This window comes from Methylocapsa aurea (assembly GCF_000746085.1).
Taxonomy (GTDB): Bacteria; Pseudomonadota; Alphaproteobacteria; order Rhizobiales; family Beijerinckiaceae; genus Methylocapsa; species Methylocapsa aurea.
Genome location: NZ_KN050804.1, coordinates 56,125 through 112,839, shown reverse-complemented (window position 1 = coordinate 112,839; position 56,715 = coordinate 56,125). Strand labels below are relative to the sequence as shown.

Sequence of the window (56,715 nt, the reverse complement as noted above, 5' to 3'; positions counted from 1 at the left end):
GTCAACGCCTTATAGGGATCGGACACAAGAATATCGACAAACGGAAAATAGATGCCTGCCTTCTTGTAGATCTTTTCGAGCATCTCATCGAGCGTGCCGGGAACATTGGCGAGCGCGATCAGATCCTCCTTCGGGGTCAAGACGGCAACCGCCTCGCCGTCGAAATAGAACTCGGAAGGGGGGCCATCCCCTGGAACGATGACGCGGAGTTTGTTCGGCCGGGCGAGCAGCACTTCCGAGCGGGTGTAATAGAACAATGGCTGCCCATTACGGGCCGGCACGTCGAAGGCGCCAAGGGCGTGGAAGGAGATGGTTTTCGCCGCGGCGAGCTTTTCGCTCGCAGCCTTCAGGAGAGTAAGAGCGGCCGGCTCGATGGCGGGATGGGCCGCCTCGGGCGCAGCGGCGGCGGGCGCTGGCGCGGTCTCCGCGATCGCGACGCCAGAGATGAGGCTCAACGCAGTCGCGAATAGGGGAACCCAAAACTGTCTCATGAACGCCTCGATAGCCCGTAGCTTCGCCGATGACCTGTATCAATTGATAAATGTATTCAGAATATTTGTAAATTGCGCCGCTTGTGCGTTGCAGGTGACGCCCGCCAATGCGTCCCGACCAATTGACGGCGCTTGAGAGGCTATAGAATTGCGGACTTAAGGGCTGATGTGACTGGTCGCTAAAATGCGTTGGACGTCGTCATTCGCTCATGTGCCGCAGCGCCGCTGCTGCGGCGATCGGAGCGCCGGCGAGAGCCATCAAAGTCAGGGCGCAAAGAATCAGGAACGGCGTCGCGAAAGGAATCATCGCGCCGGGCGCCGCCCCCGCCGCCGCGACGCCGAAGATCAGGACCGGCACGCAGAGCGGCAGAATCAAAATCGCCAGCAAGAGTCCGCCGCGCCGCAAGCTGACGGTCAGCGCTGCGCCGATCGCCCCGATCAAGGTCAAGGCGGGCGTGCCGGCGAGCAGCGAAAGGGTCACGCTCCAGAGCTGATTCGCGGGCAGCGCCAGCATGAGGCCGAAGAAGGGCGCGGCGATCACCAGCGGCAGGCCGGTCAAGATCCAATGCGCGGCGCATTTGGTCAGGACGATCAATTCCAGCGGCGCCGCGCTCGTCAAGAGAAGGTCGAGCGAACCATCCTCGTGATCGGCCTGGAACAGGCGGTCGAGTCCGAGCAGGGTCGCAAGAAGGCCGGAGATCCAAAGCATCGCCGGAGCGATCCGGGCGAGAAGGGCGAGGTCGGGGCCGACCGCGAAAGGCGTCAGCGTGACGAGGATCAGGAAGAAAACCACGCCGAGACTGGCGCCGCCGCCGATCCGGTGGCCGATCCGCAATTCGCGGGTAAAGAGCGCATGGAGCGGAGAGGCGCCGGCGGACTTGCTTTTCGCGTGCGTCGTCTGTTTCATGCTCGTCCCAGCCGCAGTTCGCGCCCGGCAAGATCGAGCCGGATATGGGTCGCGGCGACGATCATTCCGCCGCCGGCCAGATGCGCCGCCATGATCTTTGCCATGACGATCTGCGAATCAGCGTCGAGCGCGGTGGAAGGTTCGTCGAGAAGCCAGACCGGCCGGCTCGCGACGAGGAGCTTGGCGAGCGCCGCCCGACGCTTCTGGCCGGCCGAGAGATAGGCTGCCGGAAGCGCCGCCACATGAGCGAGGCCGAACGCAGCAAGGGCCTCCTGCGCCGGGAGTCCGCCGCGTCCGGAGCCAAGGATGGCGGCGAAAAAATCCAAATTCTCAGTGACGGTGAGAGCGCCTTTCAGCGCGTCGGCATGGCCGAGGTAATGGGCCATTTCGGGGACCGTCTCCTCGCCCGCCGGCGCGCAGGATATCTCGCCTGCGGCGAGCGGAAGAAGCCCCGCCAGCGCGCGCAGCAAGGTCGATTTTCCAGCGCCGTTGCGCCCAGTGACGACCAGGCTCTCGCCTGACTCGATGGCGAAGGAAAGATCGGCGAAGACGATCCGGCCGCCGCGTTCGACAGAGAGGCGCGAGGCGCTAAGGCGCATGAGCGATAACCAGGGCTGGGGCGGGTCAATGAATGAGTGAAGACTTTGTCTATCATCCGTGTAGCTCTCGGCGTAGAAATTATTTATAAGCCGAACATCTTTTCATTTTCCGACCTTTTCCGGGGACAGCCGCGATGGCCGCGCTTGATAGTTTCAAATGCCGCAAGAAGCTCACCGTGGGCCGCAAGACCTATCATTATTTTTCGCTGAAGAGCGCAGAAAAGAACGGCCTTGCGGGCATCTCGCAACTGCCGTTTTCGATGAAGGTGCTGCTCGAGAATCTGCTTCGCTTCGAGGACGGCCGCTCGGTCACCAAGGAAGATATCGGGGCGGTCGCCGCATGGCTGACCAATAAAGGAAAGGCCGAACGTGAGATCGCGTTCCGCCCGGCCCGGGTTTTGATGCAGGATTTCACCGGCGTGCCCGCCGTGGTCGATTTGGCGGCGATGCGCGATGCGATGACCAGCCTTGGCGGCGATCCGCAAAAGATCAACCCGCTCGTGCCGGTCGATCTCGTCATCGATCATTCCGTGATCGTCGACGCCTATGGCACCAACAAAGCCTTCAAGACCAACGTCGATCTTGAATATGGCCGCAATGGCGAGCGCTATCGCTTCTTGAAATGGGGCCAGGGATCGTTCGACAATTTCCGCGTCGTGCCGCCAGGCACCGGCATTTGCCACCAGGTCAATCTGGAATATCTCGCCCAGACGGTCTGGACGCGGAAGGAGAAATTCACTCCCGCTCGCGGCAAGGCGGAGACGGTCGAAGTCGCCTATCCAGATTCGCTGGTCGGCACCGATTCGCATACGACCATGGTCAATGGACTCTCGGTGCTGGGCTGGGGCGTTGGCGGCATTGAGGCGGAGGCCTGCATGCTTGGCCAGCCGCTCTCGATGCTCCTGCCGGAGGTGATCGGGTTCAAGTTCACCGGCGCGCTCGCCGCCGGAGTCACCGCGACCGATCTCGTTCTCACGGTGACGCAGCTCTTGCGCAAGAAGGGCGTCGTCGGCAAATTCGTCGAATTTTTCGGGCCGGGACTCAACAATCTTTCGCTTGCCGATCGCGCGACCATCGCCAATATGGCGCCCGAATATGGCGCGACCTGCGGCTTCTTCCCGGTCGATTCCGAGACCCTCGCCTATCTTGCGACATCCGCGCGCATGCCGGCGCGGGTCGCTCTCGTCGAGGCCTACGCCAAGGCGCAAGGCCTGTTTCGGACCAGGGCGACAAAGGATCCGGTCTTCACCGAGACGCTCGAACTCGATCTTGCTTCGGTCGCTCCGTCGATGGCCGGCCCGAAGCGTCCGGAAGGGCGCATCGCGCTGGAATCGGTCGGGGCCAGCTTCAAGACCGCGCTCGCGAGCGAGTACAATAAGGGCGGAGAGGCCGACAAGCGCTATAAGGTCGAGGGCAAGAATTTCGATCTCGGCCATGGCGACGTGGTGATCGCGGCGATCACCTCCTGCACCAATACCTCGAACCCGAGCGTGCTGATCGGCGCCGGCCTCCTTGCCCGAAACGCGGTCGAAAAGGGAATCGGCGTGAAGCCCTGGGTCAAGACCTCGCTTGCGCCAGGAAGCCAGGTCGTCGCCGAATATCTCTCTGCGTCAGGGTTGCAGAAATCGCTCGACAAGCTCGGCTTCAATCTCGTTGGCTTCGGCTGCACGACCTGCATCGGCAACTCTGGTCCGCTGGAGCCGGAAATTTCCAAGTCGATCAACGACAATGGCATTGTCGCCGCCGCCGTTCTCTCGGGCAATCGCAATTTCGAGGGCCGCATCAGCCCCGATGTCCAGGCGAATTACCTCGCCTCGCCGCCGCTCGTCGTCGCCCATGCGCTCGCCGGGACGGTCGCCAAGGATCTCGACGCCGAGCCTCTTGCGCATGATAAAAAAGGCAATCCCGTCTACCTGAGGGACATCTGGCCGGACGACGAAGAGATTGCCGCCTACATCGACGAATTCGTGACCAAGAAAGTCTTCAAGGCGCGCTATGCCGATGTATTCAACGGCGATGTGAATTGGCGCAAGGTGAAGGCGCCGGTGGGCGAAACCTATAATTGGGACATTGGCTCGACCTATGTGCAAAATCCGCCCTATTTCGAGGGGCTGACATTGGAGCCGGAGCCGGTCAAGGAAATCGAGAATGCGCGCATTTTGGCGCTTTTCGGCGATAAGATCACGACCGACCATATCTCGCCCGCAGGCTCGATCAAGGCGGCTTCTCCGGCCGGAAATTATCTCCTCGAACGCCAGGTTTCGCAGGCGAATTTCAACCAATATGGCACCCGCCGCGGCAATCATGAAATCATGATGCGCGGGACTTTCGCCAATATCAGGATCAAGAATTTTATCCTGAGGAAGGATGACGGGGCCGTGCCCGAAGGCGGGTTCACCAGGCATTGGCCGGACGGCGAGGAAATGTCCATTTTCGACGCGGCGATGAAATATCAGGCCGAATCCGTGCCGCTCGTCGTGTTCGCTGGCGCCGAATATGGCAACGGATCCTCACGCGACTGGGCGGCGAAAGGAACTCGGCTCTTGGGCGTGCGCGCGGTGATCGCCGAATCCTTCGAGCGCATTCACCGGTCGAATCTCGTCGGCATGGGCGTCCTGCCGCTCACCTTCGAGGCCGGCGCGAGCTGGGAAAAGCTGAAGCTCAAGGGCAATGAAGAGGTGACCATTCATGGCCTCGGCAGCACTTTGCAGCCGCGTCAGAAGATGGAGGCGGAGATCCGCTACGCCGACGGCAAGGTGAAAAAGGTCCCGCTGCTCTGCCGCATCGCGACGCTCGACGAACTCGATTATTTCAACAATGGCGGCATTTTGCCTTATGTCTTGCGCCAGCTCGCGGTCGCCTGAGCGCTCACTGTAAAGAGCAAAATGGCTTGCAGAAGGGATCTGCAAGCCATTTTCACGCTCTAATGCTTTGATGAGAGGCGGATTCAGACTCTGGAGGGAAGCGCGCGATTTTGTCTGAAATCACCAGCTCTAGCGTTGCTGGATAATCCCGAGCGGCGTTGACGAAATGGCTGGGACGCTGACGCCGTTTTGCGTGGCGTAGGTGACCTTATAGGCGCGGATGAGATGTTCGCTTGGGAATGACACATAGAGTCTTGCCCGTGATTTATCGAAAGCAATCCCGTAGGGCGATGACGGAAGATTGGTCAGCAATGCCTTCGCGGCGCGGCCCTTCGCCGCGACGGTGATGTTCCTTCCGTCGGGGTCGGTGTAGAAGATGTTGTGGTTGGCGTCCGCCGCCGTCGCGAAGGCCGAGCCTATCACATTGATATTGTGGTTGGTCACCACTGCCGCTCCGTAGTCAGGACTTAGGGAGTTGGCCGCTGTGAATGTGCGGTTGAATATGTCCACTGCTTGCCCGGAGAGAAGGTTTGGTGCTTCATATACGTTATAGATAAAAGCTCCGTCCCTTTTCGCCACAACGAAAACTCGGCCATTGTCATAGGCCAGCGCATATTTTGTTCCAGGCGCCAAATCCGTATAGGTTTGCAGCTTTCTATATGCTGGAAACATAGCGACGAAATTTGCATTGTTGTATGGGAGCGTAAGATCGTTGTTGTAGGCGTTTATTTCCGTACTGCTTTGACCGCCTGGAACGGGTGTGGCGCTATGCCCGTTTGACTGATAAAGAATATTATCAGCGTCGAGCACCATCGTTATCGGGCTGTCGCCAGGCGGAACGGGCAGTGAGTTGATGGCTTTGTGGTTGGCGTCGTAGACATTGATGTGGCCATCGGCGCCGACAATGCCAGCATAGATGAGCCCGTTATTGTCCACCGCGATCGAAAACGCATTGGGCGCCGCCACAAAAGATGAAAGCGCGCTGGACACGGGGTTGAAGACGAAAACCCCGCTTGACGGATCGGCGACATAAAGCGCGCCGGTATTCTGATCGACTCCCAGCCCATAAGGATATTGCATCGCCGCGGCCGCCGGGATGGCAGCCATCGTCGCACCTGACAGCATCAAAAAAACTGCCGACGCCGCCTTAAAAATCCGATTGCCCAGCATAGAAAAAACTCCCCCCTTTAAGATGAGGAGAGTTTAGCTTTGCCCTCGGGCCTTGCAGTGTCGTCGCGCACGTGGCGGCGGCCCGTCAAGGCGCCGGTCTGCTTTCCCCCAGCATGAGAATCTTGCCAGCATGTCCATGATGTGATTGGTGGCGTTCGAAAAAGAACCAAGGAACAAGGCGCATCAATGGCCGTCTATAAATTGTTTGTCCTGCCCGGCGATGGCATAGGTCCCGAAATCACGGCCGAGGTCGAGAAAATCGCGACCTGGTTGACGCGGGAGGGAATCGTCCAATTCGAAATCGAAAAAGGCCTCGTCGGCGGCGCGGCTTATGACGTGCACGGACAAGCGATCAGCGACGCCGACATGGAGCGCGCCGAGGCGGCCGACGCGGTGTTGCTGGCGGCTGTCGGCGGTCCGAAATGGGACGGCGTGCCCTATGAGCTGCGGCCCGAAGCGGGGCTTTTGCGGTTGCGCAAGGATCTGCAGCTTTTCGCCAATTTGCGTCCGGCGATCTGCTATCCGGCGCTCGCCGACGCCTCGTCGCTGAAGCGCGAACTCGTCGACGGGCTTGATCTCATGATCGTTCGCGAATTGACCGGCGGGGTCTATTTCGGCGAGCCGAAACAGATCATCGATCTTGGCAATGGGCAGAAGCGAGGCATCGATACGCAGGTCTATGACACCTATGAAATCGAGCGGATCGGGCGCGTCGCCTTCGAACTCGCGCGCAAGCGGCGCAATAAGGTCACCTCATCTGAAAAGCGCAATGTGATGAAGTCCGGGGTGCTCTGGAACGAGGTCATCACCGCTTTGCATGCGCGCGAATATCCCGATGTCCTCCTGGAGCATCAGCTTGCCGACTCTCTCGGCATGCAGCTCGTCCGCCGGCCGAAGCAATTCGACGTGATCGTCACCGATAATCTTTTTGGCGATATGCTCTCGGATGTGGCCGCGATGCTCACCGGCTCGCTAGGCATGTTGCCTTCGGCTTCGCTCGGCGAAAAAAATGCGCGGAGCGAAACGCGCAAAGCGCTCTATGAGCCAGTGCATGGCTCGGCACCGGACATCGCGGGCAAGGGGCTCGCCAACCCGATCGCGATGATCAGTTCGCTCGGCATGGCGTTGCGCTATTCGTTCAATCTCGGCGAAGTCGCCGACCGGATCGATAGGGCCATTTCCGGTGTGCTCGAAAAAGGCCTGCGCACCGCCGATATCAAGGGCGATGCGCAGGAGACCATTTCGACGATAGAGATGGGCGATGCGATTCTCGCGGAACTGCAAGCCTCGCTAAGGTGAAGGCGGCTATAAGATAGACAGCTCCCGGAAAAGAGTTTTGCGTCTAGCCGCCTTATTATTTTCTTGGTCTTGTCTTTTAGTCTGGCGCGCCGAAGCTCGGAGCGTCAGACCCTGCTTTCGCAAAGCGCGAAATCAATAGGGGTAGGCTGGCGTCTCGAACTCGATGAGGGGCTGCGAGCGAACCGGAATTTCGAGGGGCCTTGGCAGCAGCTCATTGCCATACAACGATCGCTGGTTGACCTGATCGGGGGTGCGGTTGAAGACCGTGCTGGCGGTGACATAATTTGACATGCTGCCCACCGGAACGACCGGGCCGGGATCAAGCCAGCTGCGCTTGCTGACAGTCAGCGGCGGACGTTCGTCATTATAACGGGCCGCCACCGCCTGCCGATTCTGGTGATGGCGAAGCGGCTTGGTTTGCGCCGCTGCGGCGGTGGTCATCGCAGCTGCGACGGCGGCGGCTGCGATGAGCGAAGTCGTCTTGCGATACATTTTCAAAAACCCCGTGCCATTTTAGCTATAACGCAAGAGCAACGTTTTAGTTCGATCGGAATCCGGGGAAATTGCGCATTAGCGGCTTTTCTTTGTTCTTCGCCGAAAGCCGGCTCCAAAAAACGGGCGAAGCGGCGCGCCTGCTGGGGCATCCGCTCCGCCCTCCCAGCCCCTGTCGGCGCACGGCAAATGGACATCAATCATGAGCGCTTCCCGAGCATATGGAATGATCTGATCGGGAAGGAATCGCTCAGATTCCAAGGGTCGAAGCATGCTCTAGATGCTTAATTCAGCAGGGACTTCGCACAAAACTTCAATATAGTGCTGTGGAGTCCCAACTCTTTCCGGACCCGATGCAAGTCGTCGAAAGAGATGACCGGCTCGTTTTTCTTGTCGTAGATCGCGTATCCACGATTGAGAGATGTCTCAATGATGTGATCGAATTCGCTCCTATGCTCATCGATGTCATGGAATTCGACGACAAATTGTCCTACTTTGGCGGGATTGAGCAGTTCATCTGTAAGGACGCCATATTCCGCGCCTTCAATATCGCATTTGAGAAAGTCTATGCGGCCTTTAACATAGTGACCGATCGTTTCGCAGGGGATCCGGATCGAGACGAAATGATCGGCGTCTTGGAAGGTTGAAATGTCGCGGTAGGCGGCCGCGGCGACATTGGAATCATGGGTATTGTCGACCATGAAGTCGATTTCGCCGGAATAATCGCAAATAGCGACATTATGGATATCTATCGTATTGCCATTTTTCCGCGAAATGCGGGAGATGTTGTTTTCGAGATGAGCGAATGCTTTAGGGCTGGCTTCGAATACAAATATTTTTCCGTCTTTGATCCGCTGATTTATAAAGATAGTGAAATAGCCAACATTGCTTCCGAGGTCGACGGCGGTCGCTCCATGGGGCAGCGGCGCGATGGGCTGATATATCTGGCTGACGAAAATCTCGCCAAATACGGAGCTGGAATCGCCAGGGCGGTTGATCACCTGTCCCATGGCGGGAACATAGAGCTTTTCGATTTTGAACGGCAGGCGCCGGGCAACCGCAAACAGTAGTCGAGAAAACACAGGCAGCTCCATTTGTGGGCGCGCGCCGTCCTGAACAGGCGGCGGCTTGCGTCAGCGGCGAGGACCGCTTGAACGAATGCATTGAGGCGACATTGCCTTATTATGCGCCTCTTAGGGCTTCCGCAACCAAGCGATATCTCTGCCGCAACTCAGCTACAACGCAAGTGCAGCATTTAGGTTCAGCCGAATTGAGGTTTCGAATTAACGAATTTTTCTTGCGCTCTTGCCCAATGCGGCCCCTTGGGCCGCATCGAACTGCGCCTCGTCGAAGCGGCCGCCGCGCAGAGGCGTCGGCTCGGGCGCCCGCTCGGCGCAAGCGGTGTCGCCGTTCAACTCCCGCGCGGCGAAGAGCGCGATGACTTCAGCGTTCTCGGCGGCGGGGGCGAGTTCGATCCGGTCGAGAAGGCAAGCCAGCGCCGGTTTCGATGTGGCCAATGGGAGGGATCCGTCCGCGCCGTTGCAGGCAAAGCCGGTGATGCGCAGTTTCCCGGTTCCATTGGCGCTTCGGAAACCAAGGCAGGCGGTTTGGGAAGAATCGCTCCGCATTAAGGTGAGGTCCGCGGCCTCGAAGCCGCCGAAGCGCGTTGGCAGGGCGGTAGGCTGCGCCGCGCGGGTGATTGCGCGGCCGATTTCGGCGGCGCGGCGGGCGAGGTCGACGTAAAAGGCCGCATCGGGGGCGCGCTCGGCGCCGAGTTGGTAGAGCGTCAGGCGCAGGAAGGGGCCGGAGCCGTTGACGCCGCCAAAGGCCAGAATGTCCTGCCGGCCGCTGCCGGTCCGCCGCCGCCGTGCTTCGTAACTTCGGGTTTCTTTGCCTAATTCAGGCGCTTCAAGCCGGAACAGCTCCACGGGGCGCGGGATTTCGATCCATGCGGGCGAAGGCGCCGGCGGGGTCGCGGGCGCTCCCGCGCCAGGCGAAACGGGGTTTTGGGCCGCGTTGAGGAGCGCCAATGCGCCTGAGAGACTCGAGGCGGCGAGAGCGGCCATCCAGAGGCGCCGGAGCAGGCGCCGCGAGCGCCGCGAGCGCGACATTGGGAGGCGGGCAGGCTCGAGGGGAGACTCCGCGCTGGTTCGCTCGGCAAAGTTTCGGCCTTGAAAGGCAAGGCGCATCGGCATCCATCCTCCCGCCGCGCCAAGGAAGCGCATATTTATGCGCGCCAATGTGCGGCCCGAAGATTGTGCGAAACGTTACTGCCCAACCGCCGATTGAAATTAGCGTCAACGCCGCCTTTACCAAGATGGCGGCGGGGGCGGCGCAAGAGCGCGGGCGATTTCGTTGCGGCAGGCCGACAATTGGCTTAAGCAACGAGGTCTTGCGGCAGGCGCATTCACGCTCGAATGGAGAAAAACATGGGTTTCAAAGTCGCCGTCGTCGGCGCGACGGGCAATGTTGGGCGCGAAATGCTCGATATTCTCGCCGAGCGCCGGTTTCCGGTCGATGAGATAGCGGCGGTCGCTTCGTCGCGCTCGCTCGGGACGGAGGTTTCCTTCGGCGACAAGACCTTGAAATGCAAAGCGCTTGAAAATTTCGACTTCAGCGGCGTCGACATCTGCCTGATGTCGGCGGGCGGGGCCGTCTCCAAGGAATGGTCGCCGCGGATCGGCGCGCAGGGCTGCGTCGTCATCGATAATTCGTCGGCCTGGCGCTATGACAGCGAGGTGCCCCTGATCGTGCCAGAGGTCAACGCCGACGCGATTGCAGGCTTTGCCAAGAAAAACATCATCGCCAATCCGAATTGCTCCACGGCGCAGCTCGTGGTGGCCCTCAAGCCGCTGCACGACAAGGCCAAGATCTTGCGTGTCGTGGTGTCGACCTATCAGTCGGTGTCGGGCGCCGGCAAGGAGGCGATGGACGAGCTTTTTGCCCAGACCCGTGCGATCTTCGTGTCCGATGGGGTCGAAACCAAGCATTTTCCCAAGCGCATCGCCTTCAACGTGATCCCTGAGATCGACGTCTTCATGGAGGACGGCTACACGAAGGAGGAGTGGAAGATGATGGCGGAGACGAAGAAGATTCTCGATCCCAAGATCAAGCTCACCGCCACCTGCGTGCGCGTGCCGGTCTTCATCGGCCATTCCGAGGCGGTCAATATAGAGTTCGAGAACCCGATCAGCGCGGAAGAGGCGCGCGACATTCTGCGCGAGGCTCCCGGCTGTTTGGTGATCGATAAGCGCGAGCGCGGCGGCTACATCACGCCGCATGAGGCGGCGGGCGAGGACGCGACCTATATTTCCCGCATCCGCGAGGACGCGACGGTCGAGAATGGCCTCGTATTATGGGTGGTGGCCGACAATCTGCGCAAAGGGGCGGCGCTGAACGCGATCCAGATCGCCGAGACGCTGATCAACCGCAAGCTGATCGCGCCGAAGAAGAAGGCCGCGTGAGGAATAGGCTGGAGAGGCCGCGGGCCTCAAACCAATCAAAGAAATCGAGCGGGGCGCGGGCGTAGGCACGGTGCGTGTTCGGGTTGCGGATGTTGGCGGTGAAGAATTCAAAGAAGCGATAGGAGGCGCGTTCGCCGGCGGCAGCGAGGGCAGGAGCGTCGGTCGGTGAAGGCGAGGAGTTGGATCATGCGTGCTGATTGCCGGTCAAGTTGATCCACGCGCGGGTCTTCGTTTCGATAACCCCATATCCATCCTCTCTAATTGCGAATTCAAATTCTAGCTTATCGGGGAATGCCAAGCCGTGTCTCTCAAAATCAGCCCTTAACCTCTCTGGACTCCGAATAAACTCCTGCTCGAAAACATTGAGCCGATCGAGCAATTGATCCGCTCCGCGCCCTGCCGCCATCGTCGTTCCGGCAGCTGACATGAACCCGATCGGCATGAACACCTTGCCGCGAAATTCAAAAGCTGAATTGCAATGTTTACGTCGTAACGTCGCCCGCTGCTCCTCTGTAATTGGGTTTTTAAGGCCAAGCACGCCCTTCACTTCATGGATAACGCCTTTATTCGGCCATTCGCTAGCGAGCACTTCGAGAACATGATCACGAGTCCAATCTCCGTGTTTCATGATGTCGATCACGTAAGCTATTTGCGGCTTGAATGCCGCAAATAGAAGCGGCCCATCACGGCGCACGAATCCATCGGCTTCGACTTGCGTTGAGATATGGAGGTGGTGGACGCCCCAGTCGTTGAGCATCAAATCGAGATCACGTCGAGGAGACTGCCCTGGGACTTGCACAACTGCGCGTACGATGTCCCGGCTCAGGTATTTCGTGAGATCGCGTCCTTGTTCAATGTCGTCAATGATCTGCGCGAGATCATTCGCCCGCTGCGCGGTCAAGGGATTTTGTTGGAAGGCTATCGACTTGGCAACTATCCGTGGTTGCGGCTTCACCCGTCGGCTCATCCAGTTGTGATAGACGACGAGGAGACCATGGGCGTCGAGCCCATTCAGATACATGACCAGCGAAGCGTCGCTGCGGTCGTACGGCATGTTTTGCAGCACCCACTGACAGGCGCTTTCCTTCAGGCCCACCCCAGCCTCCATTTCGTATATGATAAAAACATTATCATATATTCTTGGCCGGTCAGCAAACGTCGTCCCAGAAGACGCGTCCGCATCATTTGCTCGAATGGCGGGCCGTCCGCCCCATCCCCCAACAAACTTCTTCATGAACCCATGCTATGCTGTCTCCGGCCAGCGACGGCGCGTTTCTCCGCGCGGAAAAAGCTCAGGGGAAAAGCATGTTTGTTCTTAATCTTGGGAGTTTCGTCTTTCTCGGCGTTTATAGCCTCACGGCCTTCCGCGAGACGCGGACGGGCCTGATTGAGCGTACCCGGTGCTGATCGGAGCACCCGTGATCGTTCGCCGGACATATCTTCACGCCGCCGCCTTCTGATAATCCTTGATGTCGGAAAAGACGACATCTTGCCATTCGTCCTGCTCATTTTTCCAGGTCCCAGGCCGAGGCGGCGAGAAAAACCGGCGCGTTGTCGAGTCCGCCCGCAAACGGGTTTGCCCCCCAACCTCTAAATTCGCCTAGACTACAAGCGGACCAAACCGCCTCTTGCGCCAAAAAGCGACGCCCATGCCCGCACCTTTCACCGTGCGCCTCGACGAATCGATGATCGAGGCCCTCGACCGCCTCGCGGAAAAAACCGATCGTTCCCGCAACTGGCTCGTCGCCCGCGCGATCGAGGATTATGTCGCGCTCAATGCCTGGCAGCTCGATAAAATCAACGAGGGGATCGAGGCCGCCGATCGGCGCGAATTCGCTGCAGACGATGAGGTTGCGCGCATCAGGAAGAAATTCGCGCCTTGGTCGTGAGGCTACGCTGGACCGCTCCGGCCTTGCTGCGTCGGCAATCCCAAGCCTCGGGCGGAGGGGATGATCCCGGTGTGGGCCCCGCCGACATGGACGCGGCATATCGCCCTCTCGCAGATGTGGTTCTCTTTTGTGGCATTGGCTTGCATGAATCCCGCGCCGGGCAAGATTCGCGGCTGGCTCCGCCACCCCATATGCTGGTCGGCATCAAAATCTGGGCGCTGGCGCATCTCTTGGCCAATTTTCCAGCCTGGGCGGTCTTTGACCGCCGCCGGCGCCGCCTATCTTCAAGCTTTGCGACTATGGGGTATGAGGGCCGCTGCAAGATAGAGAGGCATGCAAATGCTTCCGCTCCGAGGCGACGTCAGCTTCCTGTCATTGGGACAGTTCGCGAGTCCGGCGCGCCAGCTCGGGTTCCACAAGCCGGTATCTGATCAGCCAAACGATGGCGCGGCTCCATGACTCGTCGGTTTCGCCGCGTAAATCCGTCTGCGAGATATTCATGAGCGCGCCGGTGTGCGCGTCTCGGATTCGAAACTCCAAATATTGCTCCATCACGCTAATCTTGCGAAAGAAGGCGATGAACGACATGTCGGCGCCGAGATCGCGCGCTATGCCGGTTTCGCATCCGTTGCACTTTCGCAGCCAATGCGACTTGACCATTTCATCTGCCGAAGCGCTCCCATCGACGATCTCGAAAAGGCCCGATTGCGCAAGACGCTCGCGCGCCAGCGCCGTTGCGCGCCGCAGCATCGCCGTCTCTGCCGCGCTTTCGCCTGCGAGCGGGCCGCCGGCGGAGAAGTCGTCGAGTTCGATATCGAAGACCGCGAGTTTGATGGGCGGCCGCGGCTCGGATCGTCCGGCGGCGGGCGCGAACAGCGCCATGAGAAACGCGGCCGCGCCAAGAATGAGCGATTGCCGGAGGCGGCCTGACGCCAATATTCGAACGTTCATGCTTGGCTCCTGATAAGCTCGAGAGGAATGTCGATCGGGACGTTGGATGGGACTGGAGTCGCGCCGGCCGCGCCGCGCGCGATTGAGAATCTTGGCCGCTCTGCGCGCCATCGTCATCCGCTCGCGGGTGAGGCGATCTCTGATCGCAGGTCGCCTTCCATCCCATCGAGACCGGCGCTTATCGCTTCCCTTACAAGTTCGGCTAGCGAGGCGCTGTCCTTAGGATCAGACTCAAAGTCAACGGTCCAGGCAATAACCGCCATCGAGTCGAATGATTCAAATACTTCGACCGTTCCTTGATAGTATGTTACCGGAAACGGCGATTTTACTCTCAGATAGACAAGCCGCTTCAGTTTATGATCTATTTCTTGAATAATGTCGGTGATCTCGCCTCCCTCGATCGTCGTCATTTTCCGATAGGCGCCTATTCCATTTCCTTCCACGGAACACGCAGCGATAAAGGGAAACCATACATCCAACCTTCCTATTCGGCTTATTGCCTCCCAAGTTTTCTCGACTGGCGCGTTCAGCTTTTTCGTGATGGGCTGTTTCGTGTGCATGGAGTCACCTCGTGCGCAGTCGGCTTATTGGATTGCTGAAGCATAGGGCTCGGCCGCCGCGAGCGCTTCGGATGCGGTCCTTGCGTGGGTTGGGAAAATTTCCCGAGCATGACCCCATGCGCTTTACGGGCGGCCGGGAAGCTGCGACCTTTCTCGAGATGATGCTTATGGACAATGCGTCGCTTGAGATTTGTAATGAGCACAATCCATCCGCTGAACCTGAGGGTTTCCGTCATGCTTCGCGTGGCGCTGGGCGCGCTCGCCTGCGCGTTCGGCGCCGCGGTTTTCGTCATTGCGGAAACGCGAATAGACATGAGCCGCGGGCTGGAGGCGAAGGTCGAGTTGATGGCGGGCAAACTCAATTTGCAGGCGGTTCGCTTCCAAACCGAATTTGATCAGGACGAGCGATTTCCGGATTGGGGGTTCCTTGCGGATAAATTGCTCGACGAGGGTTCTTGCATTCGCTTCGAAAACGCCGACCGCCAGCAGGTCTATGCCAGCTGTCTCGGCGTCGCCGCCTCCAGCGCCGCCACGCCGCAATGGTTTTCAGGTGTTTACCAGATGCTGTTCTCGCCAACGCGCCCAATTCGGCGCGTGATCGAAACCCGCGGCAAGCCAATAGCGACCATCGAGCTCTCGCTCGATCCGATGCTTGGCGAGGCGCGCGCTTGGAGCGAAACGCGCCGCATCATGTCGGTCACGGCCAGCGCGATCGCGCTTTTGAGCCTGATCGTTTATTTCGCCATTGATCGCGCTCTGCGTCCGACTGTGGCCATGCTGGCGGGGATCGATCGGCTGGCTGGTGGGGACTTGTCCTATCGGCTGCCGCAGGTTCCGCTTATAGAGTTGCAACGGATCGGCGAAGTGATCAATCGCATGGCCGCACGGCTAGAGACGACCATGGCCGAGCGGGCGGAACTCGCTCGCCGGCTCGTTATTGCTCAGGAGGAGGAGCGCCGCCATTTGGCGCGGGAGCTTCACGATGAGTTTGGGCAAAATTTGGCGGCAATCAATGCGATCGCCGCTTCCGTCGGAGCGACCGCCCAAATCGCATGCCCGGAGCTGATGCCGGAGGCCATGAGCCTGTCGCGGATCGCCATGAAGATGATGAATGAATTGCGCAATACGCTTGCGCGGTTGCGCCCGGCCGTCGTCGATGAGCTCGGCCTGGTTGAGAGCCTGAAAGATTTAGTCGTTGGTTGGAATGGACGACTCGGGGCAACGACTCGCTTTACGTTTTCGGAGAACGGCGATTTACGCGCATTGCCCGACGCCGTGGCCATAACCGTCTTTCGCATTGCGCAGGAAGGCGTGACCAACGCCGCCAGACATGCAGGAGCGCGGAATGTCAATGTGGCGCTCGAACGGCTTACCGGATATGCCGCCCGATCGGCGGAGAGCGTCGTGCATTTGACCATCGAGGACGATGGCAAAGGCTTCGACCCGCATGAGAGCGTGGGGTCGGGCGCAGGCCTTGCCGGCATTCGCGAGAGAGTCGCTATTTTTAAAGGTCGCATGGACTTGCGCAGCGGAGCCTCCGCCGGCGCGAGGCTCTCCGTCATCATCCCGATCGCGGCCGCCGCGCCGGAGGCTGCGTGATGGCGCAGGCGATCAGAGTGATGCTTGTCGACGATCACGCCATCGTGCTGGAAGGCTATCGCCGCCTTTTGGAGAAGCAGGCGGGCATAGAGGTTGTGGCCGAGGCCGCGGACAGCCGGACAGCCTATCAGCGCTATAAGGAAGTCCGACCGGACGTCGTTGTGGTCGATATCTCGATGCCGGGCCGCGGCGGCATTGACCTTATCGGACAGCTTCGGGCATGGGACTCTGCGGCGCGGATCGTCGTATTCACGATGCATCAGGACGCGGTCTACGCGATGCACGCTTTCCAAGCCGGCGCCAAAGGCTACGTCACCAAGAGCAGCAATCCCTTGTTGCTGGCGGATGCGATCGTCGATGTTTTTGCGGGAAGGAAGGCGATCTCGCCAGATGTCAGCCAGGAATTGGCCCTGGGGCGGCTCAGCGGCGACGCTTCGGCGTTGAATGCCTTGTCGCCCCGAGAATTCGAAATTCTGCGATTGCTTCTTGAAGCAAGCCCCGCGGCCGAGATCGCGGCGGCTCTGAACCTCAGCCCAAAAACAGTGGCGAATTACCACTATGTCATCAAGCAGAAGCTTGGAGTGCGTTCCGATATAGAACTCTTATATTTTGGCTTGCGCGAGGGCCTCGTCGCGCCGCCGCCGTCCGCCCAAAGCGAGGCTCTGTAGCGCGGAAGCGGGTCGCAGGATGAGGCGGAGCAATGGCTGGAGCATTCCGCCATAGGCCTCGACCAGCGACGCCCGATCGACCTCTTGGCGACGCCCGCGGGCGTGGAGATGGTCGAGGATTTCTTAGAGCGTCTTGAGTACGGCGTTTACGTGTGACCCCGCTTCCGGCGGCGCTTGGCGGCAGCGAACTTGTGGCGTGGCGGCTGGACCAGGCGACATTTCGCGCCATATGGGACAATGGCGAAGGCGCATACAGGGCAGGCGGGCGCTGGAACAGCGGAGGCCTTCGGGCGGTCTATTGCTCCCTCGACCCAGCGACAGCGATCCTCGAAGTCGCCGTGCACAAGGGCTTCAAGGCGCTGGATGCGGTTCCACACGTGCTCACAGCGGTTACCAAAACCGAGCCTTTAGGCGTTCAGGTCGTGGATCCAGCGTCCGCTCCCAACCCCAACTGGTTGAGACCAGGCATTCCCAGCGCCGGCCAGCAAACTTTCGGCGACGCGCTGCTCGCCTGGCACAAGTTCGTCCTGATCCCCAGCGCGGTATCGACCCATAGCTGGAACCTGATCTTCGTCGGCGCGACGGCGGCTGGGGCTTACGCGACGACGACGCCATCGAAACGCCGTAGGCCCAGCGACGATTGGTTTCGCATGAACGCCTATTTTCGTTGGCGCATTCTGGACGCCGGTAACGTTTCACCCAACAGGAAGAAATCCTTGGACCGGTACGGTGCTCGCCCGCTTTCATGGCGGCGAGCGTTCGGTCCCACGAGGACCACCAGACAGCATGAAGATAGACACCCTTATCCTGGACGCCTGTTCCGCGCGAAGGCGCGATTTCTTGAAGACGCCATAATGAATCCGTTTGCGATGCCCATCAGCCGGCGCGCTCTTTTCGACGCATTGTTTCGCAAACACCATCAGGAACTGTTGGCTTTCGCCAACCGGCGCCTGGGCTCGGTCACGGCCCAGGACATCGTCCAGGACGCCTATGCGCAACTGATGCAGGTTTCCGATCTGGTCGCGATCGAGAACCCACGCGCCTATCTCTATCGCGTCGTCGGCAATCTCGCCGCCAAGGGAGCCGCCATCGACCGATTGCGGACAAGTTGGGGCGACCCTGAAGATGCGCTTGCGACGCTGCGATCCGAACTTCCTTCCGCCGATGCCGCCGCCGACGCGGCGATCCAGCTGTCCAAATGCGTCGCCGCGCTCGACGAACTGCCGAAACTCCAGCGTCATGCGTTCCTGTTGAACCGGATCGACGGGTTGACCCATGCGGAGGTTGCGATGACATTGGGGCTTTCGAAGCGCACTGTCGAGCGTTACGTCGCCAAAGCTTTGGAGCACTGCCTGACGCGGCTCGGCCAGGACAGCCGCTAAACAATGGCGGTCAGGCCGGGCGGATCCCCTCCTATATCGACGCTTCGCCTAGATCTTTTACGAGATTCGATTATCCCATGACATCGCGCGACCGTTCCGAGGCCAGAATCCGGGAGGCGGCGGCGCGCTGGGTCGCCCGACGCCATGCCGGCGAAGACGCGGACGACGACCGCGCCTTTGACGCCTGGCTGGCCGGAAATCCCGCCTGCCGCACCTGCTATGATGAGGCGGAGCGTTTGTGGCAAAGCCTCGGCGGCCTTGAAACGGCCGGCTTTCGCCAATTGGAGGAAGCAAGAGCCAATGGCCGGAGGACGCAACGGCGCCGCGAAATGGTCCGTCTCGGCGGTCTTGGGTTTGCCGCGGCGCTGCTGGCTGCGGCGCTGTTTGCGTCGCCATGGTGGCCGCACGAGCGCAATGAGATCATCCGCACGGCGATCGGGGAGCGGCGGACACTCTGGCTCGGCGACGGCTCCAGAATAGAAGTCAACACAAATTCCGAGTTGACCCTCCATGTCTCATGGCTCCAGCGTTCGGCTCGGCTGATCCGGGGCGAGGCGCTGTTCGCGATTGCCCATTCCGCTCTGAAGCCTTTCGAGGTCGAGGCGGCCGGCGGCCGCATCCGAGATCTTGGGACAATGTTCGATGTCCGCCTGGAGGGGGAGCGCGCATCGGTCTATGTCCTGGAAGGCGAGGTAAACATCGTGACCGCGAATGGCGAACGCGCCGCCTCCCTCAAACCGGGCTACGCTCGAAGTTTCGGCCGCAGCGGTGCAATCGCCGCCCTTGAAGCTCTCGACGCAGAGGCCGTCGCCGCATGGGCCAATGGCGAGCTTGTTCTCAATGCGCGGCCGCTCAGCCAGGTGCTGGCCGAACTTGGCCGCTACCATACAGCAACCGTCAAGCTCGAAGCGCCCGAGCTTGCCGCGATGACGCTCAGCGGCGTCATGCCAACCTACGATCTCGATGCCGCGCTGGAGACCATCGCCGCGGTCCTTCCACTCAAACTCGTCCGGCCTAGCCCCGGCCTTTACATCCTGGAGAGTGGCAGAAAAGGCACGCCGGAAAAATAACCCAGAATAGCGTGGCGGGGTTTGCCGCGCCGGCCGCTCTTACCTCATGAGCCTGAAAATAGACCATGGGGGAAACAAATGCGCTTTTTGAACATGCTCGGCAAAGGAGCCTATCTGAGCGCCTGCCTGACCCTGGCGGCGGGAGCGGCGCTCGCGGAGGACGCGCGAGACATCAACATCCAGCCGCAAGCGCTGGGCCCAGCCCTCGATGCGCTTGCCCGGCAGACGGGACTGAGACCGGTCTACGCCGATGCGGCCGTTCGCGGCGCCAGCACGGCCGGAGCGGCCGGGCATATGACCCCGCGCGAGGCGCTCGCCCAGTTGCTCGCTGGAACCGGCCTCTCTTACGCCTTCACCGGTCGAGGCGCGGTCGCGATCAAGCGCGGCAAATTCGACGGGAGAAGCGTCGCCGAGGAGGAGGGCGTCCCGCTGCCCGAGGTCGACGTTGCTGGGACAGCGAGCGGGTTCGGCGGCGCGGGTCCGGCGCAGGACCCCTATAACGCCACTTATGTCTTGGAAGACGCCGCCACCGGGACCAAGACCAATACGCCCATCATGGACACGCCGCTGAATATCCAGGTGATCACTCAGCAGGTGTTGCGGGATCAGCAAGTCATCAGCCTCGACCAAGCGTTGCAGAATGTCAGCGGCGTGACGGTCGCGGGCCCCGGCGCGTTGGGCGCTGGGACTGCCTACAGTCAAATTGTCTTGCGTGGGTTTCCCACCTGGACGCTCTTCCGCGACGGGTTTCGTCAGGATACCACCGTCAGCTTCCTGGATGGCGCCTCCACGCAACAACTCGCCAATGTGGCGAGCATCGAGGTGCTCAAGGGCCCTGCGGCAATGCTCTACGGGCTTGTCGAGCCCGGCGGCATCGTCAATATCATCACCAAGGAGCCGCTGACCGCGCCCTATTATTCGGTTAACCAGCAGATTGGCTCCTTCGCCAATTACCGCACCAGCGTCGACGCAACCGGCCCGGTCACGAAGGACGGCGCATGGCTCTACCGGATGAATATGTCCTACCAGAACAATGGCGCGCCGTTTGGCTCGCCCGTCGATCTCACGCATTCACAGGATATTTTTCTTGCGCCCGTGCTCAAATGGAACATCGATCCAGCGACCTGGGTGAAGCTGGAAGCCCAATATGATGAAAATCGCTTCGGTCAGTTCTATGGTGTTGATCCTGTCTTCAAGGGGGCGTTCATGCCCATCCCGCGAAGCCGCAACTATGGTGGAAACTCTCCCGCCGCGCAAAAGTCGCTTTTTTCCGCGCTGACCTGGTCACACCAATTCGATGGCGATTGGTCGATCAAACAGCAAATTTCCTATAACCGCATTGCTTATAGCAGCTCTACTATACAACCATACGCTCTTGAAGCAATGGGCGGCGCCCAATTAATTGACCGTTACCTTGCGACAAACGCCACAGGGCAGACAACCTATTCGACAAATGTCGATATTATCGGCCATATCAACACGTTTGGAGCCACACATACTTTGCTCATTGGCGGAGATGTCTACAAAAGCACTGTCCTAAGCGAAGTTGGCTTTAACTTAGGGCCTTCACAAATTGATCTCTTCAACCCGGTTCATCCAGGGACTCCGCTTCCCGGTTCTCTGACCCCCGCTTCCGGATCTAACAGCGTGCAAGACACCGCCGGTCTCTATCTGCAGGACCAGATCAAGCTGCCCTATAATTTCTATCTCCTCGCGGGGGCGAGATACCAATATATCCATCAAGCCAGCGAAACGGGGCCGACGCTTGGTGAAATGACGCAAGGCCCTCCGCTCACGGAATCCGCTCTGACTCCCCGCTTCGGCCTACTGTGGCGGCCGGAAAGCTGGGTGAGCTTCTATGCCAATTATTCCGAGGGTTTTGGTCCCAACAGCGCCACTCTCTATCCTGGAATCCCCGCTCCCCCGACAAGCGCGCGAGAGGGGGAGGCGGGCGTCAAACTCGAGTTCTTCGATGGGCGGCTGAGGGCCAGCGCCGATTACTACGATCTGACCAAGACCAACATCCCCACGGCTGATCCAAGCCCGTTTCACCAGGGCTTCAGCATATTGACCGGCGAGGCGCGCAGCAAGGGAGTTGAGCTCGATATACAGGGGGCAATATTGCCCGGCTGGAACGTCATCGTCGCCTACGCCAACCAGGATGTCCGCATCACCAAGAGCGAAAATGGCGACGTCGGCCAGCGCCTTCCGAACATTCCAAGAAATTTGGGGAGCCTCTGGACCACCTACGAATTCCAGCAGCAGGTCTTGACAGGGTGGAAGGTCGGCGGCGGCGTCATCTATCATGGCTCGCAGCCCATTGTGGATTATTCGGGCCTCAATCTCTCGCCGTCATTGCCCATGCTATCAGCCTACGCCACCGTGAATCTTATGGCCGCCTATAGCTTCAAGATCGCCGATGCGAAGATAACGGCGCAGGTCAATGTCACAAATCTCCTGGACGCGACCTCCTACACAGGGGCCATTAATTATGCCCCGGTTTCCCCTGGATTCGCCCTCGGCGTTCGCACATATGGCGCGCCGCGCGCCATCATGGGCTCGCTCAGCGCGCAGTTCTAGGGAGGACCGCAATGGCCTGCGATGTTTTGGGCCCGCCATGTCCGAGTTTTCCAGAGGCGGATGAAGCGTTAGAATCAGCAGAAGTCGAAATTGGTGGCGGCAGGAGGCGATATCTTCACTACGCATCAAGACTAATTTGCTTTCATGGCTGATGGGCCCCGCTTGGCTGGGCGGCCGAATTACGTCAAGTGATTTATAGGAGCATGTTGATGTCCAATGATCTCGAAGTGGCCGCGCTTCATCCGGGCGCTCCGGCGGATGTCAGTCTTGCGATCCTCGGCGCGATGGCCTTTGTGGCGGAAGCCGGGCAGGCGCCCGCGCGGTCAGAGGATATTGAGATGATCAGGGGCGCCTGGAGATTCATCTTCGGCAAGACCTCCACCCTCGATCTTGCAGCCCTCGCGCGCGTCGAACCCAAGCTGCTCGCATCATTCGTCGTCTCCGCGAGCTTGCGGGAGGACGCGATCAAATTCCTGACCGTCATGACGTGTATCGATGGCGTCCCCGAGGCGGCCAAGGTTGACGCCGTGCGCCGATACGCGGCGGCGCTCAATATCGAGGCTTCCTATCTTGATCTGCTTGGCCTCGCCTCAAATGGACATATGCAAGACGCGCTCGCCGAAATGACGCGTCTGAACATGGATAGCATCACAAATGGCCAATGGACCGGCGGGGATGCAAACGCCTGGCTTCTGCCATATGCCGGGCCCGGCGCCGATCCAGCTCTGGCCGCCCGCTTCCACGCTCTATCAAAATATCCTTCGAACAGCTTCGGGCGTGCGTTTCACCACCAATTCACGTCGAACGGCTATGATTTTCCGGGCGAGGCGAAGGCGCTGAACGCCGGCTTTTCGGTCCCGCACGACAGCGCTCATGTCATCAGCGGCTATGACACCACGCCGCGGGGCGAGATCCTTGTTTCGGTGTTCACCTCGACAATGCACAAGCGCTTGCCGATGGGGGCGCACGTCCTTCCGGTGATCTTCATCTGGCATCTCCACATCCAAATCAATCCGATCGCCGGGAAAGCCAAGACCCCTATGGATCCTGAGAATTTTTGGTGCGCCTGGGCCGCGGGAGCTGACAGCAGAGCCGATACTTTCGCGTCGGGATGGGATTTTTGGGCCTATGCGGAGCGGTCGCTGGCCGAGGTGCGAAAGATCTTTGGCATACCCGCCGCCGGCCTCGAAGCCTGGGCAGACGCTCATGGCTTCAGGCCGACGACGGAGCCAACGAGAACGCCTGTGTCTGAGTCTTAAGCGACAACCGCAAGCATCGCTGCAAAACCAGAACTCACTATTTCCGTTCGACCAGACTCCCGCGCGAGAGCCAATCTTGGCTGAAGTGTCCGGCGTCGGCAAGGACCAAAGGCAAGGCAAGGCAAGAGGCCTTCTTCTCCTTAGAGCATATTCTCGTCGAACAGATTGGTTCAATCTGTTCGACGAGAATATGCTCAGGCTCTTTAACACTGGAGCGATTTCTGATCGATCGAATAACTCCATTCGATCGGAAAGCGCTCTAGTTCAATCGCCCAAACGAAGGCTGGGAGGCTGCCTCATCGATGGGCACCGCAATCGGACTCGCCTGATGGTGAACCATTCGCCAGGCGCCGTCGATGCGCTTAAACCAGTTGGTCGCAACGAGCGCCATCCCGCCTACGATTTCGGTGCAAATGACTCTACCATCGCTTCCCGAAACGATGGCCAGATCCTCCCGATGGCCAATTGCCTCTTGCAAAGGACTGCGCAAGATATCGCGATAGGACTGCAAAATCGCTTGCCGACCGATTAACACTGGCCATCCAGGGTGGACGCAGGAAACATCGTCGTCGGCCCAGACTACCGACATGCGCGCGAAATCGGCTGCGTCAAACGCGTGGTAATAGGCGGCATTCGCCGCCAGAAGCGCATCTTCGTCGGTCATTGTCGCGCACGGTGGCCCAATCAGTCGCGGAAATCAATCGAGGCTCGTCCGCGACCGTAAGGCCGAGCGCCGGTAGCAGGGACGGCTGCGAATGATAGCACGATAATTAATTGGTTCTATTCTATCTCTACAATTTCGCATATTATCTCTTAAGGAATCCAAAAAATGAAACGTGGTCTGTTTCCATTCGGCCCGGACGTCCACGGTTCGGATCATGGTTTAGTGCTGCTATAGTCCCGTTTATCGGGTGTGGCTGACGCTGGCCTGATCGCCCGCTTCGACGGCGGACCGAAGGACATCATGAACGACGCTGCTGTGGTCCACCCGCCTGGATTTCTCGCCGATCCGAGCCGCTTTTTGTTCTTCACCGGCAAGGGTGGCGTCGGCAAAACTTCGATCGCTTGCGCCGCCGCCTTAGCGCTCGCTGACGGCGGCAAGTCCGTTCTGCTCGTAAGCACCGATCCCGCATCCAATCTCGACGAGATATTGGACGCGCCTTTGGGCAATCTACCGGTCCCAGTCCCCGGCGCCGAGCGTCTGGATGTCCTCAATATTGACCCCATCGCCGCCGCCGATTCCTATCGCATGCGGGTGCTGGCCCAAATGGGGCCGGAGGCAAGCGACCAAGACCGGGACATGGTTCGGGAACAATTGTCCGGTGCCTGCACGACGGAGATCGCTGCGTTCGACGAATTTGTTGGCCGCTTGGCCGTCGACGATGGGACCCACGATCATATCGTCTTCGACACGGCGCCAACCGGGCATACGCTTCGTCTCCTCAGCCTGCCAAAGGCGTGGAGTGGCTTTCTCGAGGGCAATGATCACGGCGCGTCCTGCCTTGGGCCGCATTCCGGCCTCAAGATGCAAGAGGCTCGGTTCAGGACGGCGATGGCGGCGCTTTCTGATCCGGCATTCACGACCATCATCCTCGTGACGCGACCCGAAATCGGCGCAATCGCCGAGGCGGCGCGAACCTCAGCGGAGTTTCGCGCGCTCGGTCTCTCGAACCAGCGTCTGGTCGTGAACGGCGTGTTCTTGGCCAGCGACCGATCCGATTTGGTGGCCGCGTCGCTGGAAGACCAAGGCAAGCGGGCGCTCGCGGATCTGCCGGAGAACCTTCGGGATCTCCCGCGCGACGATATTCAGCTACGACCTTTCGACATGCTGGGGTTAAGGGCCTTGCGCTCACTGATTGGCCGGGCCTCGGCGCCTGCCGCGGCGGCGGCGGCCTTTCTAGACAGAAAGCTTGCCAGCGACCTTCCCGCGTTAGATCGCCTAATCGACCGTCTGGCGGCGGATGGAAAGGGCCTCATCATGGTCATGGGGAAGGGCGGCGTCGGCAAGACCACGATCGCCGCGTCGATTGCCCTCGGTCTGGTCCAGCGTGGTCACACTGTGCATCTCAGCACGACCGATCCCGCGGCCCATCTTGCGATGACGCTCGCGGGAGAGGTTCCCGGTTTGCGCGTCGACAGAATCGACCCCAGGGCGGAGACCGAACGCTACGTCGAGAAAATAATGAAGGATCGTGGTCGTGATCTCGACCCACAGGGGCAGGCTCTGTTGCGCGAGGATTTGCGCTCGCCCTGCACCGAAGAGGTCGCCGTCTTCCACGCCTTCTCAAGAATTGTCGCGGAAGCGCGCGGCGCCTTCGTGGTGCTCGACACCGCCCCCACCGGACACAGCTTGCTGCTTATGGACGCAACCGGCGCCTATCATCGACAGATTACGCGTCAGACGGAGTCGCACCCGCCAGCAGGTCGGATCATTACGCCGCTGATGCGCCTCCAGGATCCGGCCTATACGCGCGTGATATTGGTCACTTTGGCGGAGACCACCCCGGTGTCCCAGGCCGGCGCTCTGCAGGAGGACTTGAGGCGCGCGCATGTCGAGCCCTACGCCTGGGTCGTCAACAAGAGCCTCGTCGCCGCCGGCGCCCGCGACCCGCTCCTTCGGCAGCGGTTGCTGGGCGAGCAAAAACAGATCGAGCGCGTCTGCGGATCGATGGCAAAGAGAGTATTCTTCGCGCCGTGGCAGGCGACCCCGCCAATCGGCTTGCCGGCGCTCCAACAATTGGTCCATCACCGGCCGCAAGCGGCGTCGTACCCTTAAGCCGGAATCAGAAACGTCACCCTACGATTTTAAGAAATGGCGTCCAGAGAGCGTTCCGCGAGCGCCGCCGTTTCCGCAGGCAGAGGGATATAGCCTAGCTGGGACGCAAACGTCTGGCCTGTCGTGAGGCCCCATCTCACCCAATCCTTCACGGCGGCGGCTTTCTTCGGATCTGCGTATTTCTTGTAGAGAAGCAGCCAGCTTAAGGTTGTGATCGGGTATGATCCATCTCCCCGTGGATCCGCCGTGGAATTATTCTCCGTTGCGAGCAATGCCGCCCGGCCGGCCTCTTCGCTGGGCTCGACGAAGCGTCCAGCCTTGTTCTCGAGCGTCGCCATCTGCAAGCCAAGGCGCTTGGCGAAACCGTACTCCACGAAGCCGATCGAGCCTTCACTGATCTTGATCTTTGATGCGACGCCCTCGTTGCCTTTGCCTTGCATAGCCTCTCTTGGCCAATCGATCACAAATCCCTCGCCAGCCCCGCTCGCATGCCAGCTCGCGCCAATCGCCACAAGATGGCGCGTGAAGGCGGCCGTCGTCCCGCTGCTGTCCTGCCGGACCACCACGGCGATGTTCCTATTTGGCAACGACAAATTGGGGTTGGCCTTCTGGATCTGGGGGTCATTCCATACCTTAATCCGGCCACTGAAGATGTCGGAGTAGACATCGCGCGGCAGCCTCAGGACGCCGGCCAAGCCTGGGACATTGTAAGCGAGCACGATCATCCCGGCCGTCGCGGGAACCGAAATAGCTCCGCGCTTGACGCCGATGAGCATCGGTTCGCTTGGCACCACGTCTGTGGCGCCGAAATCAACCGATCCCGCGATAAAGCGGGTGACCCCCTCACCACTCCCCACGACGTCATAGCTCAGCGCGACCTGCTTGTGATCCTGCCGATAAACATCGATCCACTTCTGGTACAGAGGCGCCGAAAACGTGGACCCCGCGCCATGCGCCGACACGTCCTCTTCGGCGCTCAGGCCGAGCCCTGGGATGGCCCAACTGATCAAAGCCGTCCCGCTCGCCAAGAGCGCATCGCGCAGAGCGATTCGACGTGTGATCATTTCGATCTCCCCAGCCACCGAGATTTTTATCTATATTTCGATGAGTATGGACATATCGAATTATTATTATTTGCGCAAGTGCTTTCGTGGATAGGTCACTCGGACAAGCCTCGTGTCGCGATCAAAGAGCACGCCTGTTGTTGACCCGATGAACGATCGAGCATCAGGCCCATTCAACTGACGTGTTGACAAAAAAGCGATGTCCTTCGCTGGCTGCTCCGCCAAGTCATGCCCGAAGGGTCCCGCTCAGCGCGACGAATCGCTTAGGAATTACACCGGATCATCCGGCGAGACCGGCATGCCACCGGCCATCCTCCTTCGCGGAGCCAAACGTTCCGGGTTTGATCCGGACAGGCCCGCGCAGGCGGAGGTGGTCGATCTCCCCGTCGATCGTTCCCCTGCCACAGGTCGGGCGGCCTTGCGCGAGCAAATCCAGACTTTAGCCCGTGGCCGCCAAAACCTTGACATCTTCTTCTTGCCTATTTTCGATATGTCGAGTATCGCAGACATATTGAAAATAGCCAGCGCAATGGAGGCGGAGGTGGGGACGGAAAAACTTCTCAACGTGCTCTTTCTGTGCACCGGCAATTCGGCCCGATCAATCATGGCCGAAGCTATCCTAAATCGGCTTGGAGCCGGCAAGTTCAAGGCCTTTAGCGCGGGCTCGCACCCAAAGAGCGAGATCAACCTCTACACGCTCGCGACCCTGCAGAAGGCCGGCTATACGGCGGACGGCCTGCGCTCAAAGAGTTGGGACGAATTCGCCGGCCCGGACGCGCCGCCTCTCGATTTCGTCTTTACCGTCTGCGACGACGCAGCCGCGGAGGAATGCCCCTACTGGCCGGGGCAGCCGATGACGGCGCATTGGGGGCTTCCCGATCCAGCCGCCGTGGAAGGGGATGAAGCTTTCAAACATCTCGCGTTCGCGGATACGTTCCGAATGCTCGCAAATCGCATCTCCATATTCTGCGCCTTGCCTTTGAAAAGCCTCGACAAGCTTTCGTTGCAAAGGCGTTTGGACGACATTGGCAAAGTCATCCCCGCCAAAAACAGCGCTTGAAGCGTTCTGACCTTCTGCCGAAGAGGCCTGCGCCTTGACCTGGGGCCACCAGTTGAGAACCCAATGAAATCGTCGCTCTCCCCAACCGCGCAAATCGATCCGATGCAGAATCGATTCGAGGCGTCTGACGCGGTCAAAATCCTATCCGCGCTCTCGCAACCCTCGCGTCTTGAGATTTTCCGTCTTCTGGTGCGATATCTCCCCTATGGGCTCGCCGCAGGCGACGTCGCGCGGCTGTTAGCTGTCCCTCACAACACGCTTTCGACCCATCTAACTCTGCTCGAACAGGCCGGGCTCGTTCTGTCGCGTCGCGAGGGCCGATCGATCATCTATGCCGCGAATCGCAATCGCGCTCTGCAACTCAGCGCATTTCTCCTGGAGGATTGCTGTCGCATGACGCAACAACCTTGCGACGTCTCCGCCTTGACGGGCGCGGCGCTTCCATTCCCGGCCAAACGCGAGAGCTTCATGTCTCAAACGATCTATAACGTTCTCATCCTTTGCACAGGAAATTCGGCGCGCTCGATTATGGCGGAAGCCATCTTAAATCGCGAGGGCGCCGGTCGCATCCGAGCTTTTTCGGCGGGAAGCCAGCCCCGGGATGTTCCCAATCCGCACGCGCTTATTCTCTTGAAAGACCTTGGCTACGACACGGACGGCTTTCGCTCAAAGAGCTGGAACGAATTCGCTGCCCAGGGCGCGCCGAAAATGGACTTCATCATTACCGTTTGCGACTCCGCGGCAGGCGAGTCCTGTCCGTTTTGGCCAGGTCATCCCCTGGTCGCCCATTGGGGAATTCCCGACCCGGCGGCGGTTAATGGGACCGACGCCGAAAAGCGCGCCGCCTTTATGGAAGCCTACCGTCGTCTCGGGGCGCGGATCAGCGCCTTTGTCAATTTGGATATCGAGACGCTCGATTTATCGACGTTGAAGCATCGGCTCGAGGATATTGGAGCGATGGACGGCGCGACTCCAATGGCGGCCCAGTGGAAGGCCGCCGCGAAACTCGATCCGGCGAGGATGAGTTGACGCCGTCTTACGCTCTCCGCCGCCGCTTGGTCGCCGAGGGTCCCGGGACCGCGCCTTTTTGATAGCTGCCGTCGTGGGCTTCGGAGTCATTGCCGAATGGTTGGCGGCCTTCGCGCCGGCCGATACATGTCCACGACGGAGATAGCGTCCACGATGTGCGGCGGGAACGTGCCAATATCGCCAAGCGAACCGGAACTCATTCAGATCTAATAGGTCACGGTCACGACGATCGTATCCGTGTAGGTTCCCGCAACCGGAGTCGTTTGTGCTGGAACCCGTCCAAAGACGGAAACGGATTGCGTTAGCCCGGCGCCCGTGCCGGCAACGGTGTCGACACCAGGAGAATTGCCCCAGTTCAGCGTCCGCGCCGCGTTTTGATACAGGGCATAATTGATAATTCCGCCGCTTGGCCCTGTCATGCCGCGAGACGAGGTCGTCGCGCCAACCTTTGCGCCGGCCGAAAGTCCCAATGTGTAGGGCGCGGCGTTCGTACATGTGACGGACAGCGTCCCTGTGGCGTCGACATCCGACGCCAACACGCCGGCGGAACCGAAGTTGAGGTTGCTCGCCGAAACGCTGCAAGCCGATGGAACGGTCGCCGAGACATTGAAACTCGTCGTCGCATCCGCTGTCAACAGATTGCAGCTGAGAATCGAGAGCAGTCCGTACTTGATATCGGCGTCGAGGGAACTAAACGAACTGAGATAGGATCCAGCCGGGACGGTCTGTTGTCCGGCAAAAACCCTGCCATACATGGTCACGGTCTGGGTAGAGCTACCGATGAACAGAGGAAAAATTACCGTCACGGGCGCCGCGCCGCCCCCAGCCCAAAAATCCGAACCCCAGGGCGCGGTTCGCGCGGCGTCGCTGTAGAGGCCATAGATCAGGTTGTTCGATCCAGATGTCATCAAGCGATGCGTGGCTGACGAACCTCCGCCGCTGCCGGCCCCAATGTTGACGCACACGCGCAACGCCACGCCAAGCCCGTTGCAGGTGATCGATACGGTCGCCGTCGTGTCGACCACGCTGTTGGCGGTCACATCCACGGACCCGAACGACACGTTGGTGACAGAAAAACCGCAGGTTTGCGCGTGTGCAGCGGATAAGAGAGTGCAAAGGCACAGGAAAATGCCCGCAATCGTCGCGGCGATCGGGTGAAAAAATGTCTTCCTCTGCATAGCTAAGGTCCTAATATGATCTGGCTCACTGAGCTCGACACGACGCATCATTTACCTGCATGTGACTGGAATCACGGCCTGCTCATTTGCGGCGCCCGCATAGCTGAATGACGCCCGACATGTCCCCGAGACCGTTTTGACGACGAGCGCATTCTCGCGCGCGAGTCCCTTGACATAGGCGCGGCCGTCATACCCGACGACGAACGCCTGGCCGCCGTCGATCTCGCCTTGCGATCCTGCGGGGATCGGCTTGCCGTCCGGTGTGGACAGAACAAGAATCGCGACGTTATTGTTGGTCTCAACGCCAAAATTCACACGTACTCCGGCCCGGCCGGCGGGCGCCACAACAGTCTGAGTGGACGCGACATCGGCGTTCACCGGCAAATTACGGGGATCAATCGCGATCTTGTTGCTTTGATAGGAGCGCAAATTCGGCAGGACGAGCCGGCCTGCGGAATCGGTTGAGCCGACGGGACGGTTTTCGTAGAGAACCGCAACGTTGGGCGCGCCGGTCTCCACTACCGCGAAACTGTCGTCGATGCGATTGGTGAAAAGTATGTCCGAACCCGTCGTTGCGATCGCTCCGTCGATTTGAGCTGTGGCGCTGGTCGATCCACGCCGATTGCGAACGACCCCGGCCTCGGCCCATCCATAGGGCGAACGATAGGACGCGGCCGCCTGCGTTACGGCGCTTCCCCCCTCTCCGGCGCCGAAGCGCCAGCCATAGCTGCCGGGCTCCTGACCGAGCGGCTTCTGGGCGCCGACGATCGCGTTGCGACCGCCCTGTCCGGTCGAAAATCCGGAGGCGGCGGTTACTTGATCGCCGAGTGGGACCGACAGACTGAAGTACAAGCCGGCGTTTCTCCGGGCGCCGAAGTCGGTGAACACGGTGGCGCTGAGCGTCGCGTCGAACGCAAGCGGTCGCGAATAGGAGGCTGAAAGTATCCTGGAAGTATTGCCGGTTGCTTCGCGAAGATCAATGTAGCTCGCACTGAAACTACCATTGTCAAATGGCAGAGGCGTTCCGACCGAAAGGCGGTTAATCATCTTTGGCGGTTCATAGTTCAGGAACAGTGGCGGATAGGATGTCGCGTTGGCGAAGGCGACATCATATTGCAAGAGGCCAAAGAGCGTCTTGACGCGTTGTAGCCCGCCGCTCTGAAATCGCCCCATCAGGGATGCGAGATCCTGATAGGCTCCATGACTCATCTGCGAACTGGCGGTAAGGCTTACCGGACCGATCCTGGTTTCGACGGAAGCATAGGATTGCAAACCGACGCCGAAGTTGGATCGGCTCCCCGCCAGCGCCAGGGACGCGACGCCGAAGCCTCCAACGCTCGCGACTGCGCCGATGCCGGCGTTTGCGAGACCCGCGCCGCCTTCGGCGTGGCTCTCAAGCGTCAGCCAATCGGAAATCCCCTGGCGCCAACTCCCGGACGCGACAGGCTTGGCGATATAGGCGTCGAGAGTTGTGCCGAACCCGAATCGCGGAAACCCGGCTTCAAGTGAGAAGTCGAAGAGTCCAGGGGCGAGGAGGCTAGACGAGGCGTAGAACGGCAGACTGCTCTGGGTCTCGTGACCTGCCGCATCGCGAACGACGATCCTCGCCTCGCCGCCGCCCGTAACGATTGGAATGTTTGTAATGCTATAGGGACCTATGCCGACGTCATGCGAAAATGTCTTCAGGTTGTTGATATATAGGTCAACAGTCGACGGGACGGCCGCGCTGCCGCTCGCCGATGCAAGCGGGACAGTAACCAGGTCCGGTCGAAGGCCGAAGTTGCGCTGGGCCTGAAAGCCGCCGATGCGAATGGGCCTCGTCCAGGCGAGGCCGCCGTTGATGACGTCTCCCGCCCGGTAGGTCGTCAGCGTATTCTGGTCGGAATAGGTAAAGTCGGTATTAAGCCGCAATACATTGCCGCCGTTTACGCCCGCGCCAATCGCGGGCGCGATGACCGATTGACTCAACGTGCCAAACGGCGAAAAGGCCCGGGCGTCAAGCGACGCGGTCAGACCCGCAAACCCGAATGTGCTCCAGTTGAAGCGGCCGTTGGAGACGCCCAACAGGTTGTAGTTGAGAACGCCGCCAAAAGTCGCCCCGGCCGCTGGCGGCTTCTCGCGACGAGGAGAGGCGTCTAACATAGTTCCTTTACGCAAGCTGTCAGTTATCGTCAGATAGATCCGCTGTCCGGGCTCATCGTAGCGGTAGGTCAAACCCTCGATCTCTTCCAGGACAACGAAACCGTCCTTAACTTTCGCCGCGCCGATGCTCAGCCCTATCTCTTCAAGCTCCTCGCCGCGCGCGCCGAGGCGACGCCCGTCGACAGACGTGAACGAGCCGATCAGTTTGGTCGGTTCGTCATTGATGAAGACCTCGAGCTGAAGTTGCTGAAAGGCGTCCTCGGCCAGAACCTGGTGGATCGCCGCAAGCAAGATTGCAACCGCAACAACGGTCGTCGACCCACGTTTCGCTTGCAATGACAAAAGGCGCGCCAGTCTGGAGGGACCCGCATCGCTGAGTCCAAACACAGCCTCGATCCACGACGCGAAACCGTGCGCGCGTTGGGGTTGTTGATCGAACTGTTCATCGATCCGGCGCATCGCCGTTTCCACTATCGCACCGGACGTTCCTTTCTTGACATTGCCGCCAACAGCGCGACAACCAGACAAGATTAGAGCGGTCGGCTTTTAGCGGCCGGCGAGGATAGGAGCGACGGCTTTAATTGGACCCTCATTGCCCTGGCCGGAAACCTCGGCTGATCCGCTCGAAGCCAATCCACCACTTCCTCGCGGCGCAGGCCATCGCATGGTCGAATGGCCGAGCGCGTAGCCGACGAGTCCCTTGCCGAATGAGATGGTCTTGCCGCCTTTGTCGCGCAACGACAACGCCGAAATCCTAAGCCGCGAGTCGCCTTTATTTCGTGCGGAAAGAATCGTTTGTCCGGCTTGCTTTTGCACCGACCATTCGACCGCCGCGGGCGATCGTTCTGGCGCGGCGAAGAAGACAGGAATAGATTGGCGCACAAGCAATCTGATCGTCCTTCCGGCGGACGACGTCGCCTCTGGAAGCTCATCGACGTACAGCCGGTAGGCCTCCTCTGCGACTACCGGCTGTTTTGCAACCCGCACGACGCGGGCGACATAATCGGTGTTCGGCTCGAGCGTGACGGCGGGCGGAGAAGCAACAACATCCTCCGTTGGGTCCAGACGGTCCTCGCCATCTATCTGTGACCAGTGAAAGACGCGGATTTGCACATTGATGGGCCTTGGGCCCTCATTGCGTAGAGTGAGAGTGGCGGCAGCTCCGGGTGCCAATACATCCAACGAGGCGGGTTGAACTTGTAGCGACGCGGCATATGCAAGCGCGCCGACGAACAACCAAATGGCGATAGCTAGGATAAGTTTCGCCCCAGACACAATTGTTCTCCAGAACAGGCCGGTGCAGTTTAGTAGGTCACCGTGACCGTAATAGTATCCGCATAAACGGCGGCTGCGGGCGTCGTTTGCGCCGGAACGAGTCCAAAAACAGTATGGCTTATAGAAGAGCCGTCACCTGTCCCGACGACCGTATTCGTGCCGATCGTTTCGCCCCAGACGGTCGTATGGCCGCTGTCCTGATAGAGCGAATAGGTGATGGTGTTTGCGCCATTGGTCATCTTGCGCGCGGCGACTGTCGCGCCCGCTCCCGTGCCGGCGTCCAGCCCAATAGTGTAGGGAGTTGTATTTGTGCATTGCACCTGGATCGTTGAAGTCCCAGGGACAGCCGCCGAAAGCACGCCTGAGGAGCCGAAATTTAACGTCGAGGCGCTGTTAATGATGCAGGAAGAGGTGATCGTCATCTGAACGGTGAAAGTCGTCGTGGTGGTCGCCGCGAGGGCCGTTCCAGCTGAGAAAAGGAGCGTGCCCAGCACCAGGATTGCCTTGCGCAACATCAATAAGTTCCCTTCCGCGTCCACAACATCGGTGCGGTCGCCGCCGTAAGGCTGATAGCCAATAAATTTAACTTCGGCGAAACGGGCCGCTATTCATATTTGATAAAACTCTCTTCATTTGTAGCAATCGTAACAGCTAAAAACAAGCTCAATATGTCCGAGTTTGGTAAGCGGGGCGAACGACCGCCAGCTCTTAATCGTAGGTCTCTACGGTTCGGCGCTCGGGTCCGGGACTCCTGATGTCGCAGGCAATGCGAATTTGCCACCGCAAGACCCCACGGGCCCGCGTCGTCGATTGCCTGACCAGGATTCATCTGAGACCGCTCATTCGATGAGCCTGAACGGCCGCGGAGAACGTCCAGGGTTCAATCTCGAATCGACAATCGCGTGACGAGCCCATCCGCGAACCATTGCGAGAGAAAGCTGGCGACCTGCGGCGTCACGTCTTCATCGCCGCCTCGGTAAGCGAGGAGCTTCATGATCGGCTTCTGCATCCTCTTTGCCTTCATCGGAACGTTCACCTACATCAATTTCGTGCTTGTTCGCCCCCCGGTCGCGGTCGGCATGATGACCGTGGGCGTCATCTACCTTGTCTTTGCGCCATCCATTGTCACAACGCCGCTGGCTGGCAACGCTGTCGGTCGTTGGGAAACGCGGCCGACAATGTGGGGCGCGCTTGGACTCGCCGGGCTTGGCCTGCCGCTTGTGCTGGCGCCACATCTCGAGACCTTCATCACGGGCATGGTTTTGATCGGCGTAGGAACATTTGTCGCGTAAGCGGCCGCAACCGGATTCGTCGGCCGCACGGCGACGAGAGACCGTGGCGCCGCGAGCGGCATCTATCTCGGGAGCTATTTTTGCGGAGGCCTCGTCGGCACGGCGGTCCTGGGGGTGATCTTCGACCGGTTCGGCTGCGCCGCCTGCGTCTCCGGCATCGCTCTTGTGCTTGCGGCGGCGGCGGTTCTCACATCGCGGCTGAAAATTGACTCGAGCCACCGGGTTATGGCGGCATAGGGCAGACAGCCGAAAGAGCGGCCGTCGGGGTCCTGCTGAGGTATGCGGACTTTGCGCTTAGGAGCGTCCGAAAGCGATTGCCACGACCTCGGCCAATGCGCCGAGCGAGCCTGCCGATAGCCAGCCGCTATCAAAGTCCAAGCCAAAGAATATTTCTCTTCTGTCTGTCGACCGCGCATTTTCAGTCTCGGCAGAGCCGATAAGGTTTCCGGCCCAAGCGATCGATCAGACAGCAAGGAAACGACCATGCAAAACAAGCTTCTTTTCTCCGCCATAGTCGCAGCCGCCATCGGCTTCGCCGCAGCGCCCAGCGCGTTTGCTCAAGCCGCCACGCCGACGCCTTTCAGCAGGGACGCGATGCGCTTTGAGAAGTCCATGAACGTCCCGCTGAGCGAGGGCAGGTCCTTGAATCTCCATATCGTCGAGATGCATGGCAAGCGGATGGCGCTCGTGCCTGTCGATGAGCTCAACGCGCTCTTGAGCCGGGCGGAGGGCCACAGCATGAACATCGGAAACTAAGGGGGAGCTATGTCCTTAGGCTAGCCCCAAGCCCAGCAACAGCAGTCGCGCGCGTGCCGGTCTTCAACGATGCCGATACCGCGCGATTCGTAGGCAATCGCCTCTTCCATTCCATTGGAGCGGAAGAAATCGGAAGCGTCTGCAGCTCGCCGTGGGCAGTGTGAGAAGAAAAATCCGCCGCCGCGCGAATGGCTCCAAATCATACGTCTAAGGCGAATGGCTAAATGACGCGATTGTCGCATCATGGCGCCACCGCACGATGCGAGATCGGGACCAGCGACTTCGCGGGGTTCTGACGAGTCGCAGGAAGGATGCTGTCGCTCCTGGCCTGTTCATTTCATCGGAGCTGTCGCCGGGCGGCATTCGTGGAGGTAGAAGCCCTCGATCGGGTTGACCTCGCCTTCCCATGGCGCGTCGGCGAGCACCCGGCGCGTATCTTCATAGCCCGCCGCCCAACGACAGCGGATGCCGGCACGGCTGAAGTCGATATCCTTGGTATGGTCTTCCCCTTCAAGCGGAGGGGCGACGAGCCGGACGACATGTATGCGGGTTAGACATCCATAACCCGCCATTTCGCGCACGAGGTTGGTGTCGCGTTCTCTCTCGGGCAAGCGCATGGCAAGTTCGGCGATGATATGCCGCAAGCGGTGAATTTGCTTTTGCCGTTTGATGTGGCTGACGGCGCGGCTCGAATATTGGATGTCCTTCTGGCGGTTCAGAACCTGCCAGATCGTTTCCGGCTCCGGTCCGCTCGGATTCCAGATGTGGACCGCGAACACAAGCGAGTTGCGGCGCGGGGTGTCGTCAAACACCGCCTCGACAGGCGTGTTGGACAAGATCCCACCGTCCCAAAAAAGCTCGCCGTCGATGCGAACCGCCGGAAACGCCGGCGGCAACGCTCCCGAAGCCATGACATGACGGGCCGTCAATTTCGTGTCGCGGCTGTCGAAATAGCGCATTTCGCTGGTTTGCGCGTTCGCCGCTCCGACGGTAAGCCGCGTCGGACCGCTTTGGACAAGCGAGAAATCCACAAGGTCGGTCAACGTCGCTTCTAGCGGACCGGTAGAATAATACCCCGCCGCGTCAGCGGAAAGCGGCGCATGAAGGCCAAGGAAAGCGAATGGGTTGGGTCTGAAAAAGCTCGGTATTCCCGACGTCAGCGTCATCCAGTTCGGCAAGGCACGGCCGAGCCACGGCAGGCCTGCGATGGCTTCGAGCGCCGGCTTATGTCCGACTCGGCTCCAAAACTCATCCAATCTCGCGAGGCGATTTTCGGGCTTGTTGCCAGCGATCAGACTTGCGTTGATGGCGCCGATCGATGTGCCGATCACCCAGTCTGGTTCGATTCCAGCTTCATGCAGGGCTTGATAGACGCCGGCCTGATAGGCGCCGAGGGCGCCGCCACCCTGCAACACTAGGACGATCTGACCGCAATCGGAGATGTTTTGCGGCGCCCCGCCGTCGTTGGCCGCGATGCCCGGATCCTTTCTTGCGTCGTTGATGGCATGCGCTTGTGTCATCGAAATGCCTCCAAAAGCATGGCCCGCGTCAGGGGGCGCTCGACCGACGGCCGTCGCCCCCTCGGGCCTCTGAACGCGTTGCAAGCTGGTTTGCCGAACCACCTTTACCCAGACGTCGAGTCGACGGCCCATTTAGAGGCAACGCTCGATGTGATCGATCCGATGACCTTCGACGCCATTTTGAACGCATCGTTCCGATCGGCAATGCGATGGCGTCGCGCGATCCAGGCGAAATCCGTATAGACGACCCAAACGCGACCCATAGCGTCCTGCGTCACCAGAAGACGAACCGGCCAGTCGAGCCCGGCGTTCGGATTTGACGTCAGGAACTGGACGCCGAGGGGTGGGTTTCCGAAGGTCAGCAGGGTCGACGGGCGAAGATTGATGCCCGCATCGGCGGCAAGTTTCGCCTGATCGATCGCCGAGAAGAACTTGATGCCCTTCTTCTCGACATCCGCCTTGATCCGGCTGATCGTTTCATCGACTCCGTACCGGCTCTTGACCTTTACGACGCTGTCACCGGCCGGCGCGGCGACGGCGGACATCGCATCCGGCCGGGCTAGAACAAGCCCGGCTACGATCGCGAAAGCGCAAGTGGAAAACTATTGCGGCTCAACATTGGGTCCTCCGATCCAGCGACGCCTTGCGCCGGAGGATGGAGAAAGAGCCCCCTCAGTTGAAATACAAAATGGCTTCCAAGTCGATAGCGGTTCGCTATTGACTCGGGTCGGATGCGAACCTGGCTCCGATTATGCCGCGTCGACACGCGACAATGGCGCCTTGCGGATTTGAGTCGGCCAGTCGGCGGCCCGGAGGAGTTTCATGAACGTGCTGGCCGCCGCAGATCGTTGCCGTCCGGCCACGGCATACACGGAGATTCTGCGACTGAGGTCGAGCCCCCTGACCGGCATGCATGCAAGGCCGTTCGACCGCACCGCGCTTTCGGGCATGAGACCAGCGCCCAAACCGGCCTCGAGCAGCAAAAGATAATCATGTTCCGAAGCGATTTCGTGCGAGACCTTCGGACATACGTGCCGGGACTTTAAGAAGTCGCCGAACTCCTCTGTCGCCTCGCAATAAGTCCTGACAATGAGGCGCTCGCCGGCGAAATCCCTTGGATCGATCGCGTTTCTTCCCGCAAATCTATGAGTCGTGCTGACCGCGACATGGACGCGTTCGGTAAAAAGAGGCCAGGATTCCAGCCGGTCCCAGGATTCGAGCAACGGCCCCGCGACGGCAATGTCCGCCTCGCCTTTTCTTAATTGTCCGGCAATATCGTCGCGGGCGCCTCGCAATAAGCGCAGTTCGAGACCCTCGAAGGCCCGGCTCAGTTCGGTGAGATGCGAGACGAGCAGCGACAGGCTGACAGAGTGCGAAATCGCGAGCGCCAGCGGCGCGACGGCGCCCTTTCTCAGCGAGGAGGCGAGACTTTTGGCGGCAGCGGCGCTGTCGTAGCATTGTTGCAGAAATGGCGTCATGCGCCGGCCGAATTCGGTGAGATGCGTAAGGTTTCGCTCGCGCCGGAAGAGGTCGTCTCCGAGTTCCTCCTCCAATTGCTTTATGGCGCGCGTGAGCGAGGGCTGCGCAACATTGCACTCCTCCGCCGCGCGGGTGAAGTTGAGCAGGCGCGCCACCGCGAGGAAGTATCGAACCTGGTGCATTTCCATCGGCGCCCCCCCGTCTTTGTTTAGAGCTCGTGGCCCCGCCCCGCCGTCTCCCAAAACCATAGCCTACTGCTATCAAACTCTGCCGCAAATGCTAATTCACCCGCGCGCGCCGCCGTTACGTTTGTCGTTGGATATCAGGTCTCTCGACGCGCTGACGCCGGGACCCCGACACGCCCGAGCCGCCGGCCCGGAGGGCGATCACAATAGGAGTTCCTCCGTGAACACAATAAGCAAATCCGAGTGCGCCGATCCGGCGCACGGCGAACTCGCCGGCAAGGTAGCGATGGTAACCGGATCAACCAGCGGCATCGGCCTGGGAATTGCCCAGGCCTTGGCGTCGGCGGGCGTAAACGTAGTGCTCAACGGCTTCGGAGACGCCGCCGGGATCACGCGGATCCACAACGAACTGGAGCAATCCTTTGGCGCAAGGACAATCTATTCGGCCGCCGACATGTCGATGCCGGGCGACATCAAAGGAATGGTTGAAGCGGCGCGCAAGACCTTCGGCAAGGTCGACATCCTGGTCAGCAATGCCGGCATCCAGCATGTGGAGGCGATCGAGACCTTTCCTCCCGCGAAATGGGACGCCATCATAGCCATCAATCTTTCCGCCGCGTTCCACGCCATCCGCGCGGTCGTCCCGGAGATGAAGGCGCGCAAATGGGGTCACATCATCAATATCGCCTCGGCGCATGCTCTTGTCGCCGCGCCATTCAAGTCGGCCTATGTTGCGGCCAAACATGGCGTCGCGGGTTTGACCAAATCGGTCGCCCTCGAGGTCGCCGAACATGGCGTCACCGTCAATGCAATCTGTCCCGGCTACATGCTGACGCCTTTGGTTCAAAAGCAGATACCCGAAACGGCCAGGGCGCGCGGCTCACCGAAGAGTTGGTCGTGAAGGACGCGCTCCTGCACGCGCAACCGAGCCGACAGTTCGTCACGACCGAGCAAATCGACGCATTGACCGCTTTCCTATGCACCGCGGCGGGCGCCTCCATCACAGGCGCAGAGCTGCCGATCGACGGCGGATGGACGGGGCGATGAAACGCAACGCGTTCGCCCCGGTTGGTTTGCTGCGTGATGCGCTCCCTATCCAAATTTACGACAGGCGTATAGTCTTCAGCGCCAATGCGCCTGCCGAAGAGCTGGCGCGCCGAGCTGTCGGTTGAAAGACATCGAATGAAGGAACTGACGCTTTCCCAGATTCTCGAAGAGGCATTCGAGCGCGCGCGCGACTTGGATGCGCCGCTCGGCGCCCGTCTCGAATCTTTCGCGGAGTCCGTTCGCATGGCGAGCCCGGCGTTTGCCGAAGCGGTGGATCGGCTTGTCTTGCGGCTCAATCTCAATGGTTCCGGCGCTGCGGCTCCGGCTGTCGGCGATCCGATGCCGCCCTTCTTGCTGCCGGACGACCAAGGGCGTCTCGTCGCCCTCGAAGCGCTGCTCGCCAAAGGGCCTGTGGCGCTGTCCTTTCACCGGGGGCACTGGTGCCCCTATTGCCGGATCAACACAAGTGCTCTGGCGCAAGCGCAATGCGATGTCGAGCCGATAGGCGGTCAGATCGTCGCCATCACGCCTGACTTGCAGCATTTCACGACCGCGCTGAAATCGGATGCTGCGGCAAGGCCTTTTCCGATCCTGACCGACGTCGACAATGGCTATGCGCTTTCGCTTAATCTCGCGATTTTCGTGGGCCAGGAGATGCAGAAATTTATGAAGAACGCCGGATGGGACATTGCTCCCTATCAAGGCAACGATGCGTGGATATTGCCAATTCCCGCGACCTTTGTCGTCGGTCGCGATTCCGTCATCAAGGCTCGCTTTGTCGATCCCGACTACAGGAAACGCATGGCGATCGACATCATCGTCGACGCTCTAAGAGCTTGCTAGCGACGGTTCCGTTCCGGCGACCTTGCGACCCGCGCGTACGACGCCTTGAAAAACAGCTCGGATAGCAACCGCGTCATGACGCACCGCATGTTCTAATCCACGCTCCTGCGCCAGGGGAGCGGGCAGAAGCCCGGGGGCTGAGCTACCGCGTGATCTGCACGAAGACGCCCGCGACGTTGCTCGAGTTCTCGCCTCGACGCCCGAATGCGAGGCTGCTTGTCGCCGCCGGAAAAAGATCGAGATGCTGTTTCCCCATCTCAGGCGCATACTTCGCCTCGGGCGCTTGCGGCTTGGGGGGCCATGCGGCGCCAAAGATGAATTCCTCCTCGCGGCGACCGCGCCGAACTTGCGGCGGCTCGCGAGATTGAGACCTGCGAGCGCGCTAGCGGCAGCAATGGCGGCATAGTCCGGACCAAGGCGGCGAACGCGCCGCACCTGAGTCGCCCATTCATGCCATCAAAAATGCGCCTGATGGGATCCGTGGCGCTGAACCGCTGAGTTTTTCAACGAAATCGGGGCAAGTCGGACCTACGCGAACGCGCATCAGCGACCCCAAACCCCTTCCCCAACCAAACGCCCTTCATGAACCCGTGCTATGCTGACGCTTGCCAGCTTCGCGCCATTCTCTGCGCGGAAGAATCATGGGGGAAGCATGTCTATTCTAATCTTGGGGATTATCGTCTTTCTCGGCGTCCATAGTCTCACGACTTTTCGCGAGACGCGGACGGGCCTGATCGAGCGGTTTGGCGTCGGGGCGTTCAAGGCCGCCTATTCGATGGCCGCGGTCATCGGCTTCGCCCTTATCGTCTGGGGCTTCTCCCGCTATCGGGCGGAGGGGATGATCCCGGTTTGGGCCCCGCCGACATGGACGCGGCATATCGCCCTCTCGCTGATGTGGTTCTCCTTTGTAGCATTGGCCTGCATGAATCCCGCGCCCGGCAAGATTCGCGGCTGGCTGCGCCACCCCATGCTGGTCGGCATCAAAATCTGGGCGCTGGCGCATCTCTTGGCCAATGGCGATCTTGGCGGCATGGTGCTGTTCGGGTCGTTTCTCGTTTGGGCGGTGTTTGACCGCATCGCCCTCAAGAAGCGCGGCGATTTTGGCGCGCCTCGCCTCGCATCATTCACGCGGGCCGACGCCATCGCGCTTGGGGTGGGGACGCTGGCCTATGTCGCGATGCTCTTCCTGCATCCCGTGCTGATCGGCGTTCCGGTCATCGGCCGGTGAGGCCTCCTCACGCCGCCGCCTTCTGGTAATCCTTGATGTCGGAAAAGACGACATCGGGCCACTTGTCCTGCTCATATTTCAGGTCCCAGGCCGAGGCGGCGAGAAAGACCGGCGCGCCGTCAAGGTCGGCGGCCATGGACGAGGGATGCGCCTTGATGAATTTGTCGAGATCGGCTTGGGTCTTGGCCGCAACCCAGCGGCAGGATTCGAAACGGCTGGTCTCGAAACTGACGCCCAATCCATATTCGGCGTCGAGCCGCTCGGCCAAGACGTCGAGCTGCAAGGCGCCGACGACGCCGACCATCGCGCTCGATCCGTCGCTGGGAAGAAAAATCTGGACGACGCCTTCTTCGGCCATCTGGCCAAGCGCCTCGCGCAGCTTCTTCGCCTTCATCGCGTCGCCGATTTTGACCCGGCGGAGGATTTCCGGCGCAAAACTTGGGACGCCACGAAACACAAGCTCCTCGCCCTCGGTCAAAGTGTCGCCGATGCGCAAGGTGCCATGGTTGGGGATGCCGACGACATCGCCGGCATAGGCTTCCTCGGCCAATTGGCGATCCTGCGCGAAGAAGAATTGCGGCGCGTTGAGCGCGATATTCTTGCCCGTGCGCACCAGCTTGGCCTTCATGCCGCGCCGCAATTTGCCCGAACAGACCCGCATGAAGGCGATCCGATCGCGATGGTTCGGGTCCATGTTCGCCTGGATCTTGAACACGAAGCCGGTCATCTTGTCTTCGCGCGCATCGACGTTGCGGGAGGCCGCCTGCAAGCCATGCGGCGCCGGCGCGAAATCGGCCAGCGCGTCGATCAGGTCGCGGACGCCGAAATTGCGCAGGGCGCTCCCGAAAAACACCGGCGTCAGATGCCCTTCCAGAAAGGATTGGCGGTCGAAGGTTTTGAGCCCGCCCCGGGCCAGCTCTATCTGCTCCCGCGTCGCCTCGAAATCGGCCGCGCTCAACAGCCCCTTGATGAACGGATCGTCCGGCCCGGAGACGGGGACGGGCTCGGTGTCGCGATCGAGCCGGCGCACGACATTGCGCACAAGGTCATAGGTGCCGGCGAAGCTGCGCCCGCTGCCGAGCGGCCAGGTGATCGGCGCGACATCGAGGGCAAGGGTCTTTTCGATCTCGTCGAGGAGATCGAACGGGTCGCGGGTTTCACGGTCGAGCTTGTTGATGAAGGTCAGAATCGGAATATCGCGCAGGCGGCAGACCTCGAACAATTTGCGGGTGCGGGCCTCGATGCCCTTGGCGGCGTCGATCACCATGATCGCGCTGTCGACCGCCGTGAGGGTGCGATAGGTGTCTTCCGAAAAGTCCTCGTGGCCCGGCGTATCGAGCAGGTTATAGACGCAATCGCCATATTCGAAGGTCATCACCGAGGTGACGACCGAGATCCCGCGCTCGCGCTCGATCCCCATCCAGTCGGATCGGGTCTGGCGCCGGTTGGCCTTGGCGCGCACTTCGCCGGCGAGCTGAATCGCGCCGCCGAACAGCAGCAGCTTTTCGGTGAGCGTCGTTTTGCCCGCGTCGGGGTGGGAAATGATGGCGAAGGTTCGCCGCCGGGCGACCGGATCTTGAGAATTCATGCCGTTGTTTCGTCGCAAGGGGGGAGACGGATGTCAATCGCCTCGGCGTCTCGCCCGCTTGTTTCGGGCTAAGCCGGGCCGGGCAGGGCAGGGCTCCGCAGGATTGAGTGGGGCCGAGGAATTGAGCGATATATAATAAAATGCTATTGGGAATTTAAGGGGCGCCTCCGGGACCGGGGATAGCCAAATTGCAAGGATGCTCCGCGCCCACGCGGCGTCGGGCTAGCAACAGGCGCATAGGATCATGCCGAACCTCACCCGCCGCGCAACCCTGACCGCCATGCTCGCCACAGGGTCCAGCGCCCTCGCGCGACGTGCCGGGGCCGCGGACGCCGCCGCTCGGGTCAGTTTCTTGGTTGTCAGCGACATTTATCGGATCTCCGAAAACACCGAGGGGCGCGGCGGCATCCCGCGTCTGGCGGCTCTGGTCAAGGCGGAGCGGGCCAGGGCTGCGGCCGAGAACCGCCGCCTGATCTGCGTCCATGCCGGCGATACGCTCTCGCCAAGCTTGATGTCGAGCCTCGATCAGGGCGCGCATATGATCGCTCTTTTCAACGAGATCGGTCTCGACGCCTTCGTCCCCGGCAATCATGAATTCGACTTCGGCAAGGACGTCTACTTGCGGCGGATGGGCGAAGCGCGTTTTCCGATCCTAGCCGCCAATCTTACGGACCGCGCCGGAGCGAACCTGCCGGGCCACCAGGACCATCTGCTGATCGAGGCGGACGGCCTGAGGCTCGCCCTGATCGGTTCGGCCTATGACGCGACGGCGACGGCTTCCCGCCCCGGCGATCTTGTCTTTGCGCCGACCTTCGACATAATTGCGGCGGCGGCCAAGGCCGCTTACGGCGCGGGTGCCGATTTCGTCGTCGCCATCGTCCATGCCGACAAGGCGACCGACGCCGCCTTGATGAATGCGCATGCCGCAAACCTGATCCTGTCTGGCCATAATCACGATCTTCATCTCGATTATGACGGCCGCGCCGCCTTGATGGAGTCGCAGCAGGACGCCAATTATGTCGCCATCGTCGATATCGAAATTGCAAAGCGGGGCGAACGCGCCGACGCCTTGACGTGGCGGCCGAATTTTCGCGTCATTGACACGGCGAAGGTGGACCCCGATCCGGCGCTAGCGGAGAAAGTCCGCGCCTATGAAGCGGGCTTGGCGAAGAGTTTCGACGTTGAAATCGCAACCCTCGCCGCGCCTCTCGACAGCCGCACGCAAACCGTGCGCACGCAGGAATGCGCCATTGGCGATCTCGTCGCGGATGCGATGCGCCACGCCGCAGGCGCCGAACTCGTCATCATCAACGGCGGCGGCATCAGAGGCGACAAGATCTATCCCGTCGGCGCGAAATTGACCCGGCGCGATATTCTCGACGAACTCCCATTCGGCAACAAGACCATCGCGATCGCCGTCTCGGGCAAGACCATTCTCGTCGCGCTTGAAAACGGATTCTCGCAGTTGGAGCGCCGCAGCGGCCGGTTTCCGCAAGTCGCTGGGCTCGAAGTCACGGTCGATCGGCGGGCGGAGCCTGGAAAACGAGTTGTTGCGGCGACGATCAACGGCGAACCTCTTGACTCCGCGGGGAGCTATAGGCTTGCGACCAATGATTTTCTTGCGCTTGGCGGCGATGGCTATTGGATGTTTGCGGGCGAGGCCGAGCTAAGCGCCGATTCGGGCACCCGGCTCGTCGCGCAGGATGTGATCGACTATGTCGAGGCCTCGCATCGGATCGACGCCAAAGTGGAAGGCCGGATCGCGTTTCGCTGAGCATATTCCGCTCAGGTTGAATCAATCTGAGCGATAAGAATATGCTCAAGCTTTTGAATTTGGAGCGATTTCTTTTCGACCGAATGATTCCATTCGGCCGGAAAGCGCTCTAAGCATGACGCCAAAAAGTTGCAGACTTTTTGGATAAAATCATGCGTTAAAACAAAGCCTTAAAGAGCAGGTTCGATTCCCCTTAAGGACATCGCCCTCAGCGTCGCCACAGCTCATGGAAATGATGCGCGGGTCCATGTCCTTGCCCGACGTTCAATTCGTCGGCTGCGGCGAGCGCGCCGGTCAGATAGGTTTTGGCCGCGCCAATCGCATCGGCAAGCGCGAGGCCATGCGCGAGATAGGCCGCGATGGCGGAAGATAGGGTGCAGCCGGTGCCATGCGTGTTGCGCGTTGCAATGCGCGGCGCGGAAAACAGCTTGTGGACAATGCCATTGTAAAAGAGATCGTCGGCGGTCGCCCCTTGGCCATGGCCGCCTTTGACCAGCGCGGCTTTGGCGCCGCGCGCCAGCAAAAGCTCGGCGCCCGCGCGCAGTCCCGCCTCATCGTCCTGGATCGCCCGGCCGGTGAGCTGGCTCGCTTCGGCGAGGTTGGGCGTGACGAGGTCGGCCAGCGGAAACAAATGACGGACGATGGCCGCGCCGACATCGTCAATCGTCAAGGCGTCGCCGCTGGTCGCGGCGAGCACCGGATCGAGCACGATGAAGCCGGGCTTGTGAACGGCGAGCCGGCGGGCGACCGCTTCGACAATGGCGCCGGAGCCGAGCATTCCGATCTTGACGGCGGCGACGTCGATATCCTCAAAAATTGCATCGATTTCTGCGCCGACGAACTCCGCCGGGGGGAGATGCAGGGCGCGCACGCCGCGCGTGTTTTGCGCGGTCAAGGCGGTGACGACGGCCATGCCATGGCAATGCAGCGCCGCGAATGTCTTGAGATCGGCCTGGATGCCGGCGCCGCCGCTCGGATCCGAACCCGCGATCGAAAGAAGATTGGGAATCATGGTTTGGCCTTTAGAGCATGATGCCGAAAGGTGGGAGCCGGTTTTCGGACGACATCATGCTCCAACACTTTGAAGAGAGGCGGATTTAAGACCTTGGACGAGATCGCGTTGCGATTCCGTCCAAAATCATCCGGCTCTAGCCGCGGACCGGCCGGCGGCTGCAGCGGCTTTGTCCCGGGTCTTCATCTCATCTGGCTATCGGCGGGCGCAATGGGCATTGCGCCGGGACTTGGCGAGGCGGCCCGGGACGCCGGCGCATCCGCGCGTCAAGCCGGCATGTCGAGGAGGCCCGCTTTGCCGTCCGCCGTCCCGAACAGAAGGCGGCGGCCCGCCCGATCCCAGGCTAGCGCCGTGATCGCCGCCTCCGCGCCCTCGCGGTTCCCGCGCACCAGAATTTCGGCGGCGTCGGGGAGCCGGCAGAGCAGCACCCATCCGTCGTCATAGCCCTGCGCGACGACAAGCGCATTTGGATGAAACGCGACGCTGGCGACCTTGGCCCGCCGGGCGCCGCATTCTTGCGGGGCCTTGTTCATCGGCCCTTCCTTGTCCTTGAAGGGCCAGATGACGCCGGCGTCGGCGCCCGAGGTCGCCAGCCATTGGCCGTCGAAGGACCAGGACAAGGAGCGCGATTTCGCCGGATAGCCGCTGAGCCGCATGTCCTTCTTGTCGGCGATGCGCCAGCCGTGCAGGGCGTTCTCCTGCATCGAGGTCAGAAGAAAACGTCCATCGGGCGAGATCGTGATGTCGAGATGCGACCCCTTCCATTCGAAAACTTCAGGCGCGGCCGACGCGTTCGGAAACCAGAGGCTCGCGCCATTGTAATGCGCCATCGCGATCCTGTAGCCCTTGGGCAGGAAGGCGAGGCCGCGCACTGTCGAAGGCGCGGCGAAGGTCTTGATTTCGCCCTTCGCGTCGCGGGCATGAACCTGCTTGCCGGTCGACCAGGCGATTGCGCCGTCCTCGCGCGCGGCGAGCGCATCGATCCATTTGCCCTTTTCATATGCGATTTCTTGCGCGCCGCCATCGCCGCCAATCAGCATCACCCGGCCATCGTCGCCGCCGGTGACGAGTTTTTCCCCCGCCTTCGCGGCGACGAGAATGGCGGCGTCCGGATGCGCCGCGATGCGCTGTGCCCCGCCTGGCCCCATTAGCAGGACGGCGCCGTCGCCAAGCGCCAGCGCCGGAACATCGCCGAGGAAGGCCACAGCGGTGACCGGCGCTCCAGCCTCAAACGGCGTGACATTGGCGGTGAGGGAGGTGGTGGACTGAGCCATATGATCTCGCTTGCGGAGCTGTCGCTTGGTTAGGCCGCGCAGCGCAAGAACGCCTCCCTGATCTCGTCTTGTTTCAGATTGCGGCCGATGAAGACAAGCCGGCTTACCCGCTTTTCATCAGGCCGCCATTCGCGTTGAAGATCGCCGTCGAGGATCATGTGGACGCCCTGAAAGACGAAGCGCTGAGGCTCGTCCTTGAAGGCGAGGATGCCTTTGGAGCGCAGGATCGAGGCGCCTTCCTTCTGAATATATTCGTTGAGCCAGGGCATGAATTTTTCCGGATCGAGATCGCCGTCGAGCGACAGCGCGACCGATTGCATATCCTCGTCGTGGTAATGTTTCAGGCCGTGCGTCTCATGTTCATGCGCATGGTGGCCGTGCCCGTGATGATCATGGTCGTGATGCGCATGATCGTGATCATGCTTCTCCTCGGCCTTGAGGAATTCCGGCTCGATCGCGAGGATGCGGTCGAGGTCGAAGGCGTTGCGGCCGAGCACCGCCTCGAGCGGGACGGCGCATTTCACGGTTTTGTGCAGGCTCGCATAGGGATTGATGGCGCGGATGCGCGCCTCGACCTCCTCCAATTCCTCGGCGCTGACGAGATCGGTTTTGTTGAGGATGATCACGTCCGCGAAGGCGATCTGGTTCTTGGCTTCGGGCGCGTCCTTCAGCCGCTCGGCCAGCCATTTCGCGTCGGCGACTGTCACCACCGCATCGAGCCTTGCCGCGTCCTGCACATCGGCGTCGACGAAGAAGGTCTGCGCCACCGGGGCTGGATCGGCGAGCCCCGTCGTCTCGACGATGATCGCGTCGAACTTGCCCTTGCGCTTCATCAAGCCTTCGATGATGCGAATGAGATCGCCGCGCACGGTGCAGCAGATGCAGCCATTGTTCATTTCGAAGACTTCTTCGTCGGCGCCGACGACGAGGTCGTTGTCGATGCCGATTTCGCCGAATTCATTGACGATGACGGCGAATTTCTGGCCGTGGTCCTCCGATAGAATGCGGTTCAGCAGCGTCGTCTTGCCCGCGCCGAGATAGCCGGTGAGCACGGTGACGGGGATTTTTTCGGCCATGCGATGCTCCAGAGCTTGCCATTCGAGATGGCGGGCTTCATCGCGCGTCGCAAGACGCTCGGCGAGAAAGCTGCGGCCAACTCAAGATTTTCAGCGCCGACTTGTCCCGGTTTGGCGGCGAACGTCAAGGCCGCAGCGCTATTTCCCGAGCGCGGCGCAAAGCTCCCTGACATTGTTGCGCATCATATCGATATAGGTCGGCGCCAAGCCATCGGGCGGGGAAAGCGCATCGGAAAACAGCGCGCCGCCGATCTTTGCCCCGCTTTCCTCCGCGATCCTGCGGCCCACTCGCGGGTCGCTGATATTTTCAAGAAAGACCGCGGGAATTTTCTCGGCCTTGATCTGCCGGATGATTTTTGCGACGTCGCGGGCGCTCGCCTCGGTCTCAGTCGATACGCCCTGCGGCGCGACGAACTGCACGCCATAGGCCGCGCCGAAATAGCCGAAGGCGTCGTGAGTCGTGATGATCTTTCGCCGATCTGGCGGGATCTTGGCGATCGCCGCCGCGATCTCCGTCTCGAGAACGTCGAGCTTGGCGAGATAGGCCTCCGCATTGGCGCGATAACCCGCTGCTCCTTCCGGATCGACCGCGATCAGGCCGTCGCGGACATTGCCCACATAGATTTTGGCGTTGGCGACCGACTGCCAAGCGTGGGGGTCCTCGCCGATGTGCCCTTTCTCCTCCATTTCGCGCGGGCTCACGCCTTTGGTCGCGACGATGACTGGGGCCTCGGCGCCCGACGCCTTGATGAGGCGATCGATCCAGCCCTCGAGGCCGAGGCCGTTGGCGAGGATCAGCCGGGCCGCGCCGAGGCTTTTCCCGTCGGCCGGGGTTGGTTGATAGACATGGGCGTCGCCATTGGGTCCGACGAGCGCGCTGACCTCGATCCGTTCGCCGCCGACATTGCGGGCCAAATCGGCGAGAATGGAAAAGGTCGCGACGACCGGCAAGCGATATGGCGGTTGCGCGAGCGCCGCCCCGCATAAAGCCAGGCTCGCCAGGATCGGGCCAATAGCAAAGGCTATGGCAGTGCTAAAAGGGCGCATGACAGCTCCGCTCAAAAGCGCTGAGTCAGGCTTCGAGATGCCGTCTCGGCTTCAAGCGCCGCAAGAGGCCTCCCGCCGGTCCAAACACCAGGGCGATGAGATAAAGCAGGCCCGCCACCAGAATAATGAGCGGGCCTGAGGGCAGGCCGGCGTGAAAGGAGAGAATGAGCCCGGCATAGCTGGCGATCATCCCCTGCGCCGCCGCGATCGCGATCATCGCGGTCAGGTCTTCGGCGATGAGCCGCGCCGAGGCTGCGGGCAGCATCATCATGCCGACGGCGAGCAAGGTGCCGAGCGCATGAAATCCGCCGACGAGATTCAAGACGACAAGCCCCAGAAAGATAATCTGCGTCGGTCCGCCGGCGCGCCCGACCGAGGCGAGGAACCCTGGATCGACCGTCTCCATCACGAGGGGCCGATAAAGCAGCGCCAGCCCCGCGAGGGTCAAGCTCGAGATCGCGGCCAGGAGGATCAGGGTCGCGTCGTCGAGGGCGAGCACGCTGCCGAAAAGGACATGCAGGAGATCTATATTGGAGCCGCGCATGGAGATCACCGTGACGCCAAGCGCCAGGGAGATCAGATAGAAGGCGGCGAGCGAAGCGTCCTCGCGCAAAATCGTGGTTCGCGCGACGACGCCCGACCCGATCGCGACGATGAGGCCGGCGATCAGGCCGCCGATGGTCATCGGTCCGAGCGAGAGGCCGGCGACAAGATAGCCGATGGCGGCGCCTGGAAGGATCGCATGCGCCATGGCGTCGCCGGTGAGCGACATTCGGCGCAGGATCAGGAACACGCCGAGCGGCGATCCGGCGAGCGCCAAGGCGATCGAGCCGACGAGTGCGCGCCGCATGAACTCGAATTCGACAAAAGGGGAGATCAAGAGATCATGCAGCATGAAGCGGTCTCACGCCGCCCGCGCGCAGTTATGCGCCTGGCGGTCGAAAGCCTCGATCATCGCGCGCGCCTGCAGAAGATTTTCCGGGGTGAGGACCGCGTCGGTCTTCCCCCAGGCGATCTTTTCGCGCGCGAGCAAGAGAGTTTGTGGGAAATAGTCGCGCACCAGATCGAGATCGTGCAAGACAGCGAGGACGGTGCGCTTCTCGGCGCGCCAGCGCGCGATGAGCGAAAGCAGATCCTTGCTGGTCTTGGAGTCGATCGCGGTAAAGGGCTCGTCGAGGAGAATGATGGCGGCGTCCTGAATGAGCAGCCGGGCGAAGAGCATGCGCTGCAATTGGCCGCCTGAAAGCGTCCCTATGGCGCGATCCTCGAACCCGTCGAGCCCAACCGCTGCGATCGCATCGCGGACCTTGTCCAATTCCTTCCGAGAAATGCCGCCAAAGAGGCCGCAGCGCTTCCAGAGCCCCATTGCGACGACATCGAAGACATTGATCGGGAAGCTTTTGTCGATATCGGCGGCCTGCGGCAGATAGGCGATCTCGCGGCGCTTGGCGCGCGGCAGGACTACGGCGCCGCTGAACGGAGACAAAGCGCCGGCGATCCCTTTGAGCAAGGTCGATTTGCCGGCGCCGTTCGGACCGCAGATGGCGAGCAAGGCGCCGCTCTCGACGTCGCCGTCGAGATGATGCACCGCCGGATGCCGGTCGTACCCAAGAGTGAGATCGCGGAAGCGAATGGCCGGGGCTTCGGCTCCGTCGATCATCGCAGCGCCCAGAAAACAGCCGCCCAGAGCCCGGCGATGAGGATCATGACCCCGCAAAATCGCGCAAAGGCCGAAAGCCGGAGAAGCGAGAAGGGGGGGACTAGAGAGGGGCTTGTCGGTCGCCCCGGCGAACGGCCGTGAGGGGCAAGGCTCATGAGGTCTCTAAGCATAAGTAACAATATAACATAAACGGATGGCCGGCAAGACGGGCGCGGGCGACGCATATCGCGGATTGCGCGCAAAAGAGCGCCGCTTCAATTTGTCCGTTTTGGCGGATTGGAAATCACCACGCGTTTTGATATGTTTTTTTCTATGAGCAAACGTCCCATCAAAGGTTCCGCGAAGGCATCCCGCCAACTTCTTTTCATCGTCTTGGCATTTGCGGTAGGGCTGGTCGGCTTGGCCGCCTTGACCTATAGCGGGTTGCCCGGGCGAGCGGAATTGGGCGCTTCCTCCATCGGCGGCCCTTTCGCGATGCCCGCCCATGACGGCCGCATCGTGAGCAATAAAGATCTCGAAGGGCGCCCGTATCTGGTGTTCTTTGGCTATACCCATTGCCCGGACTTTTGTCCGACCGCGCTTTTCGATATTTCCGCCGTCTTCAAGGAGATGGGACCGGACAAGAAGATTGCCGCCCTCTTCATTACGGTCGATCCCGCGCGCGATACGCCGGAGACTTTGAAGACTTATCTCGAGAATTTCGATCCGCGGATCATCGGATTGAGCGGCGACCCGGCGAAAACACAGGCGATCGCGAGGGCTTTCAAAGTTTTCATAATGAAAAAGCCCGGTGAAGACGGGGAGTACACGGTGGATCATACGGCGGTGGTCTATCTGATGGACAAGCGCGGCCGTTTCGTGAACGCCTTCAATCTCGGCAAGCCGCCAAAACAAGCCGCGCGCGAACTCGAAAGCTATCTCTAAGAGCATGACTTTTGGGAAAGTTGCTGACTTTTAGGGATCCATGCGTCGAAACAAAGAGAATAGAGAGCGCGTCTTGAGTCCGCATGAAGGGACATCATGCTCTCTGCTGGGGAAAAGGCCGCGCGGCTAATAGAATCCGAGCGGGAAATATTTAAGGTAAAGGTCGGTATAGGCTCCCTTTGCGGCCAGCGCCGCGAGGGCGTAGTCGAGCGCTTGGCGCAAAGCCAGATTGCCTTTTTTCACGGCAATTCCGACGCCATCGCCAAAAAACCGGCTGTCGATGAAGGGGCCGCCGCGAAAGCCGCAGCACTCAAGCGCCTCCGGCCCATCTAGCCAGCGGCTCAGCGCAATGCCGTCGCCGAACAAGGCGTCGATTTCGCCCTTCTGGAGCGCTTCGCGCAAGGCCTTCTGCGACGCGTAGGGCTTGCGGGTCGACTTGCCGAAAAACGTCTTGAGAAAGGCTTCATGCGCGCTTCCAGCCTCCACGCCGATGGTCTTGCCGGCAAGCGTTTCGGGCGTCGCGTCCGCCAATGGCGTCGCCTTAAGCGTCGCGAAGCGCGCCGGAGTTTTGTAATAAGGCGCAGTGAAATCGAGCTTGGCGCGGGTTTGCGGGTCGATGCGGATCGCCGCGATGAGCGCATCGCCATTGTTTTCGTCGAGGGCCTCGATCAAAGTATCCCAGCGGCGCGCCTGGATCGTGCAGATGACCTTCAGCTCGTCGCAAAGCGCGCGGGCGAGGTCGACGTCGAAACCGGCGAGGGCGCCATCCGCCGTCGCGAAATGGAACGGCGGATAGTCATCCTCCGTTAGAAATCGAATGCTGCGGAGGTCGGTCAGGTCCGGTTTGGCGGTCCGATGCTGCGGATCCCAAAAACTCGGCGCGAAAACGTCGCCGCCAGCCTGCGCCGAGACTGGCGTGAAAGCGAGAAATGCAAGCAAAGTTGAAGCTGTGAATGTCGATCTGAACGTCCTAAGCGCGATCTTCAAGACCAATCCTCGTGATGCGGGGGCCCCGGCGCCTCGCTTGCTTGGGCTTCAAATGCAAGGCTTAGAGCGCATTCGATCGTTTGATGAAAAGCCATGGGCGTGGCGGACGGCGGCAGCCTTGACGTTATCCTTTGTCTTTGCGATCGCCAACGTCCTATTGCCATCGCAAGAGCATGGCTACAAAAAGCGCAGGCTTTTCGGGCGTGACGTTAAATCGGCGGCAGGATCAATTGACGTTGAAGCCGTCGGGCCGCAGCCCATCTTGCATGGCGCGGGACATAGGACAATATGGCCTCGATGAGCGATCTCCTTTCGGCGCCGGCCAAACTTGATCGCGAGGGTGCGCCCTCCGCGCCGGGCCTCGCCTGTCTGCCGGTATTCTTCGCGCTTGCCGGCAAGCGGGTCGTCCTCGCGGGCGATGCGAAGGCGGCGCTGTGGAAGGCGGAGCTTCTCGACGCGGCGGGCGCCAAGTTGGACATTTATAGCGCAAATCCCGATGCCGGCCTGCTGGCGCTTGCGCGCCGCCGTCCCGGGATCAGCCTCGTTCAGCGTCGTTTCCGGCCCGAAGACCTGCGCGGCGCCGCGCTGGCCATCGCGGACATGGAGAGCCGGGAAGACGCGGCCGCATTCAAGGCGGCGGCGCAGGCCGCCGGAGTGCCTGCCAATATTATCGACAGGCCGGAATTCTCGGATTTTCAATTTGGCGCGATCGTCGATCGCTCGCCCCTTGTGATCGGCATTTCAACAGCCGGCGCCGCGCCGATCCTCGCGCAGGCCGTGCGGGGCCGGCTGGAAGCCCTGCTGCCTCAAGGGGTGAAGCTTTGGGCGGGGGCAGCCAAGGCCTGGCGCCAAAGCGTGACGGCGCGCGCTCTGCCGGCAAGGGCGCGGCGGCGGTTTTGGGAGCTGTTTTCCGCCCGGGCGCTCGACGCGGGCGGCGCGGGACCAAGCGAGAGCGATTTTACAAAGCTGCTCGCCGAGGCCGAGACCGCCGCACCGGAGGCGGCGAGGGGATCGGTCGCTCTCGTCGGCGCTGGCCCTGGCGATCCGGAACTCCTGACGCTGAAGGCCTTGCGCTTGTTGCAGTCCGCCGACGTCGTCTTATACGACGATCTCGTCGCTCCCGGCGCGGTCGCGATGGCGCGGCGGGAGGCGGAAAAAATCCCGGTGGGCAAGCGCGGCTACAGACCCTCCTGCCGGCAGGATCATATCGTTTCTCTTTTGGTTTCGCTGGCGTCGGAGGGCAAGCGGGTGGTGCGCCTCAAAGGCGGCGATCCGATGATTTTCGGCCGCGCCAACGAGGAAATAGCGGCGCTGCGCGCGGCCGGCATTCCGGTCGAGATCGTGCCCGGCGTCACCGCCGCGCTTGGCGCCGCGGCTACGTTAAAGCTCTCGCTAACTGAGCGCGACACGGCCCGGCGGCTGCAATTCATCACCGCGCATGCGCATGACGGAAAGCTGCCCGAGGATTTCGATTGGCGCGCGCTTTGCGACCCGCGCGCCTCGAGCGTCGTCTATATGGGGGTAAAGACGCTCGGAATTCTGGCTGCGCGGCTGCTGGAGCATGGTCTCGACCCGGCGACTCCAGCGCTTCTCGTCGAACGCGCCACCTGGCCGGACGAGCGCAGCATCTTTGGCACGATCGAGACGCTTCCAGCCAAAGCCGCCGCAGCCGCGCCGTCCGGGCCCTGTCTCATTCTGATCGGGGCGGCCTTCGCGTCGCCGGTTCAAGAAACCGCTAAGGCCATGCGGGACTCATTTGGCGCGGCGTCGCAATGACAGGCCCACCATTATCCCGCCTTGTTTGCGATGCTATCCTTACCCAATTCAGGCGTCTGCCGGAGCGGCGGCGTCGGATTGGCATTCTGCGTTTGTTTTTCGGGGGACGTTCAAAGGGCTGGTTCGGGCGAACCATTCCGCTTCAAGCAACAGGGTCCAGGAGGACAGAATGCGCCGAGTTACAATTGTCTCAATCGGCGGCGCCATCGCCGCGATCGTCGCAATATGTCTGGCGCTTTACATGTATTCGCGGCCGACAGTTCTCCGCGTCGCCGTGACGCGCGATGGCGACGACCAGGCGGTTCTGGCGGCGGCGGCGCAGGAATTCGCGCAGGATCGCGAACCGATCCGCCTGAAGCTGGTCGTTGTCGACAGTCTGGCGGAAAGCTCTACGGCCTTTGAGGAAGAGCGCGTCGATCTCGCCATTGTGCGCAGCGATATCGCAATGCCGCCAAGCAGCCATACCGTGCTGATCATGCATAAGAATGCGGCGATCCTGCTGACCCCGGCGCAGTCCGGGATTCGCTCGGTCGATGACCTGAAGGGCCGCAGAGTCGGCATGCTTCAAGGCGCTCGGACCGGAATGGCTGGCGATCGCGGCCTTCTCGATACGGCGCTCGCCCAATATGACGTTCCGGCGGCCTCCGTCAGGATGATTCCGCTGACCCTCGCCGAGGCGTCAAAGGCTCTCGAGCGCAAGGAGATCGATGCGGTCTTCACTGTGGGCGCTCCCGGATCGCAAGGCTTGCGGGATGTCGTCTCCGCCTTCGCTCAGGCGGGACGAGGTCAGCTCGCCTTCATTCCCATCGCCGAGGCAAAGGCGATCGCTCAGCGCTCGCCTCATTTCGAATCAATCGAAGTGCTTCGGGGCGCCTTCGGCGGGGCCCAGCCAAAGCCCGCGGCGAGTTTCGAAACGCTTGGCGCGAGCACGCGGCTCGTCGCGCATCATAGCCTGAGCAATGACGTCGTTGGCGAATTGACCGAACTCTTGCTGGCGGCGCGGCCCAAAATCGCCGTTCAGCTGCCGGCCGCCAATCGCATCGAGGCGCCGCCTAAGGACAAGGCCGCGGCATTGCCGGTTCATGCGGGGGCGCTGGCCTATCTCGACGATGAAGAACAGAGCTTTTTCGATAAATACAGCGATTTCATCTATCTCGGGGCGATGTTCCTTAGCTTGATCGGAACCGGACTCGCCACCCTTGCGACAAGATTCAGCCGCCGCCAAAGCGCGGATATCGACAGAATTCTAAGTCGCCTCCTCGAAATCGTGAAGACCGCGCGATCCGTCGAACGCCTCGATGCGCTGGATGAATTCGAACGGGAAGCCGACGAGCTTCTGGCTTTGGCGCTGGCGCTTGATTCGAATCATGGCTTGAGCGGCAATCGCCTCACCGCGACAAGCCTCGCGTTGACCCAGGTCCGCCATGCCATCGCCGAGCGGCGGCAGAGCGTTTCGCCCGCGGTCCGCGCGCCCTTCGC

48 protein-coding genes and 5 pseudogenes (2 of these 53 cut by a window edge) are annotated in these 56,715 nt (G+C 60.8%); 26 read left to right on the top strand and 27 right to left on the bottom strand.

Annotation, left to right across the window (positions count from 1 at the left end; translation table 11 throughout):
- From DL86_RS15680 to ccmA, 3 genes are all read right to left on the bottom strand, one after another.
- Positions 1–491: the 5' portion of a DUF2092 domain-containing protein gene (locus DL86_RS15680; RefSeq protein ID WP_036263420.1), read on the bottom strand. Its footprint begins 310 nt before the window's first position; only the first 491 of its 801 coding nucleotides appear in the window; its start codon is at positions 489–491; the stop codon falls past the left edge of the window.
- A 199-nt stretch (positions 492–690) separates the two neighbouring features.
- Positions 691–1,398 (bottom strand): heme exporter protein CcmB, encoded by a 708-nt coding sequence (gene ccmB / locus DL86_RS15675; protein ID WP_036263418.1) that lies wholly within the window; start codon positions 1,396–1,398, stop codon positions 691–693.
- Positions 1,395–1,997: a heme ABC exporter ATP-binding protein CcmA gene (gene ccmA / locus DL86_RS15670; RefSeq protein WP_036263416.1), complete on the bottom strand. Its 603-nt coding sequence runs from the start codon at positions 1,995–1,997 to the stop codon at positions 1,395–1,397. The genes ccmB and ccmA overlap by 4 nt, the downstream gene beginning before the upstream one ends.
- Positions 1,998–2,131: 134 nt before the next feature.
- Here ccmA and acnA point away from each other — a divergent pair, with 134 nt between their 5' ends.
- On the top strand, positions 2,132–4,861 hold the full coding sequence (acnA, locus tag DL86_RS15665) for an aconitate hydratase AcnA (protein ID WP_036263414.1): 2,730 nt from the start codon (positions 2,132–2,134) through the stop codon (positions 4,859–4,861).
- A 129-nt stretch (positions 4,862–4,990) separates the two neighbouring features.
- Here acnA and DL86_RS15660 read toward each other — a convergent pair whose 3' ends face one another.
- Positions 4,991–6,031, bottom strand: a complete 1,041-nt coding sequence (locus tag DL86_RS15660; RefSeq protein WP_036263412.1) for an NHL repeat-containing protein — start codon at positions 6,029–6,031, stop codon at positions 4,991–4,993.
- A 186-nt stretch (positions 6,032–6,217) separates the two neighbouring features.
- Between DL86_RS15660 and leuB the strand changes: the two genes are divergently transcribed.
- On the top strand, positions 6,218–7,330 hold the full coding sequence (gene leuB / locus DL86_RS15655) for a 3-isopropylmalate dehydrogenase (protein WP_036263410.1): 1,113 nt from the start codon (positions 6,218–6,220) through the stop codon (positions 7,328–7,330).
- A gap of 132 nt (positions 7,331–7,462) precedes the next feature.
- Here the strand turns inward: leuB and DL86_RS15650 are convergent, their stop codons facing one another.
- The 3 genes from DL86_RS15650 to DL86_RS15635 form a co-directional block, all read right to left on the bottom strand.
- Positions 7,463–7,822, bottom strand: a complete 360-nt coding sequence (locus DL86_RS15650) for a hypothetical protein (RefSeq protein WP_036263408.1) — start codon at positions 7,820–7,822, stop codon at positions 7,463–7,465.
- A gap of 284 nt (positions 7,823–8,106) precedes the next feature.
- Positions 8,107–8,916 (bottom strand): FkbM family methyltransferase, encoded by an 810-nt coding sequence (locus tag DL86_RS15640; protein ID WP_036263403.1) that lies wholly within the window; start codon positions 8,914–8,916, stop codon positions 8,107–8,109.
- A gap of 189 nt (positions 8,917–9,105) precedes the next feature.
- A complete protein-coding gene (locus tag DL86_RS15635) occupies positions 9,106–9,888 on the bottom strand; it encodes a hypothetical protein (protein ID WP_156964708.1) in 783 nt (260 codons plus the stop codon).
- A 363-nt stretch (positions 9,889–10,251) separates the two neighbouring features.
- Here DL86_RS15635 and DL86_RS15630 point away from each other — a divergent pair, with 363 nt between their 5' ends.
- Positions 10,252–11,286, top strand: a complete 1,035-nt coding sequence (locus DL86_RS15630) for an aspartate-semialdehyde dehydrogenase (RefSeq protein WP_036263907.1) — start codon at positions 10,252–10,254, stop codon at positions 11,284–11,286.
- A 184-nt stretch (positions 11,287–11,470) separates the two neighbouring features.
- On the opposite strand, the gene DL86_RS15625 is transcribed toward DL86_RS15630, so the two are convergent.
- Positions 11,471–12,520 (bottom strand): hypothetical protein, encoded by a 1,050-nt coding sequence (locus DL86_RS15625; RefSeq protein WP_156964707.1) that lies wholly within the window; start codon positions 12,518–12,520, stop codon positions 11,471–11,473.
- Positions 12,521–12,935: 415 nt separating this feature from the next.
- On the opposite strand from DL86_RS15625, the gene DL86_RS15620 reads away from it, so the two are divergent.
- Both DL86_RS15620 and DL86_RS20755 read left to right on the top strand, forming a co-directional pair.
- Positions 12,936–13,175, top strand: a complete 240-nt coding sequence (locus DL86_RS15620) for a CopG family ribbon-helix-helix protein (RefSeq protein WP_036263905.1) — start codon at positions 12,936–12,938, stop codon at positions 13,173–13,175.
- A 60-nt stretch (positions 13,176–13,235) separates the two neighbouring features.
- On the top strand, positions 13,236–13,502 hold the full coding sequence (locus DL86_RS20755; RefSeq protein WP_342585875.1) for an NnrU family protein: 267 nt from the start codon (positions 13,236–13,238) through the stop codon (positions 13,500–13,502).
- A gap of 45 nt (positions 13,503–13,547) precedes the next feature.
- Here DL86_RS20755 and DL86_RS15610 read toward each other — a convergent pair whose 3' ends face one another.
- Positions 13,548–14,126 (bottom strand): DUF3280 domain-containing protein, encoded by a 579-nt coding sequence (locus DL86_RS15610; protein ID WP_036263904.1) that lies wholly within the window; start codon positions 14,124–14,126, stop codon positions 13,548–13,550.
- 113 nt (positions 14,127–14,239) lie between these two features.
- Positions 14,240–14,686, bottom strand: coding sequence for an SRPBCC family protein (locus DL86_RS15605; RefSeq protein ID WP_036263391.1), 447 nt, complete (start codon positions 14,684–14,686; stop codon positions 14,240–14,242).
- A gap of 195 nt (positions 14,687–14,881) precedes the next feature.
- Here DL86_RS15605 and DL86_RS15600 point away from each other — a divergent pair, with 195 nt between their 5' ends.
- From DL86_RS15600 to DL86_RS15575, 8 genes and pseudogenes are all read left to right on the top strand, one after another.
- Complete coding sequence (locus DL86_RS15600; RefSeq protein ID WP_036263388.1) at positions 14,882–16,285, top strand: sensor histidine kinase; 1,404 nt, start codon at positions 14,882–14,884, stop codon at positions 16,283–16,285.
- The gene (locus DL86_RS15595; protein WP_245276397.1) at positions 16,285–16,953 is read left to right on the top strand and encodes a response regulator; all 669 of its coding nucleotides are present in this window, start codon (positions 16,285–16,287) and stop codon (positions 16,951–16,953) included. Before DL86_RS15600 ends, DL86_RS15595 begins: the two co-directional genes overlap by 1 nt.
- Before the next feature lie 9 nt (positions 16,954–16,962).
- Positions 16,963–17,109 (top strand): annotated as a pseudogene (locus DL86_RS19475) (antitoxin Xre/MbcA/ParS toxin-binding domain-containing protein); the annotation flags it as partial.
- Positions 17,106–17,555, top strand: a pseudogene (locus DL86_RS20620) (RES family NAD+ phosphorylase); the annotation flags it as partial. The pseudogenes DL86_RS19475 and DL86_RS20620, both read left to right, overlap by 4 nt.
- 48 nt (positions 17,556–17,603) lie before the next feature.
- The gene (locus DL86_RS20615) at positions 17,604–18,335 is read left to right on the top strand and encodes a sigma-70 family RNA polymerase sigma factor (RefSeq protein ID WP_342585877.1); all 732 of its coding nucleotides are present in this window, start codon (positions 17,604–17,606) and stop codon (positions 18,333–18,335) included.
- Positions 18,336–18,412: 77 nt separating this feature from the next.
- Positions 18,413–19,405 carry a FecR family protein gene (locus tag DL86_RS15585; protein WP_036263385.1) on the top strand — a complete coding sequence of 331 codons (993 nt, stop codon included), beginning with the start codon at positions 18,413–18,415 and terminating at the stop codon, positions 19,403–19,405.
- Positions 19,406–19,483: 78 nt separating this feature from the next.
- Entirely contained in the window at positions 19,484–21,985 is a 2,502-nt protein-coding gene (locus DL86_RS15580; RefSeq protein ID WP_084572966.1) for a TonB-dependent siderophore receptor, read from the top strand.
- Between the two features lie 209 nt (positions 21,986–22,194).
- A complete protein-coding gene (locus tag DL86_RS15575; RefSeq protein WP_156964706.1) occupies positions 22,195–23,244 on the top strand; it encodes a hypothetical protein in 1,050 nt (349 codons plus the stop codon).
- A 259-nt stretch (positions 23,245–23,503) separates the two neighbouring features.
- Here the strand turns inward: DL86_RS15575 and DL86_RS15570 are convergent, their stop codons facing one another.
- The gene (locus DL86_RS15570) at positions 23,504–23,908 is read right to left on the bottom strand and encodes a nuclear transport factor 2 family protein (protein ID WP_036263379.1); all 405 of its coding nucleotides are present in this window, start codon (positions 23,906–23,908) and stop codon (positions 23,504–23,506) included.
- A gap of 300 nt (positions 23,909–24,208) precedes the next feature.
- Here DL86_RS15570 and arsA point away from each other — a divergent pair, with 300 nt between their 5' ends.
- Complete coding sequence (gene arsA, locus DL86_RS15565) at positions 24,209–26,020, top strand: arsenical pump-driving ATPase (protein ID WP_036263891.1); 1,812 nt, start codon at positions 24,209–24,211, stop codon at positions 26,018–26,020.
- 29 nt (positions 26,021–26,049) lie between these two features.
- Here arsA and pstS read toward each other — a convergent pair whose 3' ends face one another.
- On the bottom strand, positions 26,050–27,084 hold the full coding sequence (gene pstS / locus DL86_RS15560) for a phosphate ABC transporter substrate-binding protein PstS (RefSeq protein ID WP_036263376.1): 1,035 nt from the start codon (positions 27,082–27,084) through the stop codon (positions 26,050–26,052).
- A gap of 541 nt (positions 27,085–27,625) precedes the next feature.
- Between pstS and DL86_RS15555 the strand changes: the two genes are divergently transcribed.
- Together DL86_RS15555 and DL86_RS15550 are read left to right on the top strand one after the other, a co-directional pair.
- Positions 27,626–28,144: an arsenate reductase ArsC gene (locus DL86_RS15555; protein ID WP_425348927.1), complete on the top strand. Its 519-nt coding sequence runs from the start codon at positions 27,626–27,628 to the stop codon at positions 28,142–28,144.
- 63 nt (positions 28,145–28,207) lie between these two features.
- The gene (locus tag DL86_RS15550) at positions 28,208–29,173 is read left to right on the top strand and encodes a metalloregulator ArsR/SmtB family transcription factor (RefSeq protein WP_051953568.1); all 966 of its coding nucleotides are present in this window, start codon (positions 28,208–28,210) and stop codon (positions 29,171–29,173) included.
- A 206-nt stretch (positions 29,174–29,379) separates the two neighbouring features.
- Here DL86_RS15550 and DL86_RS15545 read toward each other — a convergent pair whose 3' ends face one another.
- The 4 genes from DL86_RS15545 to DL86_RS15530 form a co-directional block, all read right to left on the bottom strand.
- Positions 29,380–30,351 (bottom strand): Csu type fimbrial protein, encoded by a 972-nt coding sequence (locus DL86_RS15545; protein WP_162180449.1) that lies wholly within the window; start codon positions 30,349–30,351, stop codon positions 29,380–29,382.
- Positions 30,352–30,402: 51 nt separating this feature from the next.
- Positions 30,403–32,952 carry a fimbria/pilus outer membrane usher protein gene (locus tag DL86_RS15540; RefSeq protein ID WP_156964705.1) on the bottom strand — a complete coding sequence of 850 codons (2,550 nt, stop codon included), beginning with the start codon at positions 32,950–32,952 and terminating at the stop codon, positions 30,403–30,405.
- 87 nt (positions 32,953–33,039) lie between these two features.
- Positions 33,040–33,768 carry a fimbrial biogenesis chaperone gene (locus tag DL86_RS15535; protein WP_202899219.1) on the bottom strand — a complete coding sequence of 243 codons (729 nt, stop codon included), beginning with the start codon at positions 33,766–33,768 and terminating at the stop codon, positions 33,040–33,042.
- Positions 33,769–33,797: 29 nt separating this feature from the next.
- Positions 33,798–34,283, bottom strand: a complete 486-nt coding sequence (locus DL86_RS15530; protein ID WP_036263873.1) for a Csu type fimbrial protein — start codon at positions 34,281–34,283, stop codon at positions 33,798–33,800.
- Between the two features lie 471 nt (positions 34,284–34,754).
- Between DL86_RS15530 and DL86_RS20610 the strand changes: the two are divergent.
- Together DL86_RS20610 and DL86_RS15520 are read left to right on the top strand one after the other, a co-directional pair.
- Positions 34,755–35,297 (top strand): annotated as a pseudogene (locus tag DL86_RS20610) (MFS transporter); the annotation flags it as partial.
- 246 nt (positions 35,298–35,543) lie between these two features.
- Entirely contained in the window at positions 35,544–35,816 is a 273-nt protein-coding gene (locus DL86_RS15520) for a hypothetical protein (RefSeq protein ID WP_036263373.1), read from the top strand.
- A 332-nt stretch (positions 35,817–36,148) separates the two neighbouring features.
- On the opposite strand, the gene DL86_RS15515 is transcribed toward DL86_RS15520, so the two are convergent.
- The 3 genes from DL86_RS15515 to DL86_RS15505 all read right to left on the bottom strand — a co-directional run bounded on the left by DL86_RS15515 (position 36,149) and on the right by DL86_RS15505 (position 38,997).
- Entirely contained in the window at positions 36,149–37,336 is a 1,188-nt protein-coding gene (locus DL86_RS15515; protein WP_084572964.1) for a patatin-like phospholipase family protein, read from the bottom strand.
- Positions 37,337–37,440: 104 nt separating this feature from the next.
- On the bottom strand, positions 37,441–37,881 hold the full coding sequence (locus tag DL86_RS15510) for a DUF302 domain-containing protein (RefSeq protein WP_084572963.1): 441 nt from the start codon (positions 37,879–37,881) through the stop codon (positions 37,441–37,443).
- 204 nt (positions 37,882–38,085) lie between these two features.
- Positions 38,086–38,997, bottom strand: coding sequence for a LysR family transcriptional regulator (locus DL86_RS15505; RefSeq protein WP_342585874.1), 912 nt, complete (start codon positions 38,995–38,997; stop codon positions 38,086–38,088).
- A 289-nt stretch (positions 38,998–39,286) separates the two neighbouring features.
- Between DL86_RS15505 and DL86_RS15500 the strand changes: the two are divergent.
- The 4 genes and pseudogenes from DL86_RS15500 (at position 39,287) to DL86_RS15485 (ending at position 42,118) form a co-directional block, all read left to right on the top strand.
- A pseudogene (locus DL86_RS15500) lies at positions 39,287–40,047 on the top strand (3-hydroxybutyrate dehydrogenase).
- 135 nt (positions 40,048–40,182) lie between these two features.
- Complete coding sequence (locus tag DL86_RS15495) at positions 40,183–40,890, top strand: peroxiredoxin-like family protein (protein ID WP_036263867.1); 708 nt, start codon at positions 40,183–40,185, stop codon at positions 40,888–40,890.
- An 85-nt stretch (positions 40,891–40,975) separates the two neighbouring features.
- A pseudogene (locus DL86_RS20605) lies at positions 40,976–41,296 on the top strand (transposase); the annotation flags it as partial.
- 246 nt (positions 41,297–41,542) lie between these two features.
- On the top strand, positions 41,543–42,118 hold the full coding sequence (locus tag DL86_RS15485; protein ID WP_036263865.1) for an NnrU family protein: 576 nt from the start codon (positions 41,543–41,545) through the stop codon (positions 42,116–42,118).
- A 7-nt stretch (positions 42,119–42,125) separates the two neighbouring features.
- Here the strand turns inward: DL86_RS15485 and DL86_RS15480 are convergent, their stop codons facing one another.
- Positions 42,126–43,706, bottom strand: a complete 1,581-nt coding sequence (locus tag DL86_RS15480; RefSeq protein WP_036263367.1) for a peptide chain release factor 3 — start codon at positions 43,704–43,706, stop codon at positions 42,126–42,128.
- Between the two features lie 244 nt (positions 43,707–43,950).
- Between DL86_RS15480 and DL86_RS15475 the strand changes: the two genes are divergently transcribed.
- Complete coding sequence (locus tag DL86_RS15475; protein ID WP_036263364.1) at positions 43,951–45,480, top strand: bifunctional metallophosphatase/5'-nucleotidase; 1,530 nt, start codon at positions 43,951–43,953, stop codon at positions 45,478–45,480.
- A 208-nt stretch (positions 45,481–45,688) separates the two neighbouring features.
- On the opposite strand, the gene thiD is transcribed toward DL86_RS15475, so the two are convergent.
- The 6 genes from thiD to DL86_RS15445 all read right to left on the bottom strand — a co-directional run bounded on the left by thiD (position 45,689) and on the right by DL86_RS15445 (position 51,549).
- Positions 45,689–46,492 carry a bifunctional hydroxymethylpyrimidine kinase/phosphomethylpyrimidine kinase gene (gene thiD, locus DL86_RS15470; protein WP_036263363.1) on the bottom strand — a complete coding sequence of 268 codons (804 nt, stop codon included), beginning with the start codon at positions 46,490–46,492 and terminating at the stop codon, positions 45,689–45,691.
- 266 nt (positions 46,493–46,758) lie between these two features.
- Complete coding sequence (locus tag DL86_RS15465; RefSeq protein ID WP_036263361.1) at positions 46,759–47,766, bottom strand: WD40 repeat domain-containing protein; 1,008 nt, start codon at positions 47,764–47,766, stop codon at positions 46,759–46,761.
- A 29-nt stretch (positions 47,767–47,795) separates the two neighbouring features.
- Positions 47,796–48,842: a CobW family GTP-binding protein gene (locus tag DL86_RS15460; RefSeq protein WP_036263360.1), complete on the bottom strand. Its 1,047-nt coding sequence runs from the start codon at positions 48,840–48,842 to the stop codon at positions 47,796–47,798.
- 138 nt (positions 48,843–48,980) lie between these two features.
- Positions 48,981–49,889 (bottom strand): metal ABC transporter substrate-binding protein, encoded by a 909-nt coding sequence (locus tag DL86_RS15455; protein WP_036263359.1) that lies wholly within the window; start codon positions 49,887–49,889, stop codon positions 48,981–48,983.
- A gap of 25 nt (positions 49,890–49,914) precedes the next feature.
- Entirely contained in the window at positions 49,915–50,784 is an 870-nt protein-coding gene (locus DL86_RS15450; RefSeq protein ID WP_036263357.1) for a metal ABC transporter permease, read from the bottom strand.
- A 9-nt stretch (positions 50,785–50,793) separates the two neighbouring features.
- Positions 50,794–51,549, bottom strand: coding sequence for a metal ABC transporter ATP-binding protein (locus tag DL86_RS15445; protein ID WP_036263356.1), 756 nt, complete (start codon positions 51,547–51,549; stop codon positions 50,794–50,796).
- Between the two features lie 300 nt (positions 51,550–51,849).
- Between DL86_RS15445 and DL86_RS15440 the strand changes: the two genes are divergently transcribed.
- Entirely contained in the window at positions 51,850–52,473 is a 624-nt protein-coding gene (locus tag DL86_RS15440) for an SCO family protein (RefSeq protein WP_342585873.1), read from the top strand.
- Between the two features lie 126 nt (positions 52,474–52,599).
- Here the strand turns inward: DL86_RS15440 and DL86_RS15435 are convergent, their stop codons facing one another.
- Complete coding sequence (locus DL86_RS15435; protein WP_245276395.1) at positions 52,600–53,460, bottom strand: transporter substrate-binding domain-containing protein; 861 nt, start codon at positions 53,458–53,460, stop codon at positions 52,600–52,602.
- Positions 53,461–53,757: 297 nt separating this feature from the next.
- Between DL86_RS15435 and cysG the strand changes: the two genes are divergently transcribed.
- The gene (cysG, locus tag DL86_RS15430; RefSeq protein ID WP_036263863.1) at positions 53,758–55,236 is read left to right on the top strand and encodes a siroheme synthase CysG; all 1,479 of its coding nucleotides are present in this window, start codon (positions 53,758–53,760) and stop codon (positions 55,234–55,236) included.
- A 169-nt stretch (positions 55,237–55,405) separates the two neighbouring features.
- Positions 55,406–56,715, top strand: the 5' portion of a protein-coding gene (locus DL86_RS15425; protein WP_051953551.1) for a TAXI family TRAP transporter solute-binding subunit. Its footprint extends 22 nt past the window's final position; the window shows 1,310 of its 1,332 coding nt (coding positions 1–1,310); it begins with the start codon at positions 55,406–55,408; its stop codon lies beyond the right edge, outside the window.

Excerpts from the sequence above, each read along its gene's own strand:
- ccmB (WP_036263418.1), bottom strand. The coding sequence starts at position 1,398 with ATGAAACAGACGACGCACGCGAAAAGCAAGTCCGCCGGCGCCTCTCCG.
- ccmA (WP_036263416.1), bottom strand. The coding sequence starts at position 1,997 with ATGCGCCTTAGCGCCTCGCGCCTCTCTGTCGAACGCGGCGGCCGGATC.
- acnA (WP_036263414.1), top strand. The coding sequence starts at position 2,132 with ATGGCCGCGCTTGATAGTTTCAAATGCCGCAAGAAGCTCACCGTGGGC.
- DL86_RS15660 (WP_036263412.1), bottom strand. The coding sequence starts at position 6,031 with ATGCTGGGCAATCGGATTTTTAAGGCGGCGTCGGCAGTTTTTTTGATG.
- leuB (WP_036263410.1), top strand. The coding sequence starts at position 6,218 with ATGGCCGTCTATAAATTGTTTGTCCTGCCCGGCGATGGCATAGGTCCC.
- DL86_RS15650 (WP_036263408.1), bottom strand. The coding sequence starts at position 7,822 with ATGTATCGCAAGACGACTTCGCTCATCGCAGCCGCCGCCGTCGCAGCT.
- DL86_RS15640 (WP_036263403.1), bottom strand. The coding sequence starts at position 8,916 with ATGGAGCTGCCTGTGTTTTCTCGACTACTGTTTGCGGTTGCCCGGCGC.
- DL86_RS15635 (WP_156964708.1), bottom strand. The coding sequence starts at position 9,888 with ATGGCCGCTCTCGCCGCCTCGAGTCTCTCAGGCGCATTGGCGCTCCTC.
- DL86_RS15630 (WP_036263907.1), top strand. The coding sequence starts at position 10,252 with ATGGGTTTCAAAGTCGCCGTCGTCGGCGCGACGGGCAATGTTGGGCGC.
- DL86_RS15625 (WP_156964707.1), bottom strand. The coding sequence starts at position 12,520 with ATGAAGAAGTTTGTTGGGGGATGGGGCGGACGGCCCGCCATTCGAGCA.
- DL86_RS15620 (WP_036263905.1), top strand. The coding sequence starts at position 12,936 with ATGCCCGCACCTTTCACCGTGCGCCTCGACGAATCGATGATCGAGGCC.
- DL86_RS20755 (WP_342585875.1), top strand. The coding sequence starts at position 13,236 with ATGATCCCGGTGTGGGCCCCGCCGACATGGACGCGGCATATCGCCCTC.
- DL86_RS15610 (WP_036263904.1), bottom strand. The coding sequence starts at position 14,126 with ATGAACGTTCGAATATTGGCGTCAGGCCGCCTCCGGCAATCGCTCATT.
- DL86_RS15605 (WP_036263391.1), bottom strand. The coding sequence starts at position 14,686 with ATGCACACGAAACAGCCCATCACGAAAAAGCTGAACGCGCCAGTCGAG.
- DL86_RS15600 (WP_036263388.1), top strand. The coding sequence starts at position 14,882 with ATGAGCACAATCCATCCGCTGAACCTGAGGGTTTCCGTCATGCTTCGC.
- DL86_RS15595 (WP_245276397.1), top strand. The coding sequence starts at position 16,285 with ATGGCGCAGGCGATCAGAGTGATGCTTGTCGACGATCACGCCATCGTG.
- DL86_RS20615 (WP_342585877.1), top strand. The coding sequence starts at position 17,604 with ATGAACGCCTATTTTCGTTGGCGCATTCTGGACGCCGGTAACGTTTCA.
- DL86_RS15585 (WP_036263385.1), top strand. The coding sequence starts at position 18,413 with ATGACATCGCGCGACCGTTCCGAGGCCAGAATCCGGGAGGCGGCGGCG.
- DL86_RS15580 (WP_084572966.1), top strand. The coding sequence starts at position 19,484 with ATGCGCTTTTTGAACATGCTCGGCAAAGGAGCCTATCTGAGCGCCTGC.
- DL86_RS15575 (WP_156964706.1), top strand. The coding sequence starts at position 22,195 with ATGTCCAATGATCTCGAAGTGGCCGCGCTTCATCCGGGCGCTCCGGCG.
- DL86_RS15570 (WP_036263379.1), bottom strand. The coding sequence starts at position 23,908 with ATGACCGACGAAGATGCGCTTCTGGCGGCGAATGCCGCCTATTACCAC.
- arsA (WP_036263891.1), top strand. The coding sequence starts at position 24,209 with ATGAACGACGCTGCTGTGGTCCACCCGCCTGGATTTCTCGCCGATCCG.
- pstS (WP_036263376.1), bottom strand. The coding sequence starts at position 27,084 with ATGATCACACGTCGAATCGCTCTGCGCGATGCGCTCTTGGCGAGCGGG.
- DL86_RS15550 (WP_051953568.1), top strand. The coding sequence starts at position 28,208 with ATGAAATCGTCGCTCTCCCCAACCGCGCAAATCGATCCGATGCAGAAT.
- DL86_RS15545 (WP_162180449.1), bottom strand. The coding sequence starts at position 30,351 with ATGCAGAGGAAGACATTTTTTCACCCGATCGCCGCGACGATTGCGGGC.
- DL86_RS15540 (WP_156964705.1), bottom strand. The coding sequence starts at position 32,952 with ATGCGCCGGATCGATGAACAGTTCGATCAACAACCCCAACGCGCGCAC.
- DL86_RS15530 (WP_036263873.1), bottom strand. The coding sequence starts at position 34,283 with ATGTTGCGCAAGGCAATCCTGGTGCTGGGCACGCTCCTTTTCTCAGCT.
- DL86_RS15520 (WP_036263373.1), top strand. The coding sequence starts at position 35,544 with ATGCAAAACAAGCTTCTTTTCTCCGCCATAGTCGCAGCCGCCATCGGC.
- DL86_RS15515 (WP_084572964.1), bottom strand. The coding sequence starts at position 37,336 with ATGACACAAGCGCATGCCATCAACGACGCAAGAAAGGATCCGGGCATC.
- DL86_RS15510 (WP_084572963.1), bottom strand. The coding sequence starts at position 37,881 with ATGTCCGCCGTCGCCGCGCCGGCCGGTGACAGCGTCGTAAAGGTCAAG.
- DL86_RS15505 (WP_342585874.1), bottom strand. The coding sequence starts at position 38,997 with ATGCACCAGGTTCGATACTTCCTCGCGGTGGCGCGCCTGCTCAACTTC.
- DL86_RS15495 (WP_036263867.1), top strand. The coding sequence starts at position 40,183 with ATGAAGGAACTGACGCTTTCCCAGATTCTCGAAGAGGCATTCGAGCGC.
- DL86_RS15485 (WP_036263865.1), top strand. The coding sequence starts at position 41,543 with ATGTCTATTCTAATCTTGGGGATTATCGTCTTTCTCGGCGTCCATAGT.
- DL86_RS15480 (WP_036263367.1), bottom strand. The coding sequence starts at position 43,706 with ATGAATTCTCAAGATCCGGTCGCCCGGCGGCGAACCTTCGCCATCATT.
- DL86_RS15475 (WP_036263364.1), top strand. The coding sequence starts at position 43,951 with ATGCCGAACCTCACCCGCCGCGCAACCCTGACCGCCATGCTCGCCACA.
- thiD (WP_036263363.1), bottom strand. The coding sequence starts at position 46,492 with ATGATTCCCAATCTTCTTTCGATCGCGGGTTCGGATCCGAGCGGCGGC.
- DL86_RS15465 (WP_036263361.1), bottom strand. The coding sequence starts at position 47,766 with ATGGCTCAGTCCACCACCTCCCTCACCGCCAATGTCACGCCGTTTGAG.
- DL86_RS15460 (WP_036263360.1), bottom strand. The coding sequence starts at position 48,842 with ATGGCCGAAAAAATCCCCGTCACCGTGCTCACCGGCTATCTCGGCGCG.
- DL86_RS15455 (WP_036263359.1), bottom strand. The coding sequence starts at position 49,889 with ATGCGCCCTTTTAGCACTGCCATAGCCTTTGCTATTGGCCCGATCCTG.
- DL86_RS15450 (WP_036263357.1), bottom strand. The coding sequence starts at position 50,784 with ATGCTGCATGATCTCTTGATCTCCCCTTTTGTCGAATTCGAGTTCATG.
- DL86_RS15445 (WP_036263356.1), bottom strand. The coding sequence starts at position 51,549 with ATGATCGACGGAGCCGAAGCCCCGGCCATTCGCTTCCGCGATCTCACT.
- DL86_RS15440 (WP_342585873.1), top strand. The coding sequence starts at position 51,850 with ATGTTTTTTTCTATGAGCAAACGTCCCATCAAAGGTTCCGCGAAGGCA.
- cysG (WP_036263863.1), top strand. The coding sequence starts at position 53,758 with ATGAGCGATCTCCTTTCGGCGCCGGCCAAACTTGATCGCGAGGGTGCG.